Annotated in this window: 63 protein-coding genes and 1 pseudogene; 27 read left to right on the forward strand and 37 right to left on the reverse strand. The window is 45.6% G+C overall.

Annotation, left to right across the window (positions count from 1 at the left end; genetic code table 11):
- The first annotated feature begins 493 nt into the window (after positions 1–493).
- Positions 494–889 (forward strand): nuclease A inhibitor family protein, encoded by a 396-nt coding sequence (locus QUA47_RS19620; protein ID WP_333431968.1) that lies wholly within the window; start codon positions 494–496, stop codon positions 887–889.
- Between the two features lie 389 nt (positions 890–1,278).
- Here QUA47_RS19620 and QUA47_RS19625 read toward each other — a convergent pair whose 3' ends face one another.
- From QUA47_RS19625 to QUA47_RS19640, 4 genes are all read right to left on the reverse strand, one after another.
- On the reverse strand, positions 1,279–2,178 hold the full coding sequence (locus tag QUA47_RS19625; protein ID WP_333431969.1) for a DNA/RNA non-specific endonuclease: 900 nt from the start codon (positions 2,176–2,178) through the stop codon (positions 1,279–1,281).
- Between the two features lie 163 nt (positions 2,179–2,341).
- Positions 2,342–3,091: a glucose 1-dehydrogenase gene (locus QUA47_RS19630; protein WP_333431970.1), complete on the reverse strand. Its 750-nt coding sequence runs from the start codon at positions 3,089–3,091 to the stop codon at positions 2,342–2,344.
- Between the two features lie 329 nt (positions 3,092–3,420).
- Positions 3,421–3,672 carry a CopG family transcriptional regulator gene (locus QUA47_RS19635; RefSeq protein ID WP_333431971.1) on the reverse strand — a complete coding sequence of 84 codons (252 nt, stop codon included), beginning with the start codon at positions 3,670–3,672 and terminating at the stop codon, positions 3,421–3,423.
- Positions 3,669–4,259, reverse strand: coding sequence for a ParA family protein (locus tag QUA47_RS19640; protein ID WP_333431972.1), 591 nt, complete (start codon positions 4,257–4,259; stop codon positions 3,669–3,671). Before QUA47_RS19640 ends, QUA47_RS19635 begins: the two co-directional genes overlap by 4 nt.
- A 434-nt stretch (positions 4,260–4,693) precedes the next feature.
- On the opposite strand from QUA47_RS19640, the gene QUA47_RS19645 reads away from it, so the two are divergent.
- Together QUA47_RS19645 and QUA47_RS19650 are read left to right on the forward strand one after the other, a co-directional pair.
- The gene (locus QUA47_RS19645; RefSeq protein ID WP_333431973.1) at positions 4,694–5,002 is read left to right on the forward strand and encodes a hypothetical protein; all 309 of its coding nucleotides are present in this window, start codon (positions 4,694–4,696) and stop codon (positions 5,000–5,002) included.
- Between the two features lie 799 nt (positions 5,003–5,801).
- On the forward strand, positions 5,802–6,122 hold the full coding sequence (locus QUA47_RS19650) for a hypothetical protein (RefSeq protein ID WP_333431974.1): 321 nt from the start codon (positions 5,802–5,804) through the stop codon (positions 6,120–6,122).
- Positions 6,123–6,166: 44 nt separating this feature from the next.
- Here the strand turns inward: QUA47_RS19650 and QUA47_RS19655 are convergent, their stop codons facing one another.
- Positions 6,167–7,255 (reverse strand): pentapeptide repeat-containing protein, encoded by a 1,089-nt coding sequence (locus QUA47_RS19655; protein WP_333431975.1) that lies wholly within the window; start codon positions 7,253–7,255, stop codon positions 6,167–6,169.
- 1,197 nt (positions 7,256–8,452) lie between these two features.
- Between QUA47_RS19655 and QUA47_RS19660 the strand changes: the two genes are divergently transcribed.
- From QUA47_RS19660 to QUA47_RS19670, 3 genes are all read left to right on the forward strand, one after another.
- Positions 8,453–8,716 carry a hypothetical protein gene (locus QUA47_RS19660; RefSeq protein ID WP_333431976.1) on the forward strand — a complete coding sequence of 88 codons (264 nt, stop codon included), beginning with the start codon at positions 8,453–8,455 and terminating at the stop codon, positions 8,714–8,716.
- 1 nt (position 8,717) lies between these two features.
- On the forward strand, positions 8,718–9,434 hold the full coding sequence (locus QUA47_RS19665) for a hypothetical protein (RefSeq protein ID WP_333431977.1): 717 nt from the start codon (positions 8,718–8,720) through the stop codon (positions 9,432–9,434).
- 785 nt (positions 9,435–10,219) lie between these two features.
- Entirely contained in the window at positions 10,220–10,762 is a 543-nt protein-coding gene (locus tag QUA47_RS19670; protein WP_333431978.1) for a hypothetical protein, read from the forward strand.
- 11 nt (positions 10,763–10,773) lie between these two features.
- Here the strand turns inward: QUA47_RS19670 and QUA47_RS19675 are convergent, their stop codons facing one another.
- Positions 10,774–11,067: a hypothetical protein gene (locus QUA47_RS19675; RefSeq protein WP_333431979.1), complete on the reverse strand. Its 294-nt coding sequence runs from the start codon at positions 11,065–11,067 to the stop codon at positions 10,774–10,776.
- Between the two features lie 198 nt (positions 11,068–11,265).
- Between QUA47_RS19675 and QUA47_RS19680 the strand changes: the two genes are divergently transcribed.
- The 10 genes from QUA47_RS19680 to QUA47_RS19725 all read left to right on the forward strand — a co-directional run bounded on the left by QUA47_RS19680 (position 11,266) and on the right by QUA47_RS19725 (position 18,584).
- The gene (locus tag QUA47_RS19680; RefSeq protein ID WP_333431980.1) at positions 11,266–11,904 is read left to right on the forward strand and encodes a hypothetical protein; all 639 of its coding nucleotides are present in this window, start codon (positions 11,266–11,268) and stop codon (positions 11,902–11,904) included.
- 270 nt (positions 11,905–12,174) lie between these two features.
- Positions 12,175–12,933 (forward strand): phytochelatin synthase family protein, encoded by a 759-nt coding sequence (locus QUA47_RS19685; RefSeq protein WP_333431981.1) that lies wholly within the window; start codon positions 12,175–12,177, stop codon positions 12,931–12,933.
- 132 nt (positions 12,934–13,065) lie between these two features.
- On the forward strand, positions 13,066–13,380 hold the full coding sequence (locus QUA47_RS19690) for a YciI family protein (RefSeq protein ID WP_333431982.1): 315 nt from the start codon (positions 13,066–13,068) through the stop codon (positions 13,378–13,380).
- Between the two features lie 160 nt (positions 13,381–13,540).
- Positions 13,541–14,347, forward strand: coding sequence for a site-specific integrase (locus QUA47_RS19695; protein ID WP_333431983.1), 807 nt, complete (start codon positions 13,541–13,543; stop codon positions 14,345–14,347).
- A 41-nt stretch (positions 14,348–14,388) separates the two neighbouring features.
- On the forward strand, positions 14,389–14,589 hold the full coding sequence (locus QUA47_RS19700) for a hypothetical protein (protein ID WP_333431984.1): 201 nt from the start codon (positions 14,389–14,391) through the stop codon (positions 14,587–14,589).
- On the forward strand, positions 14,540–15,454 hold the full coding sequence (locus tag QUA47_RS19705; protein ID WP_333431985.1) for a GIY-YIG nuclease family protein: 915 nt from the start codon (positions 14,540–14,542) through the stop codon (positions 15,452–15,454). Before QUA47_RS19700 ends, QUA47_RS19705 begins: the two co-directional genes overlap by 50 nt.
- A gap of 246 nt (positions 15,455–15,700) precedes the next feature.
- The gene (locus tag QUA47_RS19710) at positions 15,701–17,080 is read left to right on the forward strand and encodes a Rieske 2Fe-2S domain-containing protein (protein ID WP_333431986.1); all 1,380 of its coding nucleotides are present in this window, start codon (positions 15,701–15,703) and stop codon (positions 17,078–17,080) included.
- A gap of 13 nt (positions 17,081–17,093) precedes the next feature.
- Complete coding sequence (locus QUA47_RS19715) at positions 17,094–17,432, forward strand: tetratricopeptide repeat protein (protein WP_333431987.1); 339 nt, start codon at positions 17,094–17,096, stop codon at positions 17,430–17,432.
- 109 nt (positions 17,433–17,541) lie between these two features.
- Positions 17,542–18,192, forward strand: a complete 651-nt coding sequence (locus QUA47_RS19720) for a thermonuclease family protein (protein WP_333431988.1) — start codon at positions 17,542–17,544, stop codon at positions 18,190–18,192.
- Positions 18,193–18,359: 167 nt separating this feature from the next.
- Positions 18,360–18,584, forward strand: a complete 225-nt coding sequence (locus QUA47_RS19725) for a hypothetical protein (RefSeq protein ID WP_333431989.1) — start codon at positions 18,360–18,362, stop codon at positions 18,582–18,584.
- Between the two features lie 75 nt (positions 18,585–18,659).
- On the opposite strand, the gene QUA47_RS19730 is transcribed toward QUA47_RS19725, so the two are convergent.
- On the reverse strand, positions 18,660–19,175 hold the full coding sequence (locus QUA47_RS19730) for an alpha-L-fucosidase (protein WP_333431990.1): 516 nt from the start codon (positions 19,173–19,175) through the stop codon (positions 18,660–18,662).
- The gene (locus tag QUA47_RS19735) at positions 19,172–19,927 is read right to left on the reverse strand and encodes an alpha-L-fucosidase (RefSeq protein ID WP_333431991.1); all 756 of its coding nucleotides are present in this window, start codon (positions 19,925–19,927) and stop codon (positions 19,172–19,174) included. Before QUA47_RS19735 ends, QUA47_RS19730 begins: the two co-directional genes overlap by 4 nt.
- A gap of 133 nt (positions 19,928–20,060) precedes the next feature.
- Here QUA47_RS19735 and QUA47_RS19740 point away from each other — a divergent pair, with 133 nt between their 5' ends.
- Both QUA47_RS19740 and QUA47_RS19745 read left to right on the forward strand, forming a co-directional pair.
- Entirely contained in the window at positions 20,061–20,423 is a 363-nt protein-coding gene (locus QUA47_RS19740) for a DOPA 4,5-dioxygenase family protein (protein WP_333431992.1), read from the forward strand.
- A gap of 262 nt (positions 20,424–20,685) precedes the next feature.
- Entirely contained in the window at positions 20,686–21,168 is a 483-nt protein-coding gene (locus tag QUA47_RS19745) for an Hsp20/alpha crystallin family protein (RefSeq protein ID WP_333431993.1), read from the forward strand.
- Positions 21,169–21,688: 520 nt separating this feature from the next.
- Here QUA47_RS19745 and QUA47_RS19750 read toward each other — a convergent pair.
- Positions 21,689–25,078 (reverse strand): RNA-binding domain-containing protein, encoded by a 3,390-nt coding sequence (locus tag QUA47_RS19750; protein WP_333431994.1) that lies wholly within the window; start codon positions 25,076–25,078, stop codon positions 21,689–21,691.
- 559 nt (positions 25,079–25,637) lie between these two features.
- Here QUA47_RS19750 and QUA47_RS19755 point away from each other — a divergent pair.
- Together QUA47_RS19755 and QUA47_RS19760 are read left to right on the forward strand one after the other, a co-directional pair.
- Entirely contained in the window at positions 25,638–25,988 is a 351-nt protein-coding gene (locus QUA47_RS19755) for a hypothetical protein (RefSeq protein ID WP_333431995.1), read from the forward strand.
- Between the two features lie 422 nt (positions 25,989–26,410).
- Entirely contained in the window at positions 26,411–28,699 is a 2,289-nt protein-coding gene (locus tag QUA47_RS19760) for a fibronectin type III domain-containing protein (protein WP_333431996.1), read from the forward strand.
- Between the two features lie 201 nt (positions 28,700–28,900).
- Here QUA47_RS19760 and QUA47_RS19765 read toward each other — a convergent pair whose 3' ends face one another.
- The 6 genes and pseudogenes from QUA47_RS19765 to QUA47_RS19790 all read right to left on the reverse strand — a co-directional run bounded on the left by QUA47_RS19765 (position 28,901) and on the right by QUA47_RS19790 (position 35,467).
- Positions 28,901–29,212, reverse strand: a complete 312-nt coding sequence (locus QUA47_RS19765; RefSeq protein ID WP_333431997.1) for a hypothetical protein — start codon at positions 29,210–29,212, stop codon at positions 28,901–28,903.
- Between the two features lie 60 nt (positions 29,213–29,272).
- A pseudogene (locus QUA47_RS19770) lies at positions 29,273–29,845 on the reverse strand (S41 family peptidase); the annotation flags it as partial.
- A 271-nt stretch (positions 29,846–30,116) separates the two neighbouring features.
- The gene (locus QUA47_RS19775; RefSeq protein ID WP_333431998.1) at positions 30,117–31,367 is read right to left on the reverse strand and encodes a hypothetical protein; all 1,251 of its coding nucleotides are present in this window, start codon (positions 31,365–31,367) and stop codon (positions 30,117–30,119) included.
- A 14-nt stretch (positions 31,368–31,381) separates the two neighbouring features.
- Positions 31,382–32,524, reverse strand: a complete 1,143-nt coding sequence (locus QUA47_RS19780; RefSeq protein WP_333431999.1) for a hypothetical protein — start codon at positions 32,522–32,524, stop codon at positions 31,382–31,384.
- 4 nt (positions 32,525–32,528) lie between these two features.
- Positions 32,529–34,370 carry a GMC family oxidoreductase gene (locus QUA47_RS19785; protein ID WP_333432000.1) on the reverse strand — a complete coding sequence of 614 codons (1,842 nt, stop codon included), beginning with the start codon at positions 34,368–34,370 and terminating at the stop codon, positions 32,529–32,531.
- A 23-nt stretch (positions 34,371–34,393) separates the two neighbouring features.
- The gene (locus QUA47_RS19790; RefSeq protein WP_333432001.1) at positions 34,394–35,467 is read right to left on the reverse strand and encodes a gluconate 2-dehydrogenase subunit 3 family protein; all 1,074 of its coding nucleotides are present in this window, start codon (positions 35,465–35,467) and stop codon (positions 34,394–34,396) included.
- Between the two features lie 733 nt (positions 35,468–36,200).
- On the opposite strand from QUA47_RS19790, the gene QUA47_RS19795 reads away from it, so the two are divergent.
- Together QUA47_RS19795 and QUA47_RS19800 are read left to right on the forward strand one after the other, a co-directional pair.
- Positions 36,201–37,505, forward strand: coding sequence for an NB-ARC domain-containing protein (locus tag QUA47_RS19795; protein ID WP_333432002.1), 1,305 nt, complete (start codon positions 36,201–36,203; stop codon positions 37,503–37,505).
- A gap of 661 nt (positions 37,506–38,166) precedes the next feature.
- Positions 38,167–38,460 (forward strand): hypothetical protein, encoded by a 294-nt coding sequence (locus QUA47_RS19800; RefSeq protein ID WP_333432003.1) that lies wholly within the window; start codon positions 38,167–38,169, stop codon positions 38,458–38,460.
- A 27-nt stretch (positions 38,461–38,487) separates the two neighbouring features.
- On the opposite strand, the gene QUA47_RS19805 is transcribed toward QUA47_RS19800, so the two are convergent.
- The 15 genes from QUA47_RS19805 to QUA47_RS19875 form a co-directional block, all read right to left on the reverse strand.
- Positions 38,488–39,000, reverse strand: coding sequence for a hypothetical protein (locus tag QUA47_RS19805; RefSeq protein WP_333432004.1), 513 nt, complete (start codon positions 38,998–39,000; stop codon positions 38,488–38,490).
- 24 nt (positions 39,001–39,024) lie between these two features.
- Positions 39,025–39,519, reverse strand: a complete 495-nt coding sequence (locus tag QUA47_RS19810; RefSeq protein WP_333432005.1) for an HD domain-containing protein — start codon at positions 39,517–39,519, stop codon at positions 39,025–39,027.
- A gap of 41 nt (positions 39,520–39,560) precedes the next feature.
- Entirely contained in the window at positions 39,561–39,935 is a 375-nt protein-coding gene (locus tag QUA47_RS19815; protein ID WP_333432006.1) for a hypothetical protein, read from the reverse strand.
- A 68-nt stretch (positions 39,936–40,003) separates the two neighbouring features.
- Entirely contained in the window at positions 40,004–40,516 is a 513-nt protein-coding gene (locus QUA47_RS19820; RefSeq protein WP_333432007.1) for a hypothetical protein, read from the reverse strand.
- Positions 40,517–40,544: 28 nt separating this feature from the next.
- Positions 40,545–40,784: a hypothetical protein gene (locus tag QUA47_RS19825; RefSeq protein WP_333432008.1), complete on the reverse strand. Its 240-nt coding sequence runs from the start codon at positions 40,782–40,784 to the stop codon at positions 40,545–40,547.
- A gap of 202 nt (positions 40,785–40,986) precedes the next feature.
- Positions 40,987–41,277, reverse strand: coding sequence for a hypothetical protein (locus tag QUA47_RS19830; RefSeq protein ID WP_333432009.1), 291 nt, complete (start codon positions 41,275–41,277; stop codon positions 40,987–40,989).
- Positions 41,278–41,281: 4 nt separating this feature from the next.
- Complete coding sequence (locus QUA47_RS19835) at positions 41,282–41,764, reverse strand: hypothetical protein (RefSeq protein WP_333432010.1); 483 nt, start codon at positions 41,762–41,764, stop codon at positions 41,282–41,284.
- The gene (locus QUA47_RS19840; protein ID WP_333432011.1) at positions 41,719–42,057 is read right to left on the reverse strand and encodes a hypothetical protein; all 339 of its coding nucleotides are present in this window, start codon (positions 42,055–42,057) and stop codon (positions 41,719–41,721) included. Before QUA47_RS19840 ends, QUA47_RS19835 begins: the two co-directional genes overlap by 46 nt.
- Before the next feature lie 86 nt (positions 42,058–42,143).
- Positions 42,144–42,416 (reverse strand): hypothetical protein, encoded by a 273-nt coding sequence (locus QUA47_RS19845; protein WP_333432012.1) that lies wholly within the window; start codon positions 42,414–42,416, stop codon positions 42,144–42,146.
- A gap of 88 nt (positions 42,417–42,504) precedes the next feature.
- Positions 42,505–42,978, reverse strand: coding sequence for a hypothetical protein (locus tag QUA47_RS19850; RefSeq protein WP_333432013.1), 474 nt, complete (start codon positions 42,976–42,978; stop codon positions 42,505–42,507).
- A 1-nt stretch (position 42,979) separates the two neighbouring features.
- On the reverse strand, positions 42,980–43,210 hold the full coding sequence (locus QUA47_RS19855) for a hypothetical protein (protein ID WP_333432014.1): 231 nt from the start codon (positions 43,208–43,210) through the stop codon (positions 42,980–42,982).
- A gap of 2 nt (positions 43,211–43,212) precedes the next feature.
- Positions 43,213–43,668: a hypothetical protein gene (locus QUA47_RS19860; protein WP_333432015.1), complete on the reverse strand. Its 456-nt coding sequence runs from the start codon at positions 43,666–43,668 to the stop codon at positions 43,213–43,215.
- Positions 43,669–43,689: 21 nt separating this feature from the next.
- Complete coding sequence (locus tag QUA47_RS19865) at positions 43,690–43,977, reverse strand: hypothetical protein (RefSeq protein ID WP_333432016.1); 288 nt, start codon at positions 43,975–43,977, stop codon at positions 43,690–43,692.
- A gap of 82 nt (positions 43,978–44,059) precedes the next feature.
- On the reverse strand, positions 44,060–44,356 hold the full coding sequence (locus tag QUA47_RS19870) for a hypothetical protein (protein ID WP_333432017.1): 297 nt from the start codon (positions 44,354–44,356) through the stop codon (positions 44,060–44,062).
- A gap of 98 nt (positions 44,357–44,454) precedes the next feature.
- Positions 44,455–44,856, reverse strand: coding sequence for a hypothetical protein (locus tag QUA47_RS19875; RefSeq protein WP_333432018.1), 402 nt, complete (start codon positions 44,854–44,856; stop codon positions 44,455–44,457).
- A gap of 7 nt (positions 44,857–44,863) precedes the next feature.
- Here QUA47_RS19875 and QUA47_RS19880 point away from each other — a divergent pair, with 7 nt between their 5' ends.
- The 4 genes from QUA47_RS19880 to QUA47_RS19895 all read left to right on the forward strand — a co-directional run bounded on the left by QUA47_RS19880 (position 44,864) and on the right by QUA47_RS19895 (position 47,124).
- The gene (locus QUA47_RS19880) at positions 44,864–45,898 is read left to right on the forward strand and encodes a hypothetical protein (RefSeq protein WP_333432019.1); all 1,035 of its coding nucleotides are present in this window, start codon (positions 44,864–44,866) and stop codon (positions 45,896–45,898) included.
- A gap of 15 nt (positions 45,899–45,913) precedes the next feature.
- Entirely contained in the window at positions 45,914–46,111 is a 198-nt protein-coding gene (locus QUA47_RS19885) for a hypothetical protein (RefSeq protein WP_333432020.1), read from the forward strand.
- Positions 46,112–46,241: 130 nt separating this feature from the next.
- Positions 46,242–46,691 carry a DUF5049 domain-containing protein gene (locus QUA47_RS19890; RefSeq protein ID WP_333432021.1) on the forward strand — a complete coding sequence of 150 codons (450 nt, stop codon included), beginning with the start codon at positions 46,242–46,244 and terminating at the stop codon, positions 46,689–46,691.
- A 55-nt stretch (positions 46,692–46,746) separates the two neighbouring features.
- Positions 46,747–47,124 carry an HNH endonuclease gene (locus QUA47_RS19895; protein WP_333432022.1) on the forward strand — a complete coding sequence of 126 codons (378 nt, stop codon included), beginning with the start codon at positions 46,747–46,749 and terminating at the stop codon, positions 47,122–47,124.
- Here the strand turns inward: QUA47_RS19895 and QUA47_RS19900 are convergent.
- From QUA47_RS19900 to QUA47_RS19930, 7 genes are all read right to left on the reverse strand, one after another.
- On the reverse strand, positions 47,105–49,966 hold the full coding sequence (locus tag QUA47_RS19900; protein WP_333432023.1) for a DEAD/DEAH box helicase: 2,862 nt from the start codon (positions 49,964–49,966) through the stop codon (positions 47,105–47,107). The two genes, QUA47_RS19895 and QUA47_RS19900, sit on opposite strands and share 20 nt — an antisense overlap.
- A gap of 79 nt (positions 49,967–50,045) precedes the next feature.
- Positions 50,046–50,531 (reverse strand): 3'-5' exonuclease, encoded by a 486-nt coding sequence (locus QUA47_RS19905; RefSeq protein WP_333432030.1) that lies wholly within the window; start codon positions 50,529–50,531, stop codon positions 50,046–50,048.
- A 29-nt stretch (positions 50,532–50,560) separates the two neighbouring features.
- Positions 50,561–50,728, reverse strand: a complete 168-nt coding sequence (locus tag QUA47_RS19910; RefSeq protein ID WP_333432024.1) for a hypothetical protein — start codon at positions 50,726–50,728, stop codon at positions 50,561–50,563.
- Between the two features lie 246 nt (positions 50,729–50,974).
- On the reverse strand, positions 50,975–51,187 hold the full coding sequence (locus QUA47_RS19915; protein ID WP_333432025.1) for a hypothetical protein: 213 nt from the start codon (positions 51,185–51,187) through the stop codon (positions 50,975–50,977).
- Positions 51,188–51,221: 34 nt separating this feature from the next.
- A complete protein-coding gene (locus QUA47_RS19920; RefSeq protein ID WP_333432026.1) occupies positions 51,222–51,464 on the reverse strand; it encodes a hypothetical protein in 243 nt (80 codons plus the stop codon).
- Positions 51,465–51,592: 128 nt separating this feature from the next.
- On the reverse strand, positions 51,593–51,844 hold the full coding sequence (locus tag QUA47_RS19925) for a hypothetical protein (RefSeq protein WP_333432027.1): 252 nt from the start codon (positions 51,842–51,844) through the stop codon (positions 51,593–51,595).
- A gap of 250 nt (positions 51,845–52,094) precedes the next feature.
- Entirely contained in the window at positions 52,095–52,661 is a 567-nt protein-coding gene (locus QUA47_RS19930; RefSeq protein WP_333432028.1) for a hypothetical protein, read from the reverse strand.
- 307 nt (positions 52,662–52,968) lie between these two features.
- Here QUA47_RS19930 and QUA47_RS19935 point away from each other — a divergent pair, with 307 nt between their 5' ends.
- Positions 52,969–53,235, forward strand: a complete 267-nt coding sequence (locus tag QUA47_RS19935) for a hypothetical protein (protein ID WP_333432029.1) — start codon at positions 52,969–52,971, stop codon at positions 53,233–53,235.
- The last annotated feature ends 415 nt before the right edge of the window (positions 53,236–53,650 follow it).

Here is a 53,650-nt window from a genome sequence, read left to right on the forward strand (position 1 = left end):
GCAAGTAATTGGTCGAGCGTTGGGCGACCGATCGCTCCTGTTCCCCCGGCAACAAAAATCTTCATCTGTCAACCTCGCGTTGAAGTATGGAAATATTTTGGCTTATTGAAGTGCTCGATCGATTAAAGGTGCCATGACTGCGATGTTGTTGACCAACTCATCGGAGAGAGAGAACCGCTGTATTAACCCACATTCTGCAGGTGCGATCGCCATCAGACAGTATTTTGGTCGTTGCTGATTTAGGGTATGAAAAGCTAAATATGCAAGTCATAGAAACCAGTATTTACCAAACTTCGCGATTTTAAAGTTGTTTTTTTCATACCCTGATTAAGCAACGCCGTTTTTAGCTGCCCAGAGACAGGCTTTTAGTCTGGGCAGAGTCACATGAGCTTTGAATCCTTATCAGCCGTTTTTGAGCAGTTACCCAAAAAGCCCTCAGTTCCAGCCAACACCAACGGTACAATCACAGTAAAGCTGAGGAACCACCGCCATTATGACCGACTCGATCGCCACCCAACTTGAACAAGCTTCCGAGGGTTTGCTCTTCCTCAGCGAAACCGACGCTCCCTTTGAGGTCCTTAGCTGGCAGACACAGGGAGAACTCACTCCAGCGAAACTTCTGCAACTCACCGAACATCCACCCGATGCTCCCGTAGAAATAGTGAGTGTGGACGAGTTCTTTGATACCCCCACCCAAGAAGAAGACTGGCACGATGAAGAGGAACGGGAAACAGTAAACCGTTTTCAGAATTTAGTCAGCGTGTTGAAGCAAAACCTATTCCAGTTGCAGGTTTACCGAGTGGGAAGCGTTGAGATTGATGCGTACATCGTCGGCGTGACGGACGGTGGCGGATGGGCGGGGCTGTCTACGAAACTGGTGGAGACTTGATTGCAGCAGACAAGGTGAACTATGATTGTTTGTTAATCATTTAGTTACATAGTAACCATAACTAGAGTCAGGAAGAGAGGTTGTAATATGAACACGCCCGGTAGAGTAATTAGTTGGCTTGCTTCTCTTTACTGTTTGGTTATGATAGGAATTTTATTATTCCTCTCTTACACAGAGGGTAAACGATACCACATAGCTATTATAGCTTCTTTTGGTATGCTGCTAATTGTTTTCCCTCCCCTCTGGTCTTGGCTGGATCGAGAATATAATATCAGAATTTACTGGCTAATCAAGTTTATTCTATTCATCTTTTGTTACGGATTCCTAATGGCGAATGTTAATGCAGTTGGTTAAAAGTCTCACGCAAAAAAGTAAGTTTTATCCCTTTTTTACTGACTATCAACTTTACTTTCAATTACTTGTTGAACCTGTGGCGACACATTAGATAAGAAATTCAGCCCCGTCTCTCGCTCAACTCTTGCCACCGAAACTCGAAAACTTTTCCATCCTTTGCCCTTGACGCTGGCATCGTTGGGCATCATCACGGCGATCGTCCTGGTGTTTGCTGTAATTCCCTGCATCCCTAGCCCCTGTCGGTCGAGAACCACGATGACTTTCCAATTCTTAGCCGGCACTGCAATCTTTTCCTTCCTGCCAATGCTGCCTTTCCTTCCCGCGGGCCCCGCTACGATGTAAAGTTCCTTGCCCTGCTGCACCAATTCCCGGCAATACTCCTCTAAGTCACCCCAAACACCTCTGTTAACTTCTGGCACTTGGGGCATCATATTTGTCATCAGGAAAGTGCTGCTGTTATCGGCTTCGTTGCGGGTGCGATCGGCACTAGGTGCAATGTGTCCTCGGTCGTAACCGCTTCCGGTGTAATCGTTGGGGCGGACTTTGTACCAAGCATCCGGGAGGGAATCATCGGGGCGGAAGTTGTCTTGGCGGTCGGCTGTTCCAATCCAAGAGCGGTTCAGTTGCCACGAAACCCAATTGGCAGTCTTAGTTTTGCTGTTGTAAGAAAGCACAAACTGCGGCTTTACCAGCAGGTAGTTATCGGTGCTGGCAACACTGGGAGCTGCATTGCTGGGATTGCCCAAGAGCAAGTTGCGGTTGTTGGTGGCTGAGCTGATTGGTTCTCTGGTGCCTGGCTTGGGTTGCTGAGCCCTCGGTTTCTCGGGACCAATTTGAGGAAGCCGAGACGGTGGCGATGGCTCAGTCAAGTTGCAGCCGCTAAGAATCCCTACTAAAATGAGAGCGATCGTCCCCCGCTGCCACAATTTTTGCACTATCTGCTGCCCCTATTCTCTTCGTCAATCCCAAGCTTATCAGCAGCCTGACACTTAACCGCAAGAATGCAGCCACAGCCAAACAACTTTGCAAATCTCTAGTACGTTTGCCCTTTCAAAGAAGTAGCGCGCCTGGAAGATTAGCGGTCACTTTTAGAGCGCTTCAAATCTGTGCCATACCGCCATCGACAAACAGCTCGATGCCGTTGACAAAGCTGCTGTCGTCTGAAGCGAGAAAAACAACCGCCTTAGCAATCTCATCGGGCGTGCCGACTCGCCCTAATGGAATGTTGACGGCTTGGCTGTCCACGAATTCCTGCACTTGCTCGTCGCTCAGTCCCAGGAGATTGTAACCAGGAGTAGGAACTACGCCTGGACTAATGGCGTTAACTCGAACCTGGCGCTCTTTGAGGTCAAGCGTCCAATTGCGGGCAAACGATCGCACGGCGGCTTTGGTTGCGCTGTAAACACTGAAGGCTGGGGTACCTACGGTAGAAGCAGTCGAGGCGTTGAGGATGATAGAAGCGCCTTCGCGTAAGAGTGGCAGCGCCTTTTGCACGGTGAACAGCAGACCTTTAACGTTGGTGTTAAACGTTTTGTCAAAGTGTTCTTCGGTGATCGATCCGAGCGGGGCGATTTCTCCACCGCCAGCATTGGCGAAGACCACATCGAGGCGACCTTGCTCTTGTTTAATCGTGGCGAACAGGCGATCGAGATCTGCCAGATTAGAGACATCGCTCTGAACACCAGTGACTTTTTCACCAATCTCTTTCACGGCGGCATCGAGTTCAGTTTGACGACGACCTGTGATAAAGACATACGCTCCTTCGGTGACAAAGCGCTTGGCAGTGGCAAGACCAATGCCGCTGGTGCCACCCGTAACGAGAGCAACTTTTCCTTCTAGTTTTTGCATTTTGGATGAGTCCTGCGGTTATTGAGGGTAAAACTTATGTATTGAGTGTATTGAGAGGGGGTTGATGATGGGGTTGATTCTAAATGACGGTTTGAGCTGTTTGATTATAGACCCGCGATTCACCTGAACGTACAAATTTCCCTGCCGCTCAAGGCTCTGTCCTCCAAACCTTCTCGCTCTAGTTTTGCTAAGCATCGCGTGTGAGAGTTGCGTAAGTCCTGAGTTTTTTACCACCAGTACGCTTGTTTCCAGACAGCGATAGACGGGAGAAATAACTCCAGTAGATTTAATAAACGTTCAAACATTCAAATGTTAAAACATCCAAATGTTCAAGCGTTTTTATTGGCACTAAGCTGCTGGAGGTATTGAGCGACGGACTTTTCAACCAGCTCGCTGATTTCTTCACCCGACTGTGCGGCAGCAGATTTGAGGTCGCGGTGCATTTGTTTGGGCAGGTAAACAGTAGCCCTGACAAAGTTGGGGTCTTTGCTTTTGGGTAACGCTGGAGCTGGTGCAGGTTCGAGGTCAGGTTCGCCCGGTCTGAGTTTCTTGGCTTTCAGTAAATCATCAAAGCGGCTCATGGCAATATCTCCTTGCCGACAGCGGCATAACAACCCCAAGCAGCTTTGGCGTAGGCATCCTTGACAGCACTTACGGGAACCCCGGCGAGCGCTGCTTTTTGAAATACTGCCAGCCGCCTGACTTCAGCTTTAAATATCGGCAACTGAGCTTTCTCGATCGTTCTGCGAGACTCAATCCCGACTTTGCTAGGAGCAGGTGGGATGAGCGTGAGCAAAATGCGGTAATTCGATTTTAGGGAATGCAAAGCTTCCACCATTTGCACCATCGCGGTGAGAGCCATCGCATCGGGAGAACTCGGCAAAATCAGCAAGTCGCACCCTTCTGCTACAGTTTTGAGTTCGTCGGGGTCGGGTCTGGCCGGCGTGTCTATCACGATGTGCTCGTAATCTCTGGCAAAGCGAACTCCTTGCTTTTCATCCACCACTTTGAACGGGAGAGAACCCCGGGCAGCCCAATCCAAAGCACTGCGGTTGAGGTCGCCGTCTACCAAAAGCGTAGGCGCTTTGGTTTGCAGGTAAGCTGCCAAGTGTAGTGCTGTAGTTGTCTTGCCGACTCCGCCCTTAAATGAGGCGATTGTCACGATCATAGGTTTATTGATACGTTGATTAACTCAACTTTACCTCTTAATCATCTAAATGTTTAGATGATTGAATGGTTAAATGTTTAAAATGATGCCGTATCTTGCCAGTTATAAGGTGGGTTGGCTCGGCTAATTAACGATAACAACGTAGCGCTCGGTTGCGGGTGATGGGAGGAGGTGGAGCTTCCCAAAAATCAAGCAGTTCCTGCACTGCGAGAGTCTGCTGCCCATTCGCTCTCTCGAAGGGGTGATAATGTCGCGGGTCGCATCACCTGCGGTTTATTTAATCATCTAAACGTCTAGATGTCTGGGGGAGTAATTTAAGATTTATGCGACTGGTACCTGGCGATGAGCGCGCATAGCGAAGCTATCCCGTAGGAAATCGCCATCAACCTTTCTGTTGTACGCTCCTGGGCGCTAAAACGAGCCAAAGTTTTTTAATGGAAGCTGCATCGCCAGCACCAACATCCACAGCATCACTAACACCCGAAGCTGCATTGCCAGCGCTAACGCTAACACCACTGCAGCCGGAAGCATCTGCATCAGAACCAGTTCTCGCTCCATCCAAGGAGAGCAGTTTGACTCACCGGCTTCAAGCGCCTGACAAAGAACTAACGGTCAGGTTTACGGTGGATATGTCCGCCGGGAGAGCACTGCAAGCTTCGATGCTGGCAGCTAGGACGGGGCGCAAGAAAGTGGATATTGTGAGGATGTTACTAGAAGATGGGCTTAAGGATGTTGAGGGTTAGGGATTCTCTTCATATTGGGCGATCGCTGGACTCGGAAGGTGGCGATCGCTTTTTCATGTTAGCGGGACTTACAACTTTTAAGACGAAACAAAGCTGCCATTAGCTTTATATGCAGCTTGGACGGCTATATTTTCTTGCAGCCAACCTACAAGCTGTGCGTGTATCAATAAAAGAGAGTGACGAGATCCCTTGAATCATGTTCAGGGGCTTCAATGGTTTTACTCATCAACTTTTCCGAGGCAAAGGTCAATTGTGAAGTTAACCAGCAATATCGTTCTTGCTGGCTTCTATAAGAAGGATCGGAATCCTCCTCTCTCTCGATCGCTCATAATGGAATGAAAGCGAGCAAAGTTTATTGCTGTTGAATTTGGGCAAGCGCTCCTTTTTAGCAAGAACAGCAGTACATCGCCCGTGTCGGTGTAATATTTTTGCTTCGATTCAATTTACCAAAGCTATCACGGTCAAGGAGATTGACATGGAATGTCCAGGGTGCAAGGGACTCAAAATCGTTCACGTCCGAGCTGTTCCGGGTGTCCACCAACAATATGATGTGGAATGCCCCGTTTGCGATGGAACTGGAGAGCTTACAGACACCGCCGAATTCCCAAACCATTGCCCTGCTTGTGGCGGATCTGTTCGCGCTGGGGAGACGTGGTGCGATCGCCATAAACCAGCAGAGCAACTTGAGTAGCCATTAAACTTAGATAAGTGCCAAGAAAGAAGAATTATAGTTTCTTTAAAAACTTCTTTAGAAACGGATTTTGTAGCAAAAAGCTTCATAATTGCTTTAGTTTGGCCAATGAATATTCCTAATCAATCTAACAACCCGCTCTTTGAGAGACAGAGTTGGTTTAGCAACCGCAAAGATCTGGAATATATTAGGTATTGTTTGAAAGCAGCCCGTCAGGACATCCGCGTTAATGTTTTAGAGGCAATTGCCTGTCATGAGGGAACAGAAATTGCTAATGTTGATTACGCTGAAGCTGAGAAATTAAGCCATTCTTGCATCCAAGCTTGGTGTGAAAAACACAATGCAAAATGGGAAGATGTCGAACGGATTTTTACACTGTACCTCAAGCCAGAAAAAGCAGGAGATAGTTTGGCAGATTTATTGATTTAACTTTCCGGTGCTCCGTTAAGAGTTCCCGGTTGCCTTTCTTGGCATCAAATTTTACAGGCTTTAAGCTGTGCCATCCATTCCCCAAATCCCACACGGCGAAAGCGAGTAGGCTCGGTCTTAGTAGGTTCCAGAACTTGCCAAGAATGCCAGGGAAAATGACCGATTGGAAGGACACTGCTATTGGAAGCGGACTGTTTAGTGGTTAAATCCTTAAATTTGAGCCAGGTTCCGTTTTTCTTCCATCCCACAGCTTCTCCGAACTTGGTGTAATCTCGATTTACTTGAGAACTTTCCCAAATTTGTCGCTGGATACCGAACCCAAAACGATCGTTACTGGCTTGTTGCCAAAGCCGATCTAGAGTTTTGAGATGTTTACAGGGCATTGAGCGGATTTGTTCGGGTGTAATCTCGTCTACAGTCTGCTTAAGTGTCAAGGCATCCGTTGAAATCACCGCCTCTTTAAATAGATCGCTGATTGCCGAATCCATCCAGCGCCAATCCTGAGCTTGTGCTGCTTTCTTCAAATCGTAGGAAGGCCAAAAGCAACCCTGCTTAGAAATTGCACCAGTTGTCATCGTGGCGTTGCAAAGCCGTGTATCGCGAAAACTCGTAATACCCGTATCGGTCAAATTCGCTCGATCGAGATAAGCCGGATCGTGCTTGAGTTCGCTGAAGTCAGCGCCTACCAGTTTTGCCCCAATCATAATCGCTCCCTGCAAATCGGCACCTCTAAAACGCGCACCATTCAGGCTAGCGTTGCTGAAGTTTGCCTCTTGGAGGATTGCATTAGAGAAATTGGCTCTGGTAGCCTGAGTATAGGAGAGCAAAGCATTGCTTAAATTTGCTTCGCGCAAGTCGGTGTCAATCAGGCGGGTAGCGGCACCAGAGAAGTCTGTCCCTTGGAGGTTTGCCCGTCGCAGGTTCGCCTCTGATAAATTTGCCTCTCGGAAAACTTGGCGAGAAAAATCGGCACCGGCTAAGTTTTTACCGCTCCATTCCACAGCCCTCAATTCAAGAATCTTCTCATACCTACGCAGACGGTGCCAGTGGGAAAATTCGGCTAGGGCAAAGATAGCGCAAGCACTTCCTCCCAATCCTCCCAATATCCACCAAACACTTTTTTTGTGCCACATCCTGAATCACCCGCACTAAGAATTTTGCCAGCTTATTCTAAGCCAAAATTGAGAAAATTCTGTCTATTGGCTTTCAAATTTGCCGTTGGCTTGCATTATAAGTACCTTCGTACAAATACCTGAGCAATATCAAATGCCAGCTTGTAAATTCATTTAACTAGCTTATTTAGAAACATTCTATGAATATCTGCCTGTGGTGCATTGGGTAGCCCGCATTTAAAACTGTGTTGCTCAGCGCTTCTAATTCTTGTTCTTGGTGGTGGCGCATTGCGGTGGCAAGGGCAGATATTAAAGTTGTGTGAAAAATTGGGTGGTCTGCGGAAAAGCTCTCTACTTTATCTTCTATTTTTTTGATAGCCTCAACAAGATTTAGTAAAAAATTGTCCAACGGCTGATTGGTGGGGGACTTGACATAAATTTCATAAATATAAGATCCCAGCGAGCCTTCGGGTAATAAATTGATAATAGACCTCTTGCAAAAAAAATATGTGTTATCCTTAAGAGTTTGCTCAAGTTTAGGTAAAACTTTGAATTATTGGGTTGATTGGCATCTCCTTAAACTTGCCCAGCCTGCTAGATTATAAAATTGCCTAAACTTTCCATCCATAGCACAAAATTATTTTGCAAGAGGTCTAATAGCTTTGCCTACATTGTAAACTTTGTCGCTATCACTGTTTTTAATGACCTGTTCGAGTTGAAGTTTAAGCTCTTGGGCTTTTGAGTCTGACATATCGGTTCCTCAAATTTGTTCGAGAGTGCGAACACGACCGTAAAACTTAACTTTAGCGCCTGCGAACAAAAAATCAAGTTCGGTTAACCGTTACATCCCGAGCAAATCTTTTCTTGTTGGCAGGCGATTGCCCCGAGCGCGGAGAGGTTCGGGGTGCCCCGTGAAAAAGCGCGTTCTCTTGCCGCCTCCGCCCCACCGCGCTCGCGAAATACCCAAGATTGATGCAGTAATGCAGCAGTAGATGGTAAGGTAATGCTGAATATAAACAGAGAAAATATTAGGCTAACGCTAACTAACCGGGTGATGTTGACCGACATCAGCTTCTGGCTGCGGCAATTTCATACGACCGACGGCTTTATTGGCTTGAGGAACTTTCGGAGTTGGCTGCACGAGCGATTAACCGATTCAACCGCAACACGAACTAACTAGAAAAATCTAGTTGCGAGATATAATTTTTAGGGGGAAATATGGCGAAAGACAAACCCATTTTTGAATTGATAGGTCTGGCATTGGATGCGATTTTTGAAGCGAACCTCTGTCCGCAAGTTAGTAGCGGTAGAGAAATTCCCATCGAAACCGTACACGTTTCATACGACCCAGAACTTCCCAACAATCTGTGTTCGATTTCAATTGAAACTTTTTTAACCCACGACTATGATATATTAATTACAAAAAGTGGTAGCGTTGAAGCGGTTGCAGGTAAACCTAAAGAACGCCTCCGACTTATGTGATATGAACGTTTCGGAAGATTTGAGCCGGGTATGGAAGGATGTTTGGAATGTCTTGGAGCCAGATAAGTCTTGGTTGACCGATGCAGCTAAACGCGATTGCATTCAGCAAAAACTTTTCTATTTTAATTCCAAACACGATAACAGTCCAGAACATATCGACCGATTTATTAAAGCTTTATCCCGAGGGCAGGCTCTAGTTCAAGCAGCGATAGAATGGCAACATCCTGCCATCGGTCAAAGCGAAACCCGCAGCGTCAATGATAAGCTGCGGGGACATCAGTGGAAATTGGTAATCGCCTACAGCGGTTTCGAGATTGCGTCCAAAGCGTTAATGATGGACAAGTGGGAGAGGCAAGTTGAGAAGGGGATGTATGAAAAATTTCTTGAAAAATGCGTCCTGCCTGAATACCAACCAATAGAGCCGCCTAAAGGTAAACCGAAGCTGACAAATTGGCTGAACAAGGAAGATGGGGCGTTAGCCACATTCTTGGGATTAACTTCAGGAGATAAGAAAGCGATCGATCGGTGGCTGGTTCAATCCCAATCTGTAGATTCCTGGTTCGAGGCATACAAACTGGCGAAAGCTCTGAGAAACGCCTCGGCTCACGGATTCTTACTGCCAACTAAGATCCGCGAATGGGGACTGAAGGATGGATTTCTCAGGCTGACCGACGATCTGGCAAAGATTGTGATAGCTGGACTAACCAAACTTGCTTAAAAACGCTGTTGGAAGAATTATATGATTTTCCTTTGTGCTGCTGAGGTATTGACTTTCAGCAGCGATCGAGAGTATTATCGATCTAGAAATATGCAACGGGTCTGAAAGGCGCAATTTTTCGAGACTGTTGCATTTCTTTGTTTTTGAACGATTCACAATAAATCGAAAGCGATGCCAGAGGTCGGTGGTCGGCGGTTGCGCTATCGCACGAGTTATCAGGCATTGTGAACAGAGAGTTTTTTGGCGTTCCTTGGTAATTGCAATTAGATGCAGCGTTCGCGGGTTCAAGTGACAATAAGTTAGTTCGATGAAACAAATTGCTAAATTCCAGAAAGGTCAAAGAGTTGGCGTTTACAACTCCCAAAGGTCGCAACAGATTTATGAAGTAGACGAGGTTATGTGGTCGGGGTCAACTTGGACGTACACCTTTTAGACTGCACCACTAAAAATCCCGTGTTTGTTACTTTTAGTAACGGCGGTTATTCTCGGTACCGGCAAGACGAACGTTGGCTATCTTTGGTTTAAACTGACATCTTGCACCATTCTCAATTAGTACGATCGCCCGAATCCCAGTACGATCGCCTACCTTGAGTGTCGTCGCGCCCGCCCCGATGATCTGAGCTACAAGTTAATGTAGCAGCGCGAGACACTACTGAGTATAAAAGCAGGATATTGGGCTACCGCTAGCACGGAAGTGAGGTTGAGTGACATCGGCTTCTATATTGCGATAAATTTAGGCGGCGTTACTAGCTTTTACTTACTCAAAAATGGCAAGTGTCAATAAAATGCTGAAACCCAAAATTCGCCCGACAGTGTTGTGTGTGTTGGCGCTTCTAGTTTGTGGTGAAACTTATTCAATTGCTAGCCAAAAACCAAAATGGGTAAAGATTATCACCGATGCCAACCAAATCACAAATTACTTAGACTTTGGCTCCATAGAATCCAGGGGGACACAAAAGTTTTATACCTCAGCTAGGGTATCTCTTCGACCAGTGGTGAACGGTAGAGAAATGCCGCTTCGCCGTCCTTATCACGGAGAAAGATGTGCTTGCCCTTATGATTTTGCAATAAATGAATCGCGTTGTGGCGGTCGCGCTAGCGGTAAAACTACTTGTTTTGCACCAGATCGAACTCATAAGCTATTAATTTTTAATTCTGTAAATTGTCAGACCAAAGTTCGCAGTATATTCAACATCGACAGTTATGATAGAAACAACAAGCTAATTACAACTTATACCGCAGATACTCTTACGGGCGGTGCATACCCCGTTGCTGTAAAAGTTAGCGATCGAGCAGAACTGAGTGTAATTAACGCTGTTTGTAAATAGTTGACTAACAATCAGAAGCCTTGGATTTGAACTAAACTTTTAGACCCGTTCCGAACTCCCGTATTTGTTACCTTTAGCAGCAGCGGGTAGGCTCGATACTGACTTTGGCGTTCGCTGGCTATCTTCGGTGAAACATCCTCCAGCGCGCCGGGGAAAGCACGGTACTGTGTGTTCAAAGGGAAAGCCTGCGCCCCATTTCCCTCACTACCACAAACAGCCGATAAAGCTTCTCCTGCATCAAGTTTTATTCGGATGTCGGCGTCCGAAAGGGCGATCGCTTCTTGCAACGTTGTAGCGAGGGCCAAAATCTCAATGCCTTTACTGTCAACTGCCTTTTCTTCAAACGTCCCCTGAACTCAGCTACCGCGTTAAGAAAATCCACAGATTGATGCAGCAAGGCAGTAAATGCAAGAATCTAGAATAAATAACTTGTTGCGCTAGCAGGTGTTCCGTACCCGCAAGCGGTTGGTAAGGTTCCCAAAGCAATAGCAAAGGTTGGTAAAATGGATGAAGTCGTCAAGAAAGTAGCTGGTTTGGGTTTACCCGGTGTCATCTTGGTGGTGACGATGGCTGCAACAGGTTTGACAGGAGCTGCCGCCATTACAGCAGCTTTAGCATTTCTAGGAGGCCCTGCGGGAATGTTAGGCGGCATTGCCGTGCTAGGTTTGACAGGATTGATTGCAGATGCTCTAACAAAAGTGGGGCTGGAAGACTTGCTAACAGCGATTTATTGCCAAAGGCGCTTATCCGAACCGCACGGGAAACTTTTAGAAGAGATTGAGAAATTGTCGCTGTTTGACGGCGACATTAAGGAAAGACTTCAAATGACGGTGACGGATGGGTGCGGTTGTGCGGCAGCGACGATCGTTACTAATATTCCTGATATCACAGGCTCGGCGATCGCTATTTTACAAGCTGTTCCAGGCATGACTCCAGCACACCACAGGGATTTTAAAAGTTCCCGTCCAATAATAAGGCTCAGGGATGGGACGGCGGTTAGGGCTTGGAAGAACCCCGTCGGCGTCGATCACATTTTTTTAGGCGATCCCGATGGCAGAATGATTTATGGCGGCTACGTGGGCTGGATTCACAGTGAGGGATTGAATCAAGCTATTTCGCAGATAAGAAGCAACTTAACCTAAAACGGATGGGGAAGGCGATCGCAAAACCTCGTACATCGGCAATCGCAATATGGAGTTTTTCAGGCGGTTTAAAAAAATGAGTTCTTTCCTTAATTACTGCGAGCAATTGAACCCGTAAATACATTTGCTATAGTGATGTCCGAAGCAAAGGCAATAGTTGCCAGGGCTAACAACCAGATGGCAAGATTTAGACATTGTAATGTTTAATTACCCAAGGAAAAATTCTGACTAAGACTTTTTTACATAAGTGTTCTTGGGAGAGATGAAGATATGGACTTAAATCAAACGTCTGGCAATCACCGATGGCGAAGGCGACTAATAAAAGCTGGAGCGGGTATTCTAGTAATCTTCGGCACAGGTTTAAGCGTTTTTACCTGGAAAGCCTTCTCGCCACCTTCTGTTGAGCGACTACCGCTTCCCAAAACTTTAGTTTCTCTAGAATCACCCGAAGGACAACAGCTACTGAACCAAAGCAAGAGCAAACAGGATTTTCAACCGCTTAGCACCCACATTGAAACCCAAAAGCGTCCCGCCTATTGTGGTGTGGCTAGCAGTGTGATGGTTCTGAACGCACTCGGCAGCAAAAAACAGGGATATCGCCCCCTGACCCAAGACACCTTTTTTGACGGTCGAACCCAGAGCATCCGCTCTTCTTATGCCGTCACTTTTTCGGGAATGACTCTTGATGAATTAGCGGCTTTGCTCAGAAGTCACAACGTCAAAGTTGAGGTCTACTATGCGTCGGAGACAACACTTAACCAATTTCGTACCCAAGCTAAAGCTAACCTTGCCCGTTCTGGCGACTATATAATCGTGAACTACCAACGCTCTGTTTTGGGTCAGGGTAAAAGCGGGCATATTTCCCCCCTCGCTGCCTATCACGAACAAAGCGATCGCTTTCTGATTGAAGACGTAGCCAGTTATAAATATCCGCCTGTATGGGCTTCTACGGAGAATCTTTGGAAAGCGATGAATACTACTGATTCAATTTCAAAAAAGACACGGGGCTATCTAGTTGTGCGCCAGTAAGATAGAGAATTAGGCATTGCATAGTTGGGCTTCAACCCTTACTCAAAAATGACAAGACTGCGAGTGCGACCCAAAGTAATTGGAGTATTATGCTATTTTTGATTTGAACTTTATCAGTTTTGGAAAAGCATTATGTCTAAACTTTTTGCCGTTGTTGTAGCAACCATTCCAGAGTATTACGACTACAAAATCGCTCACCCAGAACACGACCCAAATCAGCTAGCTTGGTTCCGCCAGCAACAGGAGAAAGGAATACTGCTGTGTTGTGGCCCGCTTTTTCCCCATGATGGAACGGGACTTTGGGTGATTCAGGCAGAAAGTATGGAAGAGGCTCAAAAAATTGTTAGCAGCAGTCCCCGCGCCCTGGATGGTATGTTAGCAGAATCTACCAGAGTAGTGGAGTGGCAGGTGCATATTGGGTGCGAGCGTTTTAGGGATAGTAAATAGGCAGGGGCTATATATGTTATTCCCATCACTATTGCATACCGCCTAACTAAATATTGACCCGAAAAAGCGGTGCAAAGACATATTTATTCCTATCAACCCCAGCGCTTGTATCCTTAACCAAACATATCAAACCCCCGGAGCGCTCGCCCGAACCAAACCCTTGACCCCGCTCACCCGCCGCATTAAGAAATACCCCCAGACCGATGCAGCAGTGCAGTATTTGCGGCAAACTTTCTGGTGTCGGGTCGGGTATACACCAAGCATGAAGATAGAGGGACACGGGCAGGCCAAGATATTCACGCAAGAGGAAATCGAACTTTTGTTCAACGAAGGTTTGCAAACCGATCGCGATCGCACGCTGTTCGGAGTTTGTCTCTACACCGCCTGCCGCATTGCCGAAGCTTGTTCCCTGGAAGTCATCGATATTTACACTGCCAGAGGTACAGTCCGACCTACAATCAACTTCCGCAAGCGCAACACCAAAGGAAAACTCCAAACCAGAACAATTCCAGTCATTGAAGATTTGCGAAGTCTCTTGACATCTTGGAAACCCAACGCCGGTCAGACTTATTTATTCCCCGGCCGCCACCCTTCGCACCACTGGAAGCATTTGCACCCCAACTCAGCGGATCGGATTTTGAGAGAAGCGTTCGATCGCGCCGGCATCGAGGGAGCATCCACCCACAGCTTCCGTCGCACCGCCCTGACTCAGATGAGCAACGCCGGAATTCCGCTGCGGATCATTCAAGAAATCAGTGGTCACAGTAACCTCGAACAGTTACAGCGCTACTTAGAGGTGAAGCCGGATCAAGTCAAAGGAGCGATCGCCAGTCTTTCCATGCTTTCCTACGCGGGGAAAGAGGTATTTCCCCGCGTACAGGATGAATTGCCGGCTGTGCCGTTACCAAGAGAGCAACTGTCACAAGGCCTATCAGACTCGGAGCCTGAAGAAATTCCTGATTGGTGATGAGCAATTTTAGATTTTAGATTTTAGATTTTAGATTTGGGATGCCAAGGATTAAAGTCGCGCATCAAGAGCATCGAGTGCCGATCGCTTTCTTTCCCAAGGCAGAAGCCCTCACCCCTGGATTTGTTACAATTCTCGATCGTGTGGAGCGGGTGCATCTCCAAAAACCGGCTCAAAGGAGAATTGTTCACAATGTGGCTAAAATTTGGTGTTGCTCTCAGTGGCGAACTGACGAGCATTGATGAGGTTGTGCGCGGAAAAACTCAGCTAACTTGTCTCTACTGTGGTGGCGGATTGACAGCGAAAAAGGGTTCGCTGAAAGAGCACCACTTCGCGCACACCGGGGACACTTGCAAGCCCGTGTCGCAGCGGATTAAAACCAAAGCATTTCCATCGCTTCCCCTCTACGAGCATTTCAACATCGAACTCAAGGGTGATGAATTGGAACAGTTGAAGGTGCTGTGGAAAGAATACGGGGCCCAAAAGCGATCGATTCCCAAAGACTTGGTGAGCTTTCGGTGGGAACTCAAAGGATTGCTGGAGTCGGAGGGATCTCGCTCTTATGAGTTTACCGACTTGGGTAAAATCCCCGTCGGCGCTCTTCCCCTGGCGTTGTTCAACTCAGTCCAGGAACCCTTGCTGCTGTCAGAGTTAGTGAAGTTGGAAGGTTCTGTAGAGATGGCCGTTGCTGCGGGGTTATCCTGCTTGGACGAACGGCGGGCTGATTTGCTGATTTATCGAGCACAGCTTCGTCGGATTCTGGTAAACTCCCTCTATTTCCTTGAGGTCAAAGCCGACGAGAGCTGCTTCTATAAAATTGGAATTACTACCCGACCGATCGAGCAGCGCATCGCCGAGGTGCAGAGGGATGTGAGGGCGCATTACTCGGATGTGGTTGTCAATTTGCTGGGACTTTGGGAACATCGGGGTAATGTCGAGCTGTACTTCAAACACCGATATCAACCTTTTAACTACCGGATTGGGAAACTGACGGAGTATTTCGTGTTTCCAAACGTCAAGGCGGTGCTGCAAGATTTGTGTGAGATGGAAGCAAAAGTTTTGTCGGCTGTTGAGTCGGATGCGATCTGCAACTGGGGTAGGAAGTGAAGAAGTGCGATCGCTACACTGGTTACATCCCGGTTCTAATTCGGAACTAATAAAGTCGTGAGCGTTTAGAGAATTGCTATTATTATGACCTGCGATGTGCAGGCTTTGGAAACTCAGCAGCCTTTGACTTCCCCATGAATCGCTAAATATTGACAATGCACAATCATCACTCCTTGCATGACGTGAGTGAGTTGTTAAGATGTGTAAAGTATCTTTGTTCTTAAGCCAAATTTAAATCGTTTGAATATGCTGACCGAAGCGCAAGTCTCAGTCAACCAGCCGAATGAACTTTTTGCCGGCGGCACTGACCCAACTCGATTTGACTGCAAGGAAGCCTGGTATCCCGTCCATTATGTTGAAGATTTAGACAAGACTAAGCCTAATAAATTTACCCTACTAGGTCAAGACATGGTGTTGTGGTGGGACACTCAAGCTAACTGCTGGCGAGCTTTTGAGGATCAATGTCCCCATCGGTTAGCGCCCCTCTCTGAAGGGAGAATTGCTGAAGACGGATTGCTGGAATGTCCCTATCACGGCTGGGCATTTCAAGGCGATGGCGCGTGCGAGCGCATCCCACAAGCAGGAGCTGGGACAACGCCACAACAATCAAAACGGGCTTGTGTTCAATCATTACCGACTGCGCTGCGCCAAGGATTGCTGTTTGTTTATCCGGGTCAACCAGACCAGGCGCCAAAAGTGGCTGTCCCAATTATTGAACCGCTTGAGGAATCGCCCGAGGAATGGATTTGCCTCAACACATTTCGCGATCTGCCCTATGATGCGCTGACACTACTGGAAAATGTGTTGGATGCCAGTCATGTGCCATTTACACACCATGAATCCGTCGGCAACCGCGCAAATGCTGCCCCGGTTGAGTTAGAAGTGTGCTCATCAAACAAGCAAGGGTTCACCGGCTTGTGGGAAGAAGGCCCACGCAAAGGCACGCTAGGGCAGCAACATACTCGCTTTATTGCTCCCAATTTAATGTGGCATGACCTGACCTCAAAGCAGTTTGGCAGAACAATGACTGTTGTTTATGCCACGCCCATTCGTAAGGGTGAGTGTCGGGTGTTTGCTCGGTTTCCCTTCAAGTTTTCCTCCCCTCTTCCCGCCTTTTTTATCAAACTCACCCCGCGCTGGTATTCTCACATTGGGCAAAATAATATCTTAGAAGATGACCAAATCTTCTTGCATTACCAAGAGCGTTACTTAGAAGCCAAGGGGGGTAGTGAACGCTTTAGTAAGGCGTTTTATTTGCCTACTAAAGCAGATACGTTTGTCTCCCACTTACGTCAATGGGTGAATCAATTTGCTGCCGATCCTTTTCCTGGGGAATCACTGTCACCTCCCCTATCTACTGAAGTATTGCTAGAGCGCTATCATTCGCATACAGTCAATTGTGGGAGTTGCCGGCGTGCGCTTGCCAACTTGAAACGAATTCGGTTGATTGTGACATTCTTGGGCATCATTTTATGGGCGGTTTTACCGTTAGCGAATCATGCTTCTGTGTTCCTAAATTTGCTGCCGGTTACTGCTGCATTGGTATGGTGGGGATTAGGTAACTTAGAGCGCCGGTTTTATGAAGGTCGTGCTGTCCCGCCTCGAAATGTACCCCAGAAAAAGTAAGTGTTAATTTTTTGTGGGGAGTTATGAAAATTTCACAAGCCAGTCCCTGCCTCTAAGGCGGGCAACTGGTGACCTCCGCGGGGAAGCTCTCACCCTCTACAGCATGGCTGCTGTCAAACGCGATCTACACAATCTTACCGAAGCCCTCAACGACATTGAATCCTCTCTCAAAACCATCGAAAACCTCCGCAGTAATATAGCCAGCTCAGACCTCCGTCGCTCATACTTTGCCACAGTGCAGGAGTATTACAAGTTCTATATCGACCTGTTAATGCAACTGCACCAAGCTAATCCTAACTCCGGTTATGATATCAAAGCATCAGAAGCCAGGAAACGCGCTGTAAATCCCTAGAGAGCAACGCATAGCGAGAAATAAGATAGCACTGCAAAGAAACGGGCAACTCCCACAGCAAAATCAGCAATTAAGAATCGAGCAAATACTACACAGAATCTAGTAACTGATGTTCATCGCACCGATCGCCCCAGCAATTACTGCTCAGGTTTCTCAGGTAACAAACACTCAAATTAATGCCCAAGTAGTCAGCGTCAGCGACGGCGACACCCTCATGATTCGCAACAGCAACGGTCAAAATATAACAGTAAGGTTAGCTTGCATTGACACACCAGAAATAGATCAAGAAGGTGGAAAAGAGGCATCTAATCGCCTTAGCACCCTACTTCCCAAAGGTACATCAATCAAAGTTCAACCTGTATATAAAGGTCTATTTGAACACAAATTCTTGGTAGTTCTAATAGTTTTCGGCAATAAAAATATTAATTTACAAATGGTGCAAGAAGGGCAAGCATGGGTCTATGAACATTACATTAGTATTGGTAAATGTGGCACGATCGCTCAAGAATTGCGTCAAGCTCAGACTACCGCCCAACAGCAGGGAATTGGATTATGGAATCAAAATAGTCCTTGCCCTCCTTGGAATTATAGAAAAAATCAATGTAGTCCTCGTAGTCCTCAGCCAACTAGGAGTCCTTCCCCAAAAAAACGTCCTACACGTCCTTGGCCAACAATTCCCACTAGCCCCGGAGGTCAACCGAGTCCTTCCCCAAAAAAACGCTCCTCTAGTCAACCTACAGCCATATCTACATGGGTTTGATAGAGATGAGAACAGCGTAGGGTAGGGGAATTAAAAGAAATCCGCCATTTCGATTAATGTAAGGCTCGGTCAAGAAAATATATTTCTCAGCCTAGGGTTGTAGCCATTGGAGCTAGGTCAGGAAACGATAATTTTCAGACGGACAGCCCCCAACCCTTGCCGCTACATTGAATATTTCGATCGCCACCAATACGCCAATTGTTGGAGAAACCGAACCAAACCCAACACCAACTCATGCCCCCAATCTCGAAGAGTACGGTCGCTACACTTTATATACACGCAACCCGAACCCCCATTGCATCTGCAAACTAACTAATTATTTCTCGTCGTGTCCCAATATCAAGGTCGTGTTGCGGGATTTGTACGAGATGGAACCCAAAGTGCGAGCGTGATGTTGAGTTGGATGCGATCTGACGAGTGGGGTAGGAAGTGAAGAAGTGCGATCGCTACACTGGTTATATCTTGCTTTAAGTATCGTTGGCTGGAGCAATATCAACTTCAATCACCGTAGCATAGGAATTGATAGCTTCTTCAGGCACTTGAATCGTTAACTCCCCAAGAGGATCGGCACTTAACATAGAATCGACAATGGCACAGCGGGTTGAGTATTGTAATGATTCCCCTCCACCTACCATAGCAACTGCTTGAATCCGTTTAATGGGTACACCTCGTACTGTTACTGACTCGTAGGGCTTCATTAGCAAGAATAAGTAAAAGCGATTGCCCCGCCGAGTAGAAGGGCCGTAGAATTGCCAAGGTTCCAGTCCAGGCTGTGTTCCTACAATACTCTGGGCATGGACACTCATCCATTCTTCTACGAATTGCAACAATTCCAATTGTTCAGATTGAATCTGCCCGTTGCCCATAGGACTGACATTCAACAGCAAATTGCCACCTTTACCTGCAACTTCACAGAGAGTATGAATAAGTTGGCGAGCTGACTTGAATTGGGTGTCATAGAGGGTTGTACCCCCAGCTTTCATTCAGAGTTAGGCAAGCTTCCCAAGTGCGCGGAGGCGGTTGGGGGGGAATGAATTGAAAAGCAGGTATCGAAGTCTCCAAATCCAGGGAGGCGATCGTTGATTAACAAATGCGGTTGCAGCGAGCGAATCATTTCATGTAGCTGTTTAGCTTGCCATTGTTCTGGTTTTCGTTCCCAACCGCCATCAAACCAAAGCAAGTCAATCTTTCCGTAGTTGCTCAACAATTCTCTGATTTGAGCGAACATAAATTCAAGGTAGCGCTCCCACTGAGAAGTCGTCGGCTGTCTGAATTTCCCAAACTGATACGGTTTATCGGCTTCTGTAAAAGCCGGGTAGTCAGGGTAATGCCAATCAATTAAGGAAAAATACAACCCAATTCGCAAACCTTCAGCCCGCATCGCCTCCACAAATTCTCGGACAATATCTTTTTTGTACGGCGCATACTCAATAGAAAAGTCGGATTGCTGGGTATGAAATAAGGAAAATCCATCATGATGTTTAGCGGTCAAAATCACATACTGCATCCCCAAGCGTTTGGCTAAATTAGCCCAAGTTTGAGGGTTGTATTCAGTCGGATTGAAAGTTTGGGCGGTGCGGTGATAGTCCGCTACCGGGACATCTTGGCAGTACGGCAAGCTAAAGACGCCTCCCACCAACGGCCAAGATACTTCGTACCCACACTGGCTGCTATGGCTCCAGTGAACAAACATTCCCAATCGTGCTGTCTCAAACCAGTTATTTTCTTGAGTCATTGGTTTACCCTAAAATATAGGCGGCATTGCTGAAAGAGTAATGTTTACTCGCAGGTAAAATTAATAAGCTAGGGTATACTTCTTTGTTGGATTTGGCTGCAATGAACCTCCCCATAATACCCCACTGAAAATCATGAAAGCAGACACCATCGAAATTGTTGGTTTTCACGCACATATTTACTTTGACAGTGATAGCCGCGATGCAGCAGAGCGCGTGCGCGAAGGATTGGCTCAGTTTGAGGTGCAGCTAGGGCGTTGGCACGATAAACCCATTGGCCCCCACCCCCAAGCCATGTATCAAGTTGCGTTTTTACCCCCGCAGTTTGGCACAGTCGTTCCTTGGTTGATGCTCCACCGTGAGGAACTAAATATTCTCGTCCATCCCGAAACAGGCGACGATCTGGCAGACCATACAACACATTCTTTGTGGCTGGGAGAAAAACTAGAGATGAATGTCGAAGTCCTGCGACCTAAAACGGCCAGCACCAGCGGGTGAGTTCGCACGCCAGCAGAGTTCGCTCGGCTGGCTCATCATGGCGTTGACACAGCATTTTCGGTTTCTAGGAATAGCTTTGTACGGTTTTCTTCACTGCCCATTACTGTGATTGTTTCGCACTTATTCGGGCAAATACGACCAACAGAGTAGGGTTATCCTGACTATTCCTCTCACTTAGAAAACGGCATCATAATAGCTGTAAGCAATGAGCTTCAACCAAAACAAACTTATAAAGTCTTACCAATCTTTGAGGTGACAGATTATGTTGATGCGCTATTGGCAACCATTCACAGAAATTGAAACCATCCGTCAACAACTCGATAAAGTTTTTGACCAACGGGCAACAACGAAAGATAACTCACAAGCCACTTGGGTGCCCGCTGTGGAATTTGCTGATGCTGGGGACAACTTCGTATTAAAAGCGCAACTGCCTGGAATTGACCCCAAAGACATTGACGTTCAAGTCACCCGCGAAGCAATTTCTATCTCTGGCGAACGCCGCTGCGAAAACACAGAAGAAAAACCCCGCTACGTCCGCTCTGAATTCCGCTACGGCAAATTCCACCGGACGCTTCCCTTGCCCGCACACATTCAAAAGGACTCTGTGCAAGCTGAATACAAACATGGCATTCTAACGCTAACTCTGCCCAAAGTAACTGAAGCTCGCAATAAAGTCGTCAAGATTAATTTGGCCGAAATTGCTGGAACTCCAGCGACTCCTGCTCTGGAACAGGCTAACCAATAACGACGGGGCAAGCGTGTTTAGTGGTGAACTCAGTACGCTGAAATCTGTGCTGAATTGAGTGAGGCCAATTTTCCTTTCATTGAATCTGATTGGATTTATCTAACAACAACGGAACTGGAAAAGTTGATACCGGGAGCGACCATTGCTCTCGGTATTCTTTATTTGGGGAAAGCCAAGCGAAAATTTACCTACAGATGCCGTGAACTGACGGTGATTCCAGTTAGTCTGTCAAAATATTTCACGCTTGTGGGCACCACTTCTATTGAGTCGGAAAGCGCGTATTTCGGCTCAATGCCAATTAAAATTGCCAAATTGCCAAATGGGGAGCGAGAGTAAAACTTAACTTTACAGTTGAATTAGCCAGTGCAGCGCTACACGCAGTTGATATTCATCTCCAAGGCTAGACCTTTGACTGACACAGATAGTTTCTAAATATTTTGTCGGAATAGACAGTTTAGCGGCTAAACGTGTTTGGATATTTTTTAGCCTGACATTTTTTTGTATTAAATAGTTTGCTTAACTAAATAAACCAGGGAGTATTTTCCAGTACAGGATGCAAAGCAAATGAATTAGACTGTCGCAAAAATGCAGCCGTTAAATACGCAATATCGCCAGCATATTTAGTAGTAATTGGCTCGGCACAAATCGAATCGGTAGAACCCCAATTAAGTTTAGTTAAGCTGAGAATCTGTACGGCTATAGCTTTTAAGTCAGGAGGAGGTGTAGGCATACTTTCTGGATATTCGATCCAAATATTAATTTCAAGTGGTTTAGGGGTTCCTAGTATTTTGCGATAAGGATTATAGCCTGTAGTTGACAGATAAAATTGGTTGGGAGACGTAATTACATAACTCCCTCGGCTCAAACTACCATCAGTTTCAACTCGACTATCATATAGCCTGACGTTATGATGGGTATTGATCCAAACAAAGGAGTAAGTACCTTGGGGTCTTACCAAGCGAGCGGCTTTTAAAATTGCTGCCCGATCGTCCTTGGAAAATTTAGCGGAGTAATGGAAATAAATATGAGGAGTTTCAGAAAGTTCTAAGCGCTCGAAAGTCTGTAAAATTAATTTTTCAAAGTATTGACTTCGATCTTCGTAAGGAAAAGTTTCCGTATTGCCACAATAAAACTCCCATCTTCCATACTGGTTAAAAACATTTGCATAGCCCATAAGTCGCCCTCGACTACCTTTGCTTTCTTGGGTGTAAGATAAACCCACCAAGAAATCTGCATCAGGGATAGCATCAGGCAATACCCAAGGAGTGAGCCCACATTTTGCTACAAGATTTAAAGCCAAGTTTAGATCTTTCCAATCGGGCTTTTCTAGAGTAGGAGTATCAAGCATTTGGCACGGAATACCTTGTTCTAATAGAAAACGTTTTAACTGATAATAAGGAGAATTCTCATCATCTATAGAATACCTGCCCTTGGGTGTATAAATCAACAAAATTCGGCTCAAACTTTCATCGGCTATCCAATTAGAATGTTCGCTTAACAAGCGCTTGCATTCATCTAAAGTTGATTCGGGTGAAGGAGGTGTAATAATTGAATTGTAAGTAAATCGGGTGCTAAAGGTACGCTCGGAACCTCGATATTTATATTTACCTGTTTTTAGTCTTTCTATTAATTCGCCCATAATTTTTCGGTAATTAGGCGGACAAATGGGGACAATTTCAATATTTTTTGGTTCGCTGCTATAAGCCCCAAATTTTGTAATCCCTTCCCGAATATCTACCGCTTCTTGGCGTCGATGGAATTCGACGCTTGGTTCGAGTAGGCTGTTAACTTCTAAATGTCGCGAGCGCCTGTTTGGCAGGCCTGGCGAGCGCTTTCGCTCGGATAGTAATAATGGTGAGGACTTCATCGATATGCTAATCCCTCCAAACACTAGAGGTTTGAAGATAGTTTGATATAACTGTTTGGCAATCGCCATTGTTTTCTCTGCTCTAATTCTGGCTGAACCTGGTTTTGCCGATAAACTCAGTTCTCTAATGGAGCTAGAAAAATTAAAATTTATTCCTTTTTTTTTGATAATTTCTTCGAGCGTCTTGAGTGGGATATCGGGAATGACTAACTGACTGCAAACCTGTTCTTCTTTGTCGAAATCAAAGAGATATAGATTAGTCCATTCATGGCTGATTGAAATAATTTTTCCATAGTACCAACTACCTTGCCATCTAGCCAAAGCTGTCTTATTAATCCAAAAATCAGCCGGATAGTCTGTAAGCAAATCTAAAATATTTTGAATATTTTTAACCTCTAATTTCGGGTTGATACAAATATAATAACTTTCATAGTATCGTCGCAACTGAAATGAATAAGATTGATAGAATCTCACAATTTTGTCCATAGTTTCATTCTGAGGAATATGTGCGCCTTTATAGTGAGTTACAATACTTCCAAACTTTAAAGAGTCAATATACCAGCCGTTCGCAAGCAGCGCATCTTTCAAGGCTAACATAATATCCTTTTGTCTTTGATCTAAAAACTTTCTATCTAGACTCTCCCCATTTTCCAGATTAAAACTTAGGGGGAATAAATTAGTAAACTTACTATATTCAAGTACAGCCTCTTCAGCGAACTTCGCCTCGCGTTCGGCTGAATTATTGTACAAGATTAGGGTAGTTTCAGCCTGATTGACTTTATACGAAGGAGCAGGTAAACTTAACTTATCCATTTGATCGCGCATTTGCTTAGTACCTTCACTCAGCGCCCTAACAAAGGCAGCCCCTCGCTGATCGCGCATTATTTTAAGCCATTCAATCAATTTAGAATTGCGAGGTGTAGAGTTAAGAATTGTATTAGCGAGCGTAAACTGTGAGGGAACTTCGTGATCTCTTTGGAGAATACGCCCCGGATTGCGAACTACAAAAGCATCCTTATAAGATTCGCATTCAATGGGCAATCTGACAGCATGATCTCGGTGCACTACTGCATTGACAATTGCTTCATCAATAGCGAGGTAAGGATATTCAGGTTCTTCCGTAAACCCCCCATCAATATTTCTTCTTTGGTAAAGTTTAAAAAATGCAGATTCTTGAAAAAAAGTCCTCAAATTGCGAATTTGTTTAGTAAGCGAACCACTAAACTTTTTTTCAAAAGTTGGCAGTCGTCTTCTATCTCTATCTTCATTCACAACTTCAAATCGCAGTAGCCGGATATAACACCAAGGCATAACTCTTTGGGGATTAGCAGCAAAAAATAGTAAGCCTGCATTAGTAAAAGCATAGTTACTCCCGTCTTTAATCAAAGCTCCTGCTTCATAAAGTAACTGATCGTCATCGTAATTATATTCAGCCTCTTTCAAAAATACCTGTCGAAATTCGTTTAAAACCCCTCGATCTAACTCGTCAGGGTTGTAGGAACAACAATACTGCCTTTCAAAATCAACAATCTTTTTATCGCGGCGAAGTCGCTCTTTTTGTTCGTCAGTTAAACAAAGGTTTTGAAACCCATATCTTCGCCAAGCTTTTGGGGGACTTTCCAGAGTTTCACAAATTCCACGTTCGCTACCTGGAACGTAAATCAAGCAAATTTTATTGGGCGAAGTCGAAGCATCTTGACATTCATAAAATTTTACTACTGCCGACTGGCTCACTAGCAGTTTATTAATGTTTGTTATTTGATTAATTTGATTTTCATTGAGATGGTTCGTGCCTTTTACTTCGCCTGTCTGCGAAATTCCTAAAACTAAAAGTCCCCCGTCAGTATTGGCAAAAGCAGAAATACATTCTGTAATTTGGTCGAGAAGAGTTTTGATTTGACCTTTACTAACGCAACCATTATCTTCTCTGCGACCAGCCTCCTTGCGGTCAAAATATTGTCCTTCAAATTGAGAATCGGTCGGAGATGTTAAAAAAGTCCAGTATTGAAGGGGACAGTCAAAAACTTCTTTGGGATTTGGCATTTTTTCGGGATAAATAATTTTGCTAAACTTTTATTTTAATGATAACGGTAACTGTTGCTGGAGTTAAAAGTGTAGCCGATTTTGTCGCACCTCACTCAATCTGTAAAGTTTAATATCCAATTAACATTACGATAGCTATTTAAGGGATTGATAGAATCCGAGAACGATCGCTCTTAATGGAGTCCGCTTACTGTATGACACTGAGTTGGATGTGATCAGATTCGGGGTTAGGAAGTGTGAGCGCTCTTAAATGAATTCTTTTTCGGACGTGGAAGTTCATACGTTTCCATTGTGACATACTGCTGAGGAATCCATCACTAGCCCTCCATCTGTTAGCTCATGGTGGTGGTCAGTATGCTTCCCTTGCAGCGGCACGACGGTTCTGGACTTTTTGGACTGGAACCCATTCCTATGTATATTCACAATTCTTTACATGGTTGTGTTTCTCGTTACCTATCTACTTAAGGCAGCAATGTTCTGACACGAGTGCAATCGCTCCGAACACCCAGATTTTTGGGAAACTAAAAAACCCAAACCCAAAACCCCAACACCCCCCGCCATGCCCAAAATTCCTGAATGTGATCGCTGTCTCCTCTACGCCCGCAACCCACACCTCGTCTGTGCCGTCCATCCCACAGGCCCTAACACCAATACTTGCATTGACTTTCGAGAAGACCCCAACACCGCATCAGAGGAACTGTGGGAACCCGAAGGTGCAAGCTACTACAACGGCGAACTAATCTTGCAACCTCCGCAGCGGTGGACTTTGGAACAGCAGCTAGAACTTTTGGACACCCACCCCTTGTTTACCGGCCGGTGTCCCCAATGTAAAATGACTTATCCGAAGTACGAAACACCCCCGGTGCATTGGGATTGCCTGGAGTGCGGGTGGATGGATGATTCGGTGTGAGGTGATCGGCAACAGAGATTGCGCGATTCTTAGTTTTAGTGGTTGCAGAGTCAGACTGTAGCTCAAATGAGTTACCGCAAATGAGTGTCACTCGAAAATGCGACTGGTAAGGCATTTTGGGTCAAAGTTATCCTGATGGTATCGCTGATGCTCAAGAGTTCGGTGGTCAAGCTATGTATTTTTTTGTGCTGACATTTCAGTATGCGAGCTGTCACCACCGATCGAAGTAACATCTAAAACTCTTGGTGCGTAAAGTTTAGCAGTTTTAGCAATTTCCCGTATTTTTGCCATTTTGGCAACCTCAAGCTAGACAGCTAAGTTAATCTGAACTTGAACCTACACAGCATTGAAAAAACTCTAAATAGTCAGTAATGAAGAGTTATTTATCGTCTTAATTATTGCAACATAGCGAGGAAGAAATTATGCCTTTATGTATACCAACAATTGTTGGGCCCGTATCGGAATTAAGCACATCCTTACGCATTCAAGGAGCATTACCAGGAGCGACTATTTTGGTTGTTGCTGTTGGAGCCAATCTAAGAGATATAGCCAAAGGCATTGCTTCTGGAGGTGACGATCGAATATCGCTGCTCCCAGGAGTCACCCTTCAAAATGGCGATATTTTAATGGCTCGGCAAGAACTGGGAGGAGATAAAAGTCCCGATCCACCCAAATCTCTAAGCGTATCAGTACAAGATGTGCCGTCAGTGCCCGGCCAACTTGGACACGTTGGGTTTCTGAGTCATCTCTATAAATGCGGCGAATATTTGTGGATTACTGGGGCGATTCCAGGTACCAAAGTTGAGGTTGAATTCAACGGTTCAACTAAAGGCAGTGCCGTTGCTTTGGAAGATGGCGCGCGATTGAAGTTAAGCGAAGGACTTCCTGCGGGAACGGTAACTGCATGGCAATCTATACCAGCAGGTAAAGGACCCAGCGTTTTTGGTCAACCCGATCCAGCAACTCCCAGACAACTTCCGCCACCTACTATCAAACAGCCAGTGCTGGGTTGCCAGACAGCAGTGCTGGTAAGCAATGTGTACGATGGGGCAACTGTAACATTACAACGAGGCTCTGGAATTGTCGATGTCGCTGGATTCGACAGGAATGCCCTCTGGTTGAGAGTGAGCAAGCCTCTCGATGAAGGAGATGCGATTTCAATAAAACAAAACTTATGGGTCAAATGCGAGCAAAATAGCGTTTTTTCACCTAAAGTACGTGTTGAAAAACCACAGGGGGTTCCTGCACCCGTTATCATTCCTCCCTTGTGTTCTGGAGCAAGGTTTGTTCGCGTTGCAAATCTTACACCCGGTGCGCTCGTTTCCATTAAGGTAAATGGAACCAAGTACAGTGGCATGGCTCCACCTAACAGCGCTGTGTACGATTTTATGGTCGATCCGTTGCCCTCCGGTTCAGTGACCGCCATGCAAGAACTATGTTCTGTATCCAGTCCGCAAAGTTCGCCAGCAGTTAAAGTCGATCCGCGAACGGCAAGCATTCCGGGTGTAAAATTACTTGAACCGCTGTATGCTTGCAGTCGAGCTGTGTTTGTAGAAGGGGTGCATCCGGGAGCCATATTACAAGTCTGGCGAGCGGATAACCAAACTGGGAAAAAAGCTCCCATCAGTGGTTTTGTTGCTGTTTACGATACACAAGCAATTATCCCAGTTACACCATATCTTCGAGAGAAAGATAAAATTTGGGTTTTGCAGTGGGCCTGTGACGACACTCCTATCAAATCAAATGCGGCTGAAGTTTTGCAGCATCCCAAGATAAAGCCACCAATAATAGTTGAACCTGCTTACAGCGGAACAACCAGTGTTGTTGTCGGTAATACTGTACCGGGTTCATTAATCGAAGTTTATCTTTCAACTCAAGACGGAGTATGGGAACTGGCTGGAACAGCATTTGCATCGCCACAATCAACAAGCGCAGTTGCACTGAATGCAAAACTTGCTGTAGGGAATAAGCTGCGTGTTTCTCAATCGCTCTGCGAACTGAGGACTCAACCAGAAAAAATTGTTATGGTCGTTCGACCAGTTCCCGCGCCTCCGATTCTAGATAAGCCATCGCAAGGGGCAACTGGAGTCGATAGAAAACCTACGCTATCGTGGCACGATCCGGGGGCGGGTCAGGATGGTCGCGCAGATAGTTACGAGCTAGAAGTCAGGGGCGGCGGTACTGCAATCGTTCCATTAACACCAATCACGGGCACGAGTTTTCAAATTGCAACGGAACTCAATTACGCTACTAACTATACGTGGCAAGTTAGAGCAAAAAATACATCTGGTGTAAGTGGATTTGCGTCTTCTTCCTTCACGCTAAAACCAGAACCGCCACCACCGCCACCTGTGATTGATTCCTATGATAGAAACACCTTTACTCTGAAAGGCAGAAACTTCTTACCATCTCGTACCGTGTATGTACGCCTTACAGTGACAGGTAGCATTACCAATAGCTATGGATATACAATTAACGATCTTCGATCGACTTTTCCGTTATTACAGTTCACTTCCGATTCTTCTGGCAATCTAACAGCAGTTATCGATCCAAAAAACGTACTTCCTCCACTTTATATTGACGATATACTCGGATATTTGATAGGCGGTGCCCCTGGAGAGAACTTTTCCTTTTCTGCACATGATGGACGACCAAACTCTAGCGATATAACAGGTATGCTTTGGAGCAATACATTCACTACCACTTGGTGATAGAGATATTGCGTGATTGGAATCTCAGGATTGGCTGTCGGTTTTCGCCAACAATCTGTGAGTTGGTGAAGGAGGTAGGACGATCGCTCAAACTCCGAACAGAACGCGAAATAAATTTAACGAATTTTTAACTCTCCCTCAATGGTAATTCTCCTGGGGGTTTTTTTTGAGCCAATCCTCCACTGCGCTATCCTTAAATTCTCAGTCGGGGGAAAACGCTCGTTCGACACCCCACCTGAAAGTGCAGCCGACCAATCCCCCAACAAACACCCAGAACGCGCATTGAGGCCAGGTCGCGAACCAGACCCACTCATGCGGCCATGATTGCCACAAGCGAAACATGATTGTGGCGATTGTAGCTAGTAGGGCTATTTTGCTAACACTTGCTTCACCGAGCCAAAAGCCCTGCCACAGCCCGCAGGTGCAAGCAACCGCCAGTTCGACCGACAGCACGAAATTCAAGATGTTGGTGGTGTTCGTGAGGAAATTGTGCAACAAAGTCAATAAATTCATTGGGTTGATTTTTAGGACAACCTCAGCATAGTAAGTTAAATAGCAGTGAGGAATAATCGATTACCTGGGAGTTCTCAACTTCAGATTCAACATTTCTAACTCCTTCGCGAATTGAGGGTCGGCGGCAGTGCCAATTTTACGCTCGCCAACCAGGTCTTGCCGTTGGCGGTGGGTCATTTCTACGACTGCATCAGGAACAAGTCCCGTTCCCTGAATATCTCGTCCTGTGGGCGTCAACCATTTTGAAACCGTCACCAAAAGACCCGTTTCATTCTGGAGTCCCTGCATCAATTGAAGCGAATTATAACCGAGGGTTTGCGTTCCTACTAGGAGCGATCGCTGGTTTTCTTGTAATGCGGCGGCAAAGGCTTCACTGGCATTGGCAGAGCCGCCATCGACTAAAACAACGAGCGGTTTCTGAGTCAGTGCGCCATTGTTTGCCAATTCTTGCTCTGGCTTTCCCCCTCGATCCACTGAAGTGATAATAACGCCGCTAGAAAGCCACATTCGAGCAATATCAATGCTTGCTCTAAAGAAGCCACCTGGATTAGAGCGAAGATATATTACGTAGCCTTTAACATTCTGTTTCTCTAAAGCTTCGATTGCAGCCTTCATCTCTTGGGTAGCTTTGCCACTAAACTGATATGCAGTTTTTAATGATTTATGTTAATCGGGCTCTGTAGAGTTAAATCAACCAAAACAACGCATTTCATTAGAGAGAGTCTTTCATAAGTTTTAACATTTTTCGCGAGCTTTAGTGCGGAGTGGAAGTACAGATGTAGTTACCTATTTAGTTAAGCATCATAAAATACTGGGTTTGATTAAGTAAGAACGCAAGCGACATAGAGAGAATGCCGCTTACTATCAAAAAATTGGGGTCAAATGGTTAAGTTGACGCCCAATTTTAATCATATCCCCCGAACATAAACAAAGAAGCTTGTTCATCAGTAGCATTCATTAAAGCGTGGAGATTACCACCTTTTAGCATGACAAAATGTCCTGCCTGTAATGTCCGTATTTCAAAGCTGCGTTCTCGCTCTGGCATTTTGCACCAGTCACCCACTACCATAAAGCCTTGACCATCCATCATCAAAAAGACTTCTTGGTTGTCACGATGGCGATGTAAACCGATGCCACAATTAGCATTGAGGATGTGCAAATCCATGTAATCTACGGCGAAGAATGGTTCAAATCCGCCGCCAAAATTTTTGCTACCAAAGGCGTTGAAGTTCCATGAGTTTAACTGGCGGCCCAATTCAGGTTTACTAGAGTAACGCCCATAGTTAGACATCAAATTGCGATACTCCAAAAAGCCAATACCACCGTGAGGGTTAGGACTGATACCTGTTCCCAAAAAGTGATCCCATCCACGGAGGATCATGTTGAATTCGTAGTGGTAGTTTGCCCCATTTTGGGAGTCCCAAATTTTTTCGCTAAAATCTGCCCAAGCAAGTTCCACATGGAGGGGTAACACAGGATGCATCGTGTTTGTGGGGGCAACATCCAGTATATAGCGATCATTTAATACTTCTCGGTTGAAGTCTGCTATGCTACCATGTACTAAGTCATTACGTACTTGAAGTTCACCGCGATCGAGAGCATTGCGCCCCTTGTCGTCTAGCTGACTTCGCAGATCATTGCCTGGATAACCCCAAAATTCAACTTCATAGCGATCACTCAGTGGATTATACGGCACCAAAAGCGGAGTAGGAGTTGCTACATCTGCCACTTTAATCCAGAGTTTAATTTTTTCTCCTAGTTTATGGTTGGCAGCAGCGGATAATTTAGTATCAGGGCCACCACGGTAAGAAACTCGTAAAAACGGCCCTGTCCAGTTTCCCACAGTCACCAAACCTCGAATCAAAAAGGTGTCGGTACTTACAAAATCCTTGATATTTTGCTTTTGGAAATCTGTTTTATTGTCTTGCTGAGTCGGGTCGAGAATATTAGCATCATTTCCACTAGGTCCATATAAAACCAGGGATTCATAGGGAAATAAATATTGGAACTCCCCACTCAAATAGAATTCACGTTCAGCCGCTAGTTGGGCGCGTTCGAGAAAGTTCAGCAATTTCAGCAGCGGATTGCCCCGACTATAGTCAGGCGGGGTATTGGGATCAACTTGAAAAACACTGTCAGAATGAAGGATAAACATGGCAAAGGTTAGGATTAGATGGTGTGATACAAAAAAGCAACGAATTTTAGGGGTGCTGTACCAGGGTTACTAATGCCATGCATCCCACCACTCTTGGTGAAAATAACGCTACCTGGTTTCACCGGGAGTTCTTTAAATTCGCGACTTCCCAGTCCCATGACTTGACGTTTTACAGTCGGGTATTTGTCTGTGGCCGGATCGTCGCCGGCACGCATATAGGCTATGCCCTCTCCCTCGGTAATGTAATACAATTCTTCTGTACCAATATGTTGGTGAGTGCCTTCCACTGTTCCGGGAGGAATTGTTACTTCATGGAAGAAGATCGTGGAACCACCTAGTTCCCGTTGAACAATCCAGCGCATATTAATAATGTTGTTGTCTGCTCGCTCGGGATTGTCGCCATCCATCATGGCATTGCGATAGCGCACAGGCTGAATGTCCGGTGCCTCTAAAAACCAACCGCGTTGGAAGTTGATTAGGTAGTTGAGATCCTCAATGGTATTTTGCGATGAACTAGGTTCTTGGGTGCGTGGTTCTTGGTGCGATCGCGAATAGTCATTGTCCCAAGCTGCGTCAGCATCACTAATTTGGTAGCCAGTGGGTAAATTGCGATCGTTTTCACGAAATGCCAGCTCTATCTGCGTCAGTTTTTTGATATCTTGCAAAGCTGGGTTAAATGCCTTGACTCGCGTAATCGGCCCATTACGCCCCATCTGATCCAAAATCTGAAAATCGTGGTAGCTGGTGGCGGGAGCTTCTAGGGTTTCCCAAATCTCCACCTCGTAAGCATCAATCCACGGGCAATAATGCAGCTTTACCCTAGACTCTGCTTTTTTGCTTTCATCTTCTGGTAATAGTCTCACCCAGGCAATCACAGCACTACTGAGCAATCGCTTTTTTTCGCGTACTTGCTCTACTAAACGACTGGATCTGTATTCCAGTCGCAAAAAATTACTGATAAACTTTCCATCGAGATATACTTCTCCCTTCAGGGCATTGATACCCAGGTAGCTGCGAACCTCTCGCACATTGTAACGGTAGCGGGGGCTACGGGTAGCGTTAAGGTATTCAGCATGGTAAATGCGATCGGGAAAGAAGACGACTTTGAAAATCTCGTTCCACGGATTACTTTGAATATCGTTAAATGCTGGGTCCATAAAGTTAAAGCCTCTTAAGTAATTCGTCAGCTACCCGGAAAGAATTGGCCTGAATTGTCAAGGTTGGGTTTGCGCCTCCCGAAGTAGGCATAAATGAGCCATCGGTAACATAGAGGTTATCAAAGTCCCAAGCTTTGCAATTACGGTCTAGCACTGAGTCTTTGCGGTCAGTACCAAACCTTGCTCCTCCAAGAATGTGGTTAGCAATCCGTGCCAAGGCATTTTCTGCCAGGTACACGCCACCCTGACCTTGAAATTCAAATTTGAATTCGCCTGAAATTGAATTACTACCCAGTTTCAAAATCTGGCCACACATTTCAGCCAAGGTGTCCATTAGATATCTGTCGTGGCTATGCCATTCTTTGATGATGTGAGCCACAGGACGACCCCACTTATCTTGAATCGTGGGATGGAGTTCAATCCGATTGGTCTTCAGGGGTACTTGATTGGCCATAAAGCTGACCGATAAACCCCTACCCATGTTGTTGTCCAAAAAGTCCGTCAACCCTTGAGCAGCTAAACTGGTGTCCTCGATAAAGCCTTTCCAAAGCGTGTCTAAATCTCGACTACCGTGGGTACGTCCGAGAGAGATAGGCAAGGCTTGATCAGAAGTATTGTTGTAGATTGCTCCACCTGCCCAAAGTCCTCTGCTTTTGAGAAAGTCGTCAGTAGCGCAAGCATCGGTTGCCCAATCAGCATCAAGAGCTAAGGTCTTATCGCTGCGGGTGGGCATAAGGGCGCTAGCACCTCCAAAACAGTGGGTCAGGAAGTATTTACCCAGTAAATCATTTTGGTTGATGCGTTTATTGAATTCGGAACTGAGCTGTGCTGAGAGCTTCAGCAACCGAATCGATTCAATGGCAGAACAGGCTACGATTACCAACTTTCCTTGAACAAACCTGGTTTTGCCACTCGGATCGCGGTACACTACTCGGCTGATTTTGGACCCGTCGCTTTCTAGATGGGTGACTACACAGTTTGTCCGAATTTCAAAGTTTGGTAAATTAGTGATCGGGCTGAGTAAAGATACCCAAGTATTTGATTTCACACCTAAAGGACAGCCAAAGCGGTTCACATAACTGCTTTTGAGAGTTTCGGGGTCTTTGGGAACTTTGCGACCACTAGGTTCATGATCGCGGGTAATCACCGCTAGAGGTGCGCGGTAGGGCTTAATCGGCTTACCTGCACCCAATTGTTCACCTAGCTTCTCCATACCAAACTTCGCATAATTGCTAATTGGGTTAGGTTCTAAGGGCGGTTGATAACTATCTTTACTAAAAGGCTTGAGCTGATGGTCGGCGGTGCCGTTGATACCTACAAGGTATTCAGCTTTCACATAGTACGGTTCTAGTTCGTCGTAACTGACAGGCCAATCACGCGCTTCTCTCTGCACATCGCCATTCGGGTCATTCTTCAAGTCTCTACGTCCAGCATTAAAGCTTTGTAGGCGTAAATCGGTAGGCGTAAACCGTAGAGAAACACCACCATAAAGTTGAGTACCGCCCCCTACTACTTGAGCTGTATAGCCTTCGATTGTGGCTCTATCTTGCCCATTGGGATCGCGGTAGATATGCGGCTCGTCGTTAATATCTGGTTCAACGTGACTAGAATAAAAGGCTTCATTGAGGTTAGCAACTCCAGGAACGCGGATGCGCTTTTCTGGGCCATCAGCAAACAATTCGTCACGCTTAAAGTCACTTAACCCTTGAGGATTCTGATACTGAGGTCTAAATAACGGACCTTTTTCCAGGATCAGCACTGATTTTCCAGCCTTCGCTAAAGTGTAGGCAATAGGAGAACCTCCAGCGCCGCTACCAATGATTACTACATCAAATTCAGTTTGCATATATCTTCTCCTGATGAAATCAATTAGCCCCGATAATCGCTGTTAAGTCCGAGGGGTGCTTCTATCGCCCTGCGCCAATCAAATAGGGTTTTACCATTCTGATCTTTATACCTTTCTGATAGATAAGCCCAACCTGTTCCTCCCACATTGCCACCATATTTAGGATGAGAAAAGGCACCTGTAAATGTGTGGCGTCGCAGTAATTGGAGGAAGAAACGAGGTTCTTGGTATTGCTGATAATTCCAACCATTGACTTGGTTAGTAGCCATTTCGTTATACAAATCGATGTACAACTCTTTAGAGACATCTTTTGGCTCAACGTAGGGATTGCGCTGTCTCAATATCCGGTTAATTTGATCTAAGCAAATTTTGTAATCAATTAAATGATGGTTCTCTTCCCTAGCTAAAATGTTGTCAATAAAGTTTGCTGCTCCTACAGATTCATCTAGACGATAAGCATAGGCGTATTGTACTTGTTTATCTTGTTTACCCAAAAAATTGTAATAACGGTTCACAAAGTTTTCCCCTTCCTCAGTTCTGAAAGGCAAAATATGATTTACTAATCGAGTTACAATGTCAAATTCCCAGTCTTCAAAGTTTAATGGTTCAGTACACAATTGGGTAAAAAATCGTGACCATAGTTGACCGTTGTCAAGCTGAGCACGCTGGGGATTTATTGGGTCTATAATTGCCTGCCCATCGACGATAAATTTATAAGTGTGAAATTGTGCTTTTGGTACCACAATCGATAAAGCATAATATCCTGTGGGTTCCCCAATAAAGTTAACAGGCTTGAGTGGAATTGGCTCATAAAGGTTGGCGAAAGTCCCAATCACAGCAACATTTTGGGGTGCAGTTGCCCCTGGTTGCTGGTATACGAAAGTCACTACATTGGAAGAATAACTCTTAACAAAATCACTACCATCGCTGTAACTATCGATAATCGGAAATCGCCAAGGTTCAGCAATCCGAGATCGAGGATCGTTGTCAGTCAATTGTCCAAAGTTATGGCGAGGATCTGTATTATCTCTGGCAAGGAATTTAGTGCAGTGGTTTAGTACATACTGGTCGTCTGTTTGTAAAATTTCAACAGCCATAAATTATTTCCTGGGAAATATAAATGTAGTGGATTTAGATTCAAGCAAAAGCAAGTTCTTGTTTTTTAGAAAATCTTGTTTCAGTAGTAGCTATCTATTTAGCTGTGCGATCAATAGAGAGGCTATCACCACTGCTGGCAATCTAGCTGGAAATGCGTACAGGGACTTAGTGGAACCTAGATATTTCCTCGTCTCTAAAGAAGCCAAAAACAGTCTAAATAAGAAGAAGAGGCCAATAACCTAAAAACGGCGGAAACTCTTGCCCTATCTCGCTTGAGGCTTTTTAAAAGGGGAATGCTTTTTATGCCTAGGTTTGAAGCCACTTTTTAACTCACTTTTTGTCTAAGTGCCGCTACTGTGTAATGCTTTCAGAAACCTAAAATTGAATGTTCGCAGAAGCAATAAGTTTTGTGGCTTCTGAGTAGTTATTACAAAATCTGGTTGGAAGCCCGCCGGCAATAAATAGCTAAAATCTATACGCAGAAAAAGTGTCAGTAATTTTTGCTTAATTGTCATCTAGATCATTTCAACTATCAAAAGCTGCCAAATTATCTACATTGCCCCTTATCGCAGCTTCGCTAGATCCACCCTATTAAACTTTCAAAAATTTAAAAATCCTGGTAATTAATAATCTATCAAAACTCCCTGGTACCGTCTTTACAGGAAAGTATGGAGTTGAAGTATGGAAAGTATGGTTTAGATAAGATTAATATTTGTCCAGAGGTATAAATTTATGGAATTTGAGCAGGGATTGCAGGTCATCACCCATGCGGTCAATCGCACAATCGCTAGACCTCTCACCGAGATCGAAGTTGCCCTGTTGTTTGGTGCCTGGAACAACTTGACATACGATCTCATCGCCGAGCGCTCAGGCTATTCCACCAACTATCTACAACGGGACATTGGTCCCCGATTCTGGAAGCTCCTGAGTGAGGTCTTGGGTCGCAAAGTCAACAAAACAAATCTACGTGGTATTCTCACCCACCTTGCTGCCCCGCCCCCCAATCCCCAACCTCAAGTCCAACGTTCAATCGATTGGGGTGAGGCGATCAATGTTTCTACTTTCCACGGTCGGGTTGAAGAGATTGAAAAACTGACTCAGTGGATCATTCAAGATCGCTGCCGACTGATTGCACTCGTCGGAATGGGCGGCATGGGTAAAAGTGCCTTAGCTGCCAAAGTCTCTCAACTTTTACAAGGACAATTTGAATTTGTCTTATGGCGTTCGCTCCGCAACGCCCCTCCCTTAGATAAATTGTTATCCGAACTGGTGCCTTTCCTTTCTAACCGGCAAGATATCCAGGCAAAACCAGAACGGCTCCTGTACTGGCTCCAAACTCATCGCTGTCTGGTGATTTTGGATAATCAAGAAACAATCTTACAAGCAGGTAATTACGCTGGATACTACCAGCCCGATTTCACAGACTATGGTGACTTATTTCAGTTACTTGGAGAATCGAGTCATCGAAGTTGTATCCTACTGACCAGTCGTGAGAAATCCGCTGAAGTTGGAACATTTGAAAATTTTGATGGAGCGGTGCGATCATTTTCTCTGAGAGGTTCCTGGGAAGCATCGCTGGCATTAATTGACTCTCAGCGATTAGTGGGAACTCATACAGAAAAACGCCAACTTTGTGAATTTTATAGTTGCAATCCACTGGCATTGAAAATGGTTAGCACTTCGATTCAGAGTCTGTTTGGGGGTGATATTTCAGCATTTTTGGAAGAAAAGACACTTGTATTCAATGGCATCCGTCGATTATTAGATCGGCAATTTGAGCGGTTGTCACCCGTAGAGCAGACCATCATGTATTGGTTAGCAATTAATCGTGAATGGACCACAATCAGCGAATTACAGGTAGGCATTGTGCCCACGACTTCTCGTGCCAGCCTGTTGGAATCTCTGGAATCGCTAACTTGGCGCAGCTTAATCGAGCAGAGGTCGGGCAAATATACCCAGCAGCCCGTCGTCATGGAATATGTCACAGGCTGTTTGAGCAAACTGGGCCAGGTTAGCGGACTGTTAGAACCCATTTGATATCTATTCATTTACCACATTTGCCAACCGTTTGAGCATTAGCCGAATGAAACATAGATTGATTTTGGCAGTCACATGATAAGCGCGTCCGCTCAAAATTATTGACCAAATTCTTCCACCGTTCCATCCAAGCATTGAACTGTTCAATCACGAGCGCGGGTCGGTATGACAACAACTCCTTTCTTCCCTTGCTCTAGAGTAAGGTTGTAAGTCTTTCGATAGGTCGCCCCAGTTACATCCATTCTTGAGTTGATGAAAAATGCCCTGTAAGATTTGTCGTTATGTCCACCGTGGCTGTCTAGTTTGCTTTTTCTTGGGCAATAACGGTTTGATGAGATCCTACTCGCTCGTCGGTTAAGCTACTGGAGTATGGCATTTATTTTTAATCTTACCTCGTTATCCAAGGTCCCAAATGGATTCTATGTTGGTGGGATTGGTGAGGATGTTCTGCAAAAAAGTTAATGAATCCATCCTGTTGATTTTTTAAAACAACTTCAGAATAGCAAGTTAAAAACCCAGGGATAGCCGGGACTGTGTGCGATCGCCAAGCGAGTTTCTGCTGCTGTGTACTTTGTGTGCTCTGACTTGGCGATCGCTCTCCAACTGAGTCAAGCGTGAAATGATGGTGAGGTAGGCACTAAGAAATATGGAAGGTAGAGAAATGACTGACTCGCCGCTAGAACAAATCAATTTGCTAGATACCGACTATGCTGACATCCTCGCCAACAGCAGCCATCCCGCGTTTGAAATGCAACTGGTTCGGTTTGGGGTTGACACCGCAGAAGCGCGCATCAAAACCAATTTCCTCACCCTGGTGCGCCAAAAACCCGAGACTCCAGAGGAATGGGAAGCTCTAACGGCAGCATGGGAAGAGGCTTGCGGGTATACACCAAACACTCAAGATTTTCAGCTAATTGTAGAGTTGCTCTGGGAATCAAGAGAGTCTGGAGATTGATTGATTTTCAACAACACCCAATTCAATTCACCGCAGTAAGTTAGCAAAAGCATCAACCGGCAATCCATCTTTGAGCAGGGAAAATCGCTCGATGTAGTTGCCGTCAAATATGCTGAGATTATCAATGCGGTGGCGCGCCTCTAAAACAGACTCCACCCACGCTGTAGCAAGCGGAACTCCAAAATAGCAACCCGGAGAATCCCAAGTCGGGTCGATGGCGTATCCGTCGGGTGCGAGCAACCAAGCATGGCTAATTGGAAATCCGACAGCGGCATGAAGGGCGTATCCTTCGGCGTAGGTGAGGCTGCTATCTGCCAATACTAATTGCTGGCAATTCCAATAACAAAACTGAGGTGCGCCCGGTTCGATCGTTTCGGGTAGTGGCTGAGGTTCCATAATGAAGCCGTAGTCTAAGACTAACTCTTCATAGCGTTGGTACTTCCAATGCGCTCTGGCGGGCGGTACTTCCATTGCTGCAACTACACTTTCTAAGTAGCACTTTATCTGCTCTCCTGAGATAGTTTGAGTGAGGGTATCCACGGTAAATTTCCTGTTCTCTTGAGTTTACTTGTTCGGGTTTTCCAATCGATTCCACATCGGCATTAGCTCGATATCCTGCGGATTGTACAGGAGTTGTTTGAATAGCGGAAACTCTTTAACGTACATTTTGTAGAGCTTGGGATTGCTTTGGATGCTGGCTTCGATGTTGGCAATTCTATCAGCAAATTTAACAATCAAAGCTTTTTTGTTTGACTGGATCTTTGGTGCGGTTTTGCGAAAGCGATCGACTCGGTTTTCTCCCGGTTCACTGGTTACGGCAAAGACAATATCGGCTGTTTCTTTCCCGAATTCGGACACCAGCATCTCATAAGTTGTTGGCGTATCTTCCAAAACATCGTGCAACCATCCCGCTGCTGCAATTGCTTCATCGCCTGCATAACCGAATTCGCTCAGAACTTGAGATACTTGAGCCAAATGGTACGAATAAGGATGCTCGCCGTATTTTTGAGTGGCGTGTTTGGCAATTGCAAATTCCTTGGCTTTATCTGCGGCATTCATGAAATTCACCCCCTCAGCCATCTTTTATGCTGCGCCTGCTGCTACTTAACTAAACGCTTAGCTTTCTTCGTTTCTTTTAACCGCCAATCTTTGTTTAAGTAACCCAACCCACCGCGCTGCATTCTATCTTGAACTTCCGATTCCCAAGTGGTAGGCAAATATTCCTGTAGGACTTTGACGTGCTCGATTTCCTGTTTGGTCAGCCACCACTGGCGACCGGCGAATCTCATAGGAGAGGTGAGCTGCTTGTTTACCTCTAGGTACTGCTGCAATTCAGCAATCTCATTCTCATCCAACCCGTAAGCTTCGGCTTTTTCCTGCCACTCGCTCCAACTCATGTGCACATGAGAAGGAAAACTGGATAAAAAATCTTGTGTGAGTTCGTCCAGTTCATTTGTGTTGATGTAATTAGTCATGCCTTAATTTCCTCTTTGGTTGAGCGATAATTTAAGTTAACGAACAATGGTCTTCAACTCATCGAAAGTCAAGCAAGAGCATCAGCCGGGAATCCTTGTTTAAAAATCGAGAAATCTTCGAGGTGATTCCCCTGCAAAATGCTCAATTCATCGGTGCGTCCCTTCTGCTTTCGGGAATTCCAAATTGATTTTACCCAAGCCGTTCTGAACGCAATGCCCAAATAACAGCAACCCGGAGAATCCCAAGTCGGGTCGATGACGTATCCGTCGGTATCGAGCAGCCAAGCGTGTTGCAGCGGGAGAGATACGCCTTTCGCCATTGCGTAGCCTTCGACATAAGTTAGGTTGCGGTTTTTTAAGGCTAATTGCTGACAATTGGCGTAACAAAGTCTCGGTTGACCTCGTTTGATGGTTTTAGGCAGCGGTTTGGGTTCCATCACCCTTCCGCATTCTAATGCCAATGCCTCAAAACTCCTGTACTTCCAATCGGTTCTGCCGGGTACTTTTTCCATCACGGCAGCTAAGTCTTGCAAGTATGCTTTGAATTCCTCTAGGTCAGTAGTTTCAGTTGGATTGTTCACGGTAATAATTTGGGTGTTGCTAACTTACTTAGGATTTGAGTTCCTGGGTCATTTCTAGCAATTCTCTCGCTTTCTCTATTAGCTCGTCCTTACTGTTGAAGGGGAGTTCACCCTGGAAGCACTTCCAATTCAGCATGAATTCAATAACTCCCCTGGAGCGAGAGTGAAACGTCACCGAAAAAGAATGTTCCCCTAACGATCCGCTTAAAGGTTCTAGTATGTCAAAGACCTGATCCATTGTTTCACTTAAAGTTAAATCCTTTTTCATTGTGCTGACTCCACCATCTCATACAGGTCACTCTCTTTTTACCAACAACACTTACGTCTATTATACTTAGCTTATCGTGCTTTGGCAGATCCAATTCTCTTTTGTAGGCTGTATCGCAAGTGCAGCAAATATGCTTTCTAAGGATGCGTTTAGCTGTTGTTTTTATTTAGTTTTAATTAGATAACTCACGGTTATAACTCCTTTATTGAAAGACTCCTGGTGGGGCAACATCTACATTTACATCTACATCTACATTAATGTTAACTACGTTAATGCTATAGCCTTTTTTCTGGAGTAGGTCGTGCCAACAAGCACTTCCGTATGCCGAAAGGAGTAAGTCATCCCCTCGTTCAATCGCCCTCCATGCTCCTTTCTCTGTTTTAAACTTAGTGGCAAAGCAAGTGTTTGTTACGGCACTCCATTCACCTTTCTTGTTGCGATATCCGAAAAACGTTTCTTCTTTTTGCTTTAGTTGAATGAGGTAGATACTCATTTTGTTATTCCTTTTTCCTAATGCTTTCCAAATCCATCAACTCTTCTAACTTGCGATTCAGCAGTTGGGCATCACTTTCATTCTCGTATCGCTCCTTCTCTAACCATTCTAAAATCTCTGGTTTTGGGCGAAATGAGAGGACGGGGCGCTTGCTATCGTACTTAGCTTTAGCTTGGCGGATAACTTCAGGATTGTTGGTGTGATATTGCTGCTGCGCTGAGATTTCCACAACTTCGATGGTCGTCCACCTCGCTTGGATTCTTTCACCCTGCCGCCCTACCAAAACATGAGATTCGAGATACTTTTTAGCACCCCGTTCCGTTTTCCACTTCTTTGCTCCTTCCAAAGTAGCCGAATCAATGGCGTTGTATTCGGGATTTCCCTGCGTTTCGGTGGCATAGCGCACTTTGCTATCCTTTTTGAACCTGATGGCATACAAGCTCAACTTGTGACCTCCTGCAACCGCTGCTGCTGATAGCCTTCCCAAGCCCGCACCGCCAATTCTTCAAAATGAGTGTCAGGGTATTCGGGTGAGAAAGCCTCGGAACTATGATTCCGATAAGCCTGTTCTGCTGCTTTTTCTACTTGGATGCGAGCTATCAGAAACAGAGATTTGTGTTCTGGCGAACCTATTTCCGCTTCAGCGATTACTATGTAACTGTTGGGGTATTGAGCAACAGCTTTGTCAGCACCCCTGCGCGTTTTCCAGCGCCTAGCACTCGACAAAGTATGGGCGTAGTAAAACTGGTCTGGTTGTCTGATGGATTGAGCTACAAACATAATCTGTGTTGTTCTTGTACTATGTGGCAACCAAGCTTTAGATACGGCATAGTTAAAGCTTGATTGTGTTGTGAGTTAATAACCGACTAGCGGACTCGATACTCGGTTTCTAGGTACTGGATTATGAGCTTCCATTTGGCTTTACAGAACTCCAAAAACTCTGGAAACTTTTCTTTAGGAATTCTGAAACCAGCTTGCCGTGCAAAATAGTAACAAGAGCCGTCAATAAGAGCTCTTCCTCCCCTATCTCGGTATACTTTGTACACCTCTTGCATTGTTAACCCTGCTACGAGTTCTAATTCATCATCAGCGGGGATGGGCAAGCTTTGGGCATCTTCCCAAGTGACTGGCACTTTCATTGATTGTTTTCCTCATTTTGATTTTAAAGATTCTACCTGCAAGGCATTTAAACCTTGAGTAAATGTCCCAATCAATAAACGTAGTTAGTTATGAAACACCCTCCGTTGTAACAGCTTTTAAAATTTCCACCTTTAAACCGAATTCTGAATGGATAGTTTTCAAGCAATTCTCTGCCAGCCTTTTGTATGGTTGCGTTCTTGCCTGCACGAAAAAGTAAATGCTGAGAATGTCTGCCTCATCTAAAGTTCGCATTTGAGCGATCGCTTCCCGGCTGTAGGCTCTGGGATACACCACAAATTGAGAACCCAGCTCATCCCAAACGCACTTGACTTTAGTTGCGCCGAGAACATCTTGGAGGTCGTCAACTATCACAGACGGGCCCGACCAATAGAAGCGACCGTCAGAATAGGTGACTGGCAACTGAGCTGCTGCCATGTCCAAGCAAAATTGGCGGTGTTCTGGTTCCGAGTATCTGTTGGTTGTTCCCATAACCGCGCTTCCTGGGGGTGGCCCAAAGCTGTTGCCACCGAGTACGGCATCGTATTGATTGGGTTGAGCCATGTTAGCCTTCCTCCTGATTTAGTACCTGCGGCATCTGATACCTTGCATTAACTTCTAAGTCCCCGAATTCAACCTCTTGTTCTTCCAGATAATTGTCTATTTCACCCAAGCAAGCTGCCGCCATTTTTAAATACACTTTCATTCTCGGATTGTCGCCGTGAATATCTTCAATCTCCCATCCCTCTGTTTTGGCTAGTATAAGCGCCAATCTTTCGAGCAATTCGTGATACATTGTTATGACTCCTGATTAGATAGGGTTGGTATCTGACACATTTCGGACACTTTTAAGTCCTCCAATTCTAGCTTTCTTTGTGAGAGGAAACTATCGATTACACTCAAACACGTTTTGACCGTTCCTAAATACACTTGGATAATGACATCGCCCAAGTAGATCTTTTCAATCTTTAGTCCGTTAACCTTAGCTAGATTAACGATCAGTCTGTCGGTCAATTCATCCAACAGCAGAATGTTGGTACTGGGGGAGCAAGATGTTCGCCCAATAGTATACACTTCCTGGTCTTTGAACTTGATACCTTCTTGTTTCAATAACCCATCAATGGTTTCAAGGGAAACTTTAGCCATTGCTGGGTAGACCTGAAACTTGGGATTATTGGTATTGATGTTTCTAATGGAATATCCCTGTCGTCTGGCTAGCTCTACTGCTAGTATTTCGATTAATTCGCGATACATGATAGGCTCCGGGTTATTTGTTTAGGGGGCGCCAGTGCTAGAAGCTAATTGGTGAATTCGGATAATCTCAGCTTGCACCCAATCGATTGTTGATTGAGCTTCAAAGGGTAAAGATTTGTTTGGTGCAAGGGTGTATTCATAGCCCCCATTTTTGACTCCAAAACCTGCATAGTTCCACCCCTCGCTATCTTGGATATCCCATTCTTCCGAGTAACCGCTAGTAACGGGAGAATCCAGTTTGTTTATTTGTAAACCTTTCAAGGACAAGGATTTCTGTAGTTCAGAAATAATGAGCTCCGTTGTCTTCATGCTTTCTCCTTTTTCAACCTCGTTTTGTCTGCTATCACACCACCTATCACCAAACTCTCGAACTAAACTTCTAATAAGGTGCTTAAGATAGCGATTGCGGATATTTTTCGTTCAATTGTTGGAGCAACTTCGGAGCTCTCCAGGATGCAAGATTGATGAGAGCTTCTAACCGCTCGTACCAATACTTGCGGAGCGCATCAATTTCGGAATTGGCTAAGTTTTGCTCTTGTTCGGTTAAGCCTGCCGTCGCCCATTCAATCGCTTGCTTTGCTTTTTGGAGCTGGGCTATACAAAGTGCGTACTCCGATTCGAGGCCAGCCTCGAATTCTTCAGCCAAGGCTTTCTGCTGTTGAGTCATGTATTCTTTGCCTTTGAACATATCTAATATCTTGCTAGTGAGGAAACTGTCGATTTCAGCTTGCGCGGGATGCAGGTATTTTTAAATACGCCTTGATTCTGGGATTGTCTGAACGACTGTCATCTTCCCTCCTTTTTGAACATCGCTCGGTCTGCTGCTACCCCATCTATCACCAAACTCTCAAATGCAGCTTCAATCCATATCGTCGCTCCCGAACACCGAGCTTTGCTCGCATCCTGAATCAACACGCAGCCGCTGGTGAACTCTACCCGTTTTGCATAGACCGACCCCAAGTAAGTATTGATGCTGATAGCCCGCTCGTCCACCAACACTCCCCTCAGCTTGCTAGCTTTTTTATTGGCGGCAGTGATGTGCCTATTCACGTAAATCTGTGCTTTCATTACTCTTGTATCCGATTTGCTTTGGGTACAGGGCGATCGCTCTCGACTTTGACCGGACTTGGGCGATCGCCTTTTTGATAACCTGCTAGCTAGTGTAGTTAGTTTACGAACTATTGTCAAGGCGCGTATGTCAGAGTTTTGGGGAGATGCACCATCAATAGAGGATTATTGGCGGGGTATTATTCTCTTTGGCAAGAACGTCGCCTCGTACAAGTTTGCGCTAGCTCAGTCGCTGTTGGAGTTAGCACCCGGTGGTAAAAGCACCATTACCTTGGAGGAGTTGGCACAAGCTTATGCGCGGCATACTCTGGAACACCTGCGTTTGTGTGATAGCCAATCTCAACAAACCAATGTTCCCTACCCCTTCTTGGAAGCTTGCCGCCGATACGACCGGGGTGAGATTAGCTACGAAGAATTGATTTCGATTACGGCGAGAGAAGGGTTCAAGGTAGTGCTCGACAAGTTCCACAACGTCAATAAAACGGAGACACCCGTGCATTTCTTCAGTAGTGAACGCCGGGGTGCTAAAGTCATTACCCTGACTGATGAGTTGTTTGGGATGTTGGAGGGAAACCAGGGGCAGAACTTACCCAAAGAGGTGGATGCGCGGTGGCGGTTGGTGGAAACGGCATGGGAGTTGAAAGTATCCCGCAATCTCATTTCCATTGGTTGCGACCTCGACGAAAGCCTGCTATTTACTCAGAATCGCGCTCGCCGCGTCAACATTACTTCGTGTCGCGGTGCTTTGAACGGTTATCAAAGGGGTAAGTGTTTCTATTGCTTTGGCGATATTTCGATTATCAGCAGTGCGGCAGATTTAACGGATGTAGACCACTTTTTCCCCCGCGTTCTCATCAACTACGGCATCGCTCATCCCATTGACGGTATCTGGAATCTCGTGCTAGCTTGCGTTAGCTGCAATCGCGGGGTGGGTGGGAAATTCGACCAGCTCCCCCAGCTTCGGTTTCTAGAAAGGCTCAACACCAGGAACGAGTTTTTGATTAGCAGCCACCACCCGCTAGCTCAAACGCTAATACGGCAAACGGGTGATTCAGAACCCAAGCGCCGCTCTTTTTTGAGAGGCAACTACAGTGCAGCAAAAACGGGTAGGCTAATTAATAGTAACTGGCAACCTGCTTTTGAGTATCCCCCAGCTTTTTGATTGATGGTTCAACCGATGGCTAATAATTTTCAGCGAATCAAGCTTTACTTCAACGTAGAAAAGATTTGTTTGGGCGGTGTAGATAATGATTGGTGGTTGAAAGATTTTGACGGCGATTATTGGGCTTCCGATTACTTTTGGCTGCCAATAGGCTATAACCCGATTGGACAACATGGAGATGAACTTTTACAATTTCTCAAACCTCGCGCTTAACTAATCAAATGAAAGAATACCGATGCACCCGCAATGCACCCTACGCCCCTGCGACAGTTGCTACTTAGTTTTCAAGTTATCGAACTCGATAGATTAGACATTCTCCGCATTCACCCCACACAAAGTGTTTATGAACGCTCAAAGTCACTCCATATTAAAATCGCATCCTATCCCCGGTGATGGCGGTCAAGCCCCCGGTTACATTACTCTCAGAGAATGGCGTCCTAATGAGGAATGGGTAACGCACTTCTACAACTGTCAAGACGGTGGCTTTTATTACGGCCGGTACTTCACCGATTTAGCTGAAGCTGAGGCTAACTTCGAGCTGCGGGTAAAGGAATATCTCGGTTTCTTGGGGAAGCTGCCCAGTTCCCTAGAGCCAGAGGAACCGATCCAAATACCGGAGTGCATCCTCCAAGGGATTAATGCAGTTCGAGAAGCACAAACAACCAATATGTTCCATGCAAACACGGTGCGGCTTCAAGCCGTAGCTTTGGGATATCTAGAAACCGCTCAATGGATTGAAGCAAACTTGGAAATTTATTGCAGCGGCATCTTTAGGGGATTCGCAGCTCTATAAATAGGATGGAGTTGGTAACAGGAAAAGGGCTCGCGCCAATGGTGAGAAATAAACTATGGCTAAACCAAAGAGGTATCCCGACAATTGGCAAGAGATTGCGCTCTCGGTGAAAGAAAACGCGGGCTGGCGTTGTGCAAAGTGCCATCAACAATGCCTCCGACCCGGCAAACAAAGCGGCTTAACCAAATCTGAACGCTGTGCTTTAACTTTAGCGGTGCATCATCGCAACCGGATACCGGAGGACAATCGCCCTGAAAACTTAATCGCCCTGTGTACCGCGTGTCACCTTTCGTATCACAATCGCGGTCAGTCCAACGTATCTCCAGGGCAATTATCCCTGTTCCCCGATGATGGGGTGGATTGGGATATCATGAATTTTTCTGAGGAATCGGAACCGGACAATTTATCGGCTGTTAAATTGAAGAATTTGTAGCTATTGCTTCAAGCAGAAACAGACCGACTTTCTTGTGCAATCCCTGGTTTTGTTGGGGACAGCCAATCTGAATTAAGCATTTAGGGCACCCGTCAGGACAGTCGCAACTTGAGGCTAGAGACATTGCTTTAGCAGCGAATAACGGTAACTGCTTTCCGATTTCTTCAGATGCTCCATTTCCCCCATCTGTGGTATCAAAAAAATAGGCGACGATACCCGAATCATCTTGCTCTACCGTACAATTCACATCGTGAGTAGATGAAAGCACGACGAGGGGAACTGCTAATTGAATTTGATGAGCCATACTGTGCAGGGCAACCATAACTGCATTGCCCCCAAACAAACCCTTTAACTCTTGAGGAATATCATTTCCATATTGAGTTCTTGCACTAGCTTTGTGGCGGTCAACTTCACCTGTAATTGCAGCAATTAGACCCGGATTTACTTCAACTTTAACAACGGGAGCTTGGTACTGTATTTGATAGGGCGGATTGAACGAGACTGATTTAATAAGTGTATTCATTTCAATCGATTTCAAAGTCCGACCGCAAGACGTACATATTTTACCTTCAAGGGGCTGTTGGTGGTGGCGACATTTGACATTAGTGCAAGTTGGTCGGTATTCTCTTTTACAAAGTTTGTAGCCCGTTACTTCTGATGTAATCTCGCCCCATCCCAAAGTTAACCTCAACCTTGCTTCTGGTAAGCTGGTAGGGATAATGCGGGGGTCTTCTAGGTTTTCTAAAAGTTTGATTTGCAGGTCTAAATCAGGTTCCGTAAACAAGCTGGGGTCTTCTTCAAAGGGTTGGAGTATTGCTTTGTTCTGGTCGATATCTAGGCTCTGACACCGATAAGTAACTAAACGGTTGCTTTCGTCAAAAGCCGTATAAATTGCACCGGAAAAGACTTCTCGATAGGCAATGTCGCGCGACATTTCTTCAAAGGATTCTCCCGTATTCTCATCAATTAATTCAACAGCATCTATAGCGTTGCCTCTAATATTGACTCGCCCATGAGGTTCTCCCCACCCTCGGAGCGTACTATTGGGAGATAGGAAGAGTCTATCTTGATCCAGCAGTCCCTCCGCAACCGCACCTCCCACAGGATCAAATCGACTTTCTACCTCAACAGCAGGCAAACCGCTTTCGACGCAGCAGCATTCAATGTGTTTGCTCACAATGGTAGGATAATTGGGATTAAAGGCGGCGCTTTCTACTTCTCCTGATAGCAATTGCTCGGGATGCTTACCGTAATAATAATCAAGGGAACTTTGGGAAACTGGCAAAAAGATTACCAATCCCGGATTGACTCTCCCCGCACGTCCCAAGCGTTGACGAAAGGACATAATAGAACCGGGATATCCCTTCACCAAACAGCAATCCAATTCCGGTAAATCTAAACCCGCTTCTAGCGCTGATGTGGAAATAATTACTTTAAGTTTCCCTCGTTGTAGTTGACTAATAATGTTTTGGCGACGGTCACTTTTTAAAGAGCCGTAAAAAGCCGTTACTTTTTGTGCTAAATAACTATTTCCCTGTCGCGTACTTTCTTTTTGAATTAAATCAACAAGCTTCTTAACGGCTCCTCTACTATTGCAAAACACAATTCCGCTTAAGTCTTGTTGCAGCCAAGATAATACAATCTTGCAAGCATCGGAATTCGCCGTGTCGCTAGGAGCCAAACACAAAACAGTCCTTCCAGCACTCCCCGCTCCGCTACCTTCAATTAAATGCAATTGGTCGGGTTGAGACATTCTACCGCTAAATCTCATTGCCATGTCTCGCGGGTTGCCAATTGTAGCTGAAGAACAAATAAATTGGAGCTGGCTGCTGTTGCCTCCCACGCTGTCAACCGCCCTACGCAAACGGCGCATTAGGTTAGTAAAATGAGCACCAAAAGCGCCTGTATACGAGTGGCTTTCATCAATAACCACCCAACGCAATCGTCGCAAAAATTCTCGCCAGGGTTCCCATTGTGAGACGCGCGGAATCTTGGATAATTGATAGTGCAGCAAGTCGGGACTGACCGCTAAAATATTGGGGGGACGAGGCACAAAGAGTTTCAAACGTTCGGTGTAGGGAGTATCGCCTGTCATTTGTCCAACTTTTACCCGCTGTTCTTGAGGAAAGGTTTCGACAATACGCTGGAGTTTGCGAAACTGATCGAAAGCTAGAGCTTTCAGCGGAAAAATATAGAGCGCAGAAGTTTGGGGATTCTTCAGACAGTCTTCGAGAATTGCGAGGTTGTAGCACAGGGTTTTCCCCGATGCTGTGGGAGTGACGATGCTCAAATCCCAGCCCTGACGCAGGCAATCTAAGGCTTCAATTTGATGCGAATACAGTTGGTGAATTCCCAATCCCCGAAGAGCATTTTGTAAAGCCCAGGGTAAGTCTTTGGGAATGGCGTACAAGGAACCAGAGGCGGGAGGGGTAATGCGAACCGCGCTAAGATGTGAAGCTAACTCAAGCGCAACCGCTCTAAATTTGGGTTGAGGAATAGCGGCAATTTCTGCTGCACTTACCTGACAAAAGCTAGCAGGCTGTATTTCACCTGCACCGTTTTCTTCAGCTTCGGATAAGAATTCTGGTGTTTTAGATGCTTCCCCAGGGGCTATTTCACCCCTTTCAACAGCTTGCTGCCAATTTTTGTATTGAACGGGAATCGAGTATCCGGGATATTTTACTATAAGCGTGTTGCCCACCCAAGACATAACCTCGCCTTGTCCGTACTTGGGAGAACAGAGCTGCTCTCCTGGGTCTAGCCATTCAGGATGCTTTCGTTCGCTGTTGAGACTCACAGCGCGGATAAGAGCAGCATAGTCAGTGGGCTCGGGGTTTGTCATGGTTTTGGGGATAACTCCAATTGCCTCATCATAAACTTCTTCTCCCAGACTGCTGACATTCTCTCCATTGAACGCGGCGTCATTGACTTTGGGATTTGCGCTTATTCTCAGGAATCGGCACGGGACAATTGATTTGATCCGAATCCGCTGCCATTAGTTTAATAAGCTCAAAAGCGGCCGTGCAATCTGCTAACGCTCGGTGTCTACCGTGGAGGGGAACATACTGATAATCTTTGTGATAATACCTTGAGTTTCCGGCCCATTGCACTACCCATTGCATCAAACAATCAGAGCGCTTTGCCAACTTCAAAATCGGCAAACTGTGAAGCCGACAACAGTAATTTAAAATTTGGAGATCAAAAGCAGAATTGTAGATTAACACTCGTTTATTTTTCACGGCAGCATCAATGCGGGGATAGACTTCAGGGAAGGTAGGAGCATCGGCTACCATTGCATCGCTAATGCCGTGAATCTCTGTCACTTCTGGAGGTATAACAATGGAGGGGTTTATGAGCGTATCCAGCAACATTTCACCGAGATGATTGATAATTGCTATTTCTGGAATGCTTTACCTCCCGTGCTGCACTCCATATCCTACAACACTTCACTAGCTTCATCCGCCGCTTTGTCCGCTTCACCAAGGAGAGAAGTAACAGTAGCCTCCGGCGCTGTCACTTCATCGGTCTGCCCGGATTCTAGGAGTCGCTTCTTGGCTAGTTCCCACGATTCTTTAGAGGCTTTTGATTCTTGATTAGGAGCCAACTCACTTGCTTTAAATATTTCAATTTTTACGGAAATTTCTGTTGGAAATTGCTGTTTCCGAAGCTCTCATTTCCACTCGCTTAATTCCGGCACGATAACCGAAAAATCATCCAATTTGCAGCTAATCCACCCAGCGCGTTTACCAAGCGAAATCAAGAATTCCCGAACGCTCTTGCCCCTCATCCACAAAAAACAAAACTTGCCCAGCAGCGGGTGTGGCTGGGCTGTTTTGCGAACGGCAGACCGCTACTCTAGGTGCTGGTCAACTAAGGCAATGAGTTTAGCGATCGCCTTCTGTTCTTGTAGAAGCAATTCCTTAAGCTGACGCATCTGTTCTTGATTTGGGGGTCTATGTACCAAATCATCAACGAAGTCTAGCAGGGGAGACTTTCTAAAAGGTCTACCCAAGGCAGCTTCATCTCGCAAGCGCTTGGTTCGCTCCAGCTTGGAACGTTGCAATCGGTTTTTAGCCTGACGGCGTGTGATAAGCCCGTCAAGTCTTTGACATACGTTCCCAGTCCTCTTCATCTCCATACATCTCTTTTATTTCTTGTTTTAACTCGGTTATCTGCTCGGTCAGATTTGCCACCTGATCTTCAATGACATCTGTTTTATCTTCCTGGATTTCCAGAGAAATTTCCACAGATTCGACATATTCCGTTAACTTTTGTATTGGATCGGGCTGGGGCGTGTCACCGTTTGACGTGTCACCGTTAGGCCCGTTGCCGTTGGTCATAGTCATGCCTCACTGGTGTCTGATAGAAGAAACTGGCGATCGCTTTTGATACAGATGAAACAATCGCCAGCGTCGCCGAACAAGTTGTTACCAATTTATTACCAAGTTGTTACCAAGTTCTATGGCAATTAGTTAGTTGGATTCAATGGAATTCGCTTAGTAACAATGCTCATAAATTCACCCTCACTTGGAGCAGGCATAAGCAAACTCCACTCGCTGATATGAGCGAACTGTAGCTTGTAAAGCCAGCGAATCGTGTATGTTACCCCGTAACTCGATCCAAAAACCATTACCCTTACCCGTTCACAGCCATCAGATTGAGCTGGCAAACTGTTCAGACCAGGAATAATCGACGGTAAAGTATCGTCTGGACTAGGCACAAAATCCAGATTTTGCGAATAAACGAATTGTGGCCTGAAACTTGGTGTCCTTGCCAGCCTAATATCAAAGTTTGTTGTCATCATTTGAGCCTCCTACTCGTTCTAGGGGATTAGTCGCGTGGAAGATGTTCTAGATATTCTGCGTGGCGTAATTAGCTCTAGGTTGGACAAGTGGGGCATCAAAAAAAACTCAACCCACTAACGTGACTAAAAGAGAAATTTTAGATGCCATCTTCTATCAACTCAATAATTAATCGTTCCTCCCGTCGCCCGGTGTAGGTGCTTCGGATTGGTTGGATTGGGCAATCACAATGCAAGTACACAATGCAGCAGCTAACTGGTTTTGTTCCACACGACAAAGAGCCCGCACGGTGGGGAACCAAAGCTGCAAATGGGATAGGTCGCTGTTGACGGTGCCGGAATACGCTTTGAACGGGTCGGCTTCCAAACAGACGAAGGTTCGCAAAGCATACAGTTCATCCAAGTTGAGCAGGTCCAATCGGTTGATTAGAGATTCCAGAGAATATTTTCTGGGTGCGGTGTAGGTCGTTAGCGCTTGTTCCCCCAGTTGCCACCAACTCATCACGTTGGCTTGTTCTGTGGGACACAGGATATCCGCCTTGTTCAGGCACACATAAACGGTGTGTCCGCATTCGAGTATTGGATTGTCTTGGCTATCGAGTAAGCGACCCATGACGTTTTCAGGGCGAACGTTGGTCACTTCCATGCGTCCCCTAGTGGTGGTGACGCGGGGATTGGGTATTTCTACAAAGCTTGGTCGGGCGGGTTGCGATGGCTGCCCGTAATCTGCGAACATAAAGGAAATCTCCATTGTGAGTGCCATACCCCGCCCCAGAAGATTGCGAGTCAGAGGGGGCGGGGTTTGGTTTTGGGTTTCGTTTTTTGTATGCCTGCAATCGCTAACCTGTAAAAGTGTTGCGGGCACTGAGTTTAAGGCGCTTTTGAGTTAGTGTGCGGGCATTCCCTTGCGGGAGTTTACGGATGACCGTTTTACGCTCTTAACTAGCTCTGCGTGCGTCTATGAGTGTTAGTATAATCTATAAGTTACGAAGTAGCAACTTCGCAATATAAATAAGTAGCAACCCAAACCGCGTCGGAACCTTATGAAACAATGGAGAGAGAAGTTGCGAAGTTTAGTTTTAGCTACTGTGCCAGCAAAAAAAGAAGACCCAGGTTACGCCGCCCTTCGGGGTCACATACCAAAAAGCCTATATAAACGGTTTAAAATGTTTTGCCTTGAACGTGGTGTGGACAACAGCCAAGGTCTAGAAGACTTGATACATGAATATTTTGAGTTGAAAGATAAGCAAGAACAGGAGGCTTCCATCCCAAAAACGGCAGAGAGTAAGACGTTCAACAGTAGTGGTTGAGGAATTGTCTGTCGTAGTTTCCCCCTCTTGGGCTACCAAAAGCAAGCAGGGCAAAGGAAGTAAGGGGGCTAGTTGATGTCTAATCGTTGTCTAATCGTTCAATTGGTCAAACTTTGGAAGAAAAGCAAAAGTCAGCCTTAAACTAACCCCAAGATGTCTGTCTAGTTTGGTGTATACCCGCAATATTGGTTTTCCCCGCCTACCCTTAGCAGTTTTAAGCCCTGGGTCAGGATATGCTTCTATCTGATGAAGCTGTAGCGATTTCCACCCCTAGGCTGGAGAATATAACAAAGCTGGCAAAGTACCAGAAAAGCAACGCATTAAACCAACGAAACTACCTATGACAATTGGCAAGCTTGAACTCATCATCAAAATTAACGAACTACCGAACAACGTAGAGACTAACAAAGACAAC

It is taken from the genome of Microcoleus sp. MON2_D5, assembly GCF_036701905.1.
GTDB lineage: Bacteria > Cyanobacteriota > Cyanobacteriia > Cyanobacteriales > Microcoleaceae > Microcoleus.

Coding starts and splice junctions, on each gene's coding strand:
- QUA47_RS19700 (WP_333431984.1), top strand. CDS start 14,389: ATGCCAAGGATTAAAGTCGCGCATCAAGAGCATCGAGTGCCGATCGCT.
- QUA47_RS19860 (WP_333432015.1), bottom strand. CDS start 43,668: ATGTATCGCGAATTAATCGAAATACTAGCAGTAGAGCTAGCCAGACGA.
- QUA47_RS19885 (WP_333432020.1), top strand. CDS start 45,914: ATGGCTAATAATTTTCAGCGAATCAAGCTTTACTTCAACGTAGAAAAG.
- QUA47_RS19745 (WP_333431993.1), top strand. CDS start 20,686: ATGTTGATGCGCTATTGGCAACCATTCACAGAAATTGAAACCATCCGT.
- QUA47_RS19685 (WP_333431981.1), top strand. CDS start 12,175: ATGGACTTAAATCAAACGTCTGGCAATCACCGATGGCGAAGGCGACTA.
- QUA47_RS19845 (WP_333432012.1), bottom strand. CDS start 42,416: ATGAAAGTGCCAGTCACTTGGGAAGATGCCCAAAGCTTGCCCATCCCC.
- QUA47_RS19800 (WP_333432003.1), top strand. CDS start 38,167: ATGACTGACTCGCCGCTAGAACAAATCAATTTGCTAGATACCGACTAT.
- QUA47_RS19630 (WP_333431970.1), bottom strand. CDS start 3,091: ATGCAAAAACTAGAAGGAAAAGTTGCTCTCGTTACGGGTGGCACCAGC.
- QUA47_RS19780 (WP_333431999.1), bottom strand. CDS start 32,524: ATGGACCCAGCATTTAACGATATTCAAAGTAATCCGTGGAACGAGATT.
- QUA47_RS19880 (WP_333432019.1), top strand. CDS start 44,864: ATGTCAGAGTTTTGGGGAGATGCACCATCAATAGAGGATTATTGGCGG.
- QUA47_RS19815 (WP_333432006.1), bottom strand. CDS start 39,935: ATGACTAATTACATCAACACAAATGAACTGGACGAACTCACACAAGAT.
- QUA47_RS19690 (WP_333431982.1), top strand. CDS start 13,066: ATGTCTAAACTTTTTGCCGTTGTTGTAGCAACCATTCCAGAGTATTAC.
- QUA47_RS19620 (WP_333431968.1), top strand. CDS start 494: ATGACCGACTCGATCGCCACCCAACTTGAACAAGCTTCCGAGGGTTTG.
- QUA47_RS19900 (WP_333432023.1), bottom strand. CDS start 49,966: ATGACAAACCCCGAGCCCACTGACTATGCTGCTCTTATCCGCGCTGTG.
- QUA47_RS19920 (WP_333432026.1), bottom strand. CDS start 51,464: ATGACCAACGGCAACGGGCCTAACGGTGACACGTCAAACGGTGACACG.
- QUA47_RS19790 (WP_333432001.1), bottom strand. CDS start 35,467: ATGGCTGTTGAAATTTTACAAACAGACGACCAGTATGTACTAAACCAC.
- QUA47_RS19730 (WP_333431990.1), bottom strand. CDS start 19,175: ATGAAAGCTGGGGGTACAACCCTCTATGACACCCAATTCAAGTCAGCT.
- QUA47_RS19855 (WP_333432014.1), bottom strand. CDS start 43,210: ATGTATCACGAATTGCTCGAAAGATTGGCGCTTATACTAGCCAAAACA.
- QUA47_RS19935 (WP_333432029.1), top strand. CDS start 52,969: ATGAAACAATGGAGAGAGAAGTTGCGAAGTTTAGTTTTAGCTACTGTG.
- QUA47_RS19650 (WP_333431974.1), top strand. CDS start 5,802: ATGAATATTCCTAATCAATCTAACAACCCGCTCTTTGAGAGACAGAGT.
- QUA47_RS19635 (WP_333431971.1), bottom strand. CDS start 3,672: ATGAGCCGCTTTGATGATTTACTGAAAGCCAAGAAACTCAGACCGGGC.
- QUA47_RS19710 (WP_333431986.1), top strand. CDS start 15,701: ATGCTGACCGAAGCGCAAGTCTCAGTCAACCAGCCGAATGAACTTTTT.
- QUA47_RS19665 (WP_333431977.1), top strand. CDS start 8,718: ATGAACGTTTCGGAAGATTTGAGCCGGGTATGGAAGGATGTTTGGAAT.
- QUA47_RS19830 (WP_333432009.1), bottom strand. CDS start 41,277: ATGAGTATCTACCTCATTCAACTAAAGCAAAAAGAAGAAACGTTTTTC.
- QUA47_RS19895 (WP_333432022.1), top strand. CDS start 46,747: ATGGCTAAACCAAAGAGGTATCCCGACAATTGGCAAGAGATTGCGCTC.
- QUA47_RS19840 (WP_333432011.1), bottom strand. CDS start 42,057: ATGTTTGTAGCTCAATCCATCAGACAACCAGACCAGTTTTACTACGCC.
- QUA47_RS19850 (WP_333432013.1), bottom strand. CDS start 42,978: ATGGCTCAACCCAATCAATACGATGCCGTACTCGGTGGCAACAGCTTT.
- QUA47_RS19765 (WP_333431997.1), bottom strand. CDS start 29,212: ATGAATTTATTGACTTTGTTGCACAATTTCCTCACGAACACCACCAAC.
- QUA47_RS19810 (WP_333432005.1), bottom strand. CDS start 39,519: ATGAATGCCGCAGATAAAGCCAAGGAATTTGCAATTGCCAAACACGCC.
- QUA47_RS19930 (WP_333432028.1), bottom strand. CDS start 52,661: ATGTTCGCAGATTACGGGCAGCCATCGCAACCCGCCCGACCAAGCTTT.
- QUA47_RS19740 (WP_333431992.1), top strand. CDS start 20,061: ATGAAAGCAGACACCATCGAAATTGTTGGTTTTCACGCACATATTTAC.
- QUA47_RS19785 (WP_333432000.1), bottom strand. CDS start 34,370: ATGCAAACTGAATTTGATGTAGTAATCATTGGTAGCGGCGCTGGAGGT.
- QUA47_RS19890 (WP_333432021.1), top strand. CDS start 46,242: ATGAACGCTCAAAGTCACTCCATATTAAAATCGCATCCTATCCCCGGT.
- QUA47_RS19660 (WP_333431976.1), top strand. CDS start 8,453: ATGGCGAAAGACAAACCCATTTTTGAATTGATAGGTCTGGCATTGGAT.
- QUA47_RS19645 (WP_333431973.1), top strand. CDS start 4,694: ATGGAAGCTGCATCGCCAGCACCAACATCCACAGCATCACTAACACCC.
- QUA47_RS19755 (WP_333431995.1), top strand. CDS start 25,638: ATGCCCAAAATTCCTGAATGTGATCGCTGTCTCCTCTACGCCCGCAAC.
- QUA47_RS19670 (WP_333431978.1), top strand. CDS start 10,220: ATGCTGAAACCCAAAATTCGCCCGACAGTGTTGTGTGTGTTGGCGCTT.
- QUA47_RS19750 (WP_333431994.1), bottom strand. CDS start 25,078: ATGCCAAATCCCAAAGAAGTTTTTGACTGTCCCCTTCAATACTGGACT.
- QUA47_RS19720 (WP_333431988.1), top strand. CDS start 17,542: ATGTTCATCGCACCGATCGCCCCAGCAATTACTGCTCAGGTTTCTCAG.
- QUA47_RS19705 (WP_333431985.1), top strand. CDS start 14,540: ATGTGGCTAAAATTTGGTGTTGCTCTCAGTGGCGAACTGACGAGCATT.
- QUA47_RS19870 (WP_333432017.1), bottom strand. CDS start 44,356: ATGTTCAAAGGCAAAGAATACATGACTCAACAGCAGAAAGCCTTGGCT.
- QUA47_RS19680 (WP_333431980.1), top strand. CDS start 11,266: ATGGATGAAGTCGTCAAGAAAGTAGCTGGTTTGGGTTTACCCGGTGTC.
- QUA47_RS19775 (WP_333431998.1), bottom strand. CDS start 31,367: ATGTTTATCCTTCATTCTGACAGTGTTTTTCAAGTTGATCCCAATACC.
- QUA47_RS19865 (WP_333432016.1), bottom strand. CDS start 43,977: ATGAAGACAACGGAGCTCATTATTTCTGAACTACAGAAATCCTTGTCC.
- QUA47_RS19760 (WP_333431996.1), top strand. CDS start 26,411: ATGCCTTTATGTATACCAACAATTGTTGGGCCCGTATCGGAATTAAGC.
- QUA47_RS19655 (WP_333431975.1), bottom strand. CDS start 7,255: ATGTGGCACAAAAAAAGTGTTTGGTGGATATTGGGAGGATTGGGAGGA.
- QUA47_RS19640 (WP_333431972.1), bottom strand. CDS start 4,259: ATGATCGTGACAATCGCCTCATTTAAGGGCGGAGTCGGCAAGACAACT.
- QUA47_RS19825 (WP_333432008.1), bottom strand. CDS start 40,784: ATGAAAAAGGATTTAACTTTAAGTGAAACAATGGATCAGGTCTTTGAC.
- QUA47_RS19735 (WP_333431991.1), bottom strand. CDS start 19,927: ATGACTCAAGAAAATAACTGGTTTGAGACAGCACGATTGGGAATGTTT.
- QUA47_RS19795 (WP_333432002.1), top strand. CDS start 36,201: ATGGAATTTGAGCAGGGATTGCAGGTCATCACCCATGCGGTCAATCGC.